46 protein-coding genes and 1 tRNA gene (1 of these 47 cut by a window edge) are annotated in these 57,671 nt (G+C 43.2%); 30 read left to right on the top strand and 17 right to left on the bottom strand.

Annotated elements, in window-relative coordinates; all coding sequences use genetic code 11:
- The first annotated feature begins 153 nt into the window (after positions 1 to 153).
- From H7844_02575 to H7844_02565, 3 genes are all read left to right on the top strand, one after another.
- Entirely contained in the window at positions 154 to 492 is a 339-nt protein-coding gene (locus H7844_02575) for a P-II family nitrogen regulator (GenBank protein ID MEO5356165.1), read from the top strand.
- Between the two features lie 285 nt (positions 493 to 777).
- The gene (locus tag H7844_02570; protein MEO5356164.1) at positions 778 to 1,977 is read left to right on the top strand and encodes an ammonium transporter; all 1,200 of its coding nucleotides are present in this window, start codon (positions 778 to 780) and stop codon (positions 1,975 to 1,977) included.
- Between the two features lie 141 nt (positions 1,978 to 2,118).
- The gene (locus H7844_02565; protein ID MEO5356163.1) at positions 2,119 to 3,654 is read left to right on the top strand and encodes a hypothetical protein; all 1,536 of its coding nucleotides are present in this window, start codon (positions 2,119 to 2,121) and stop codon (positions 3,652 to 3,654) included.
- Between the two features lie 89 nt (positions 3,655 to 3,743).
- On the opposite strand, the gene H7844_02560 is transcribed toward H7844_02565, so the two are convergent.
- From H7844_02560 to smc, 8 genes are all read right to left on the bottom strand, one after another.
- Positions 3,744 to 5,702 (bottom strand): DUF3488 and transglutaminase-like domain-containing protein, encoded by a 1,959-nt coding sequence (locus tag H7844_02560; protein ID MEO5356162.1) that lies wholly within the window; start codon positions 5,700 to 5,702, stop codon positions 3,744 to 3,746.
- A gap of 7 nt (positions 5,703 to 5,709) precedes the next feature.
- Positions 5,710 to 7,827: an EAL domain-containing protein gene (locus tag H7844_02555; GenBank protein ID MEO5356161.1), complete on the bottom strand. Its 2,118-nt coding sequence runs from the start codon at positions 7,825 to 7,827 to the stop codon at positions 5,710 to 5,712.
- Between the two features lie 134 nt (positions 7,828 to 7,961).
- Positions 7,962 to 9,950, bottom strand: a complete 1,989-nt coding sequence (gene acs, locus H7844_02550; GenBank protein ID MEO5356160.1) for an acetate--CoA ligase — start codon at positions 9,948 to 9,950, stop codon at positions 7,962 to 7,964.
- Positions 9,951 to 10,344: 394 nt separating this feature from the next.
- A complete protein-coding gene (locus H7844_02545) occupies positions 10,345 to 10,962 on the bottom strand; it encodes a YkgJ family cysteine cluster protein (GenBank protein ID MEO5356159.1) in 618 nt (205 codons plus the stop codon).
- Positions 10,963 to 11,068: 106 nt separating this feature from the next.
- Positions 11,069 to 12,451 (bottom strand): B12-binding domain-containing radical SAM protein, encoded by a 1,383-nt coding sequence (locus H7844_02540; protein ID MEO5356158.1) that lies wholly within the window; start codon positions 12,449 to 12,451, stop codon positions 11,069 to 11,071.
- Positions 12,452 to 12,552: 101 nt separating this feature from the next.
- A complete protein-coding gene (locus H7844_02535; protein ID MEO5356157.1) occupies positions 12,553 to 13,998 on the bottom strand; it encodes a tetratricopeptide repeat protein in 1,446 nt (481 codons plus the stop codon).
- 3 nt (positions 13,999 to 14,001) lie between these two features.
- On the bottom strand, positions 14,002 to 15,276 hold the full coding sequence (locus H7844_02530; GenBank protein ID MEO5356156.1) for an AAA family ATPase: 1,275 nt from the start codon (positions 15,274 to 15,276) through the stop codon (positions 14,002 to 14,004).
- Between the two features lie 94 nt (positions 15,277 to 15,370).
- Complete coding sequence (gene smc / locus H7844_02525; GenBank protein ID MEO5356155.1) at positions 15,371 to 18,904, bottom strand: chromosome segregation protein SMC; 3,534 nt, start codon at positions 18,902 to 18,904, stop codon at positions 15,371 to 15,373.
- Between the two features lie 306 nt (positions 18,905 to 19,210).
- Here smc and dsrA point away from each other — a divergent pair, with 306 nt between their 5' ends.
- The 7 genes from dsrA to H7844_02490 all read left to right on the top strand — a co-directional run bounded on the left by dsrA (position 19,211) and on the right by H7844_02490 (position 26,689).
- Positions 19,211 to 20,413 carry a dissimilatory-type sulfite reductase subunit alpha gene (dsrA, locus tag H7844_02520; protein ID MEO5356154.1) on the top strand — a complete coding sequence of 401 codons (1,203 nt, stop codon included), beginning with the start codon at positions 19,211 to 19,213 and terminating at the stop codon, positions 20,411 to 20,413.
- 61 nt (positions 20,414 to 20,474) lie between these two features.
- Positions 20,475 to 21,551: a dissimilatory-type sulfite reductase subunit beta gene (dsrB, locus tag H7844_02515; GenBank protein ID MEO5356153.1), complete on the top strand. Its 1,077-nt coding sequence runs from the start codon at positions 20,475 to 20,477 to the stop codon at positions 21,549 to 21,551.
- Between the two features lie 79 nt (positions 21,552 to 21,630).
- Positions 21,631 to 21,849, top strand: coding sequence for a hypothetical protein (locus tag H7844_02510; protein ID MEO5356152.1), 219 nt, complete (start codon positions 21,631 to 21,633; stop codon positions 21,847 to 21,849).
- 610 nt (positions 21,850 to 22,459) lie between these two features.
- Positions 22,460 to 23,425, top strand: a complete 966-nt coding sequence (locus H7844_02505; GenBank protein MEO5356151.1) for a chromate resistance protein — start codon at positions 22,460 to 22,462, stop codon at positions 23,423 to 23,425.
- Between the two features lie 23 nt (positions 23,426 to 23,448).
- A complete protein-coding gene (locus H7844_02500; protein ID MEO5356150.1) occupies positions 23,449 to 24,003 on the top strand; it encodes a DUF2148 domain-containing protein in 555 nt (184 codons plus the stop codon).
- Between the two features lie 13 nt (positions 24,004 to 24,016).
- The gene (locus tag H7844_02495; GenBank protein ID MEO5356149.1) at positions 24,017 to 25,216 is read left to right on the top strand and encodes an MFS transporter; all 1,200 of its coding nucleotides are present in this window, start codon (positions 24,017 to 24,019) and stop codon (positions 25,214 to 25,216) included.
- Positions 25,217 to 25,648: 432 nt separating this feature from the next.
- Positions 25,649 to 26,689 (top strand): tetratricopeptide repeat protein, encoded by a 1,041-nt coding sequence (locus H7844_02490; GenBank protein MEO5356148.1) that lies wholly within the window; start codon positions 25,649 to 25,651, stop codon positions 26,687 to 26,689.
- Here H7844_02490 and H7844_02485 read toward each other — a convergent pair.
- A complete protein-coding gene (locus H7844_02485; GenBank protein MEO5356147.1) occupies positions 26,676 to 29,141 on the bottom strand; it encodes a WD40 repeat domain-containing protein in 2,466 nt (821 codons plus the stop codon). The genes H7844_02490 and H7844_02485 overlap by 14 nt on opposite strands.
- Before the next feature lie 118 nt (positions 29,142 to 29,259).
- Positions 29,260 to 29,667: a response regulator gene (locus tag H7844_02480; GenBank protein MEO5356146.1), complete on the bottom strand. Its 408-nt coding sequence runs from the start codon at positions 29,665 to 29,667 to the stop codon at positions 29,260 to 29,262.
- Between the two features lie 196 nt (positions 29,668 to 29,863).
- On the opposite strand from H7844_02480, the gene H7844_02475 reads away from it, so the two are divergent.
- From H7844_02475 to H7844_02435, 9 genes are all read left to right on the top strand, one after another.
- Positions 29,864 to 30,643, top strand: a complete 780-nt coding sequence (locus H7844_02475) for an SDR family oxidoreductase (protein MEO5356145.1) — start codon at positions 29,864 to 29,866, stop codon at positions 30,641 to 30,643.
- 37 nt (positions 30,644 to 30,680) lie between these two features.
- Positions 30,681 to 31,265, top strand: coding sequence for a phosphopantetheine-binding protein (locus H7844_02470; protein ID MEO5356144.1), 585 nt, complete (start codon positions 30,681 to 30,683; stop codon positions 31,263 to 31,265).
- Positions 31,266 to 32,570, top strand: coding sequence for a beta-ketoacyl-[acyl-carrier-protein] synthase family protein (locus H7844_02465; protein MEO5356143.1), 1,305 nt, complete (start codon positions 31,266 to 31,268; stop codon positions 32,568 to 32,570).
- Positions 32,571 to 32,755: 185 nt separating this feature from the next.
- Positions 32,756 to 33,793: a two-component system response regulator gene (locus H7844_02460; protein ID MEO5356142.1), complete on the top strand. Its 1,038-nt coding sequence runs from the start codon at positions 32,756 to 32,758 to the stop codon at positions 33,791 to 33,793.
- A gap of 6 nt (positions 33,794 to 33,799) precedes the next feature.
- Positions 33,800 to 37,381, top strand: coding sequence for a response regulator (locus H7844_02455; GenBank protein ID MEO5356141.1), 3,582 nt, complete (start codon positions 33,800 to 33,802; stop codon positions 37,379 to 37,381).
- 58 nt (positions 37,382 to 37,439) lie between these two features.
- Positions 37,440 to 39,395 carry a transporter substrate-binding domain-containing protein gene (locus H7844_02450; protein ID MEO5356140.1) on the top strand — a complete coding sequence of 652 codons (1,956 nt, stop codon included), beginning with the start codon at positions 37,440 to 37,442 and terminating at the stop codon, positions 39,393 to 39,395.
- A complete protein-coding gene (locus H7844_02445; protein MEO5356139.1) occupies positions 39,392 to 40,963 on the top strand; it encodes a response regulator in 1,572 nt (523 codons plus the stop codon). The genes H7844_02450 and H7844_02445 overlap by 4 nt, the downstream gene beginning before the upstream one ends.
- A gap of 366 nt (positions 40,964 to 41,329) precedes the next feature.
- A complete protein-coding gene (locus H7844_02440) occupies positions 41,330 to 43,327 on the top strand; it encodes a glycosyltransferase family 39 protein (protein ID MEO5356138.1) in 1,998 nt (665 codons plus the stop codon).
- A 34-nt stretch (positions 43,328 to 43,361) separates the two neighbouring features.
- The gene (locus H7844_02435; protein MEO5356137.1) at positions 43,362 to 44,663 is read left to right on the top strand and encodes a UDP-glucose/GDP-mannose dehydrogenase family protein; all 1,302 of its coding nucleotides are present in this window, start codon (positions 43,362 to 43,364) and stop codon (positions 44,661 to 44,663) included.
- A gap of 199 nt (positions 44,664 to 44,862) precedes the next feature.
- On the opposite strand, the gene H7844_02430 is transcribed toward H7844_02435, so the two are convergent.
- The 4 genes from H7844_02430 to H7844_02415 all read right to left on the bottom strand — a co-directional run bounded on the left by H7844_02430 (position 44,863) and on the right by H7844_02415 (position 46,040).
- Positions 44,863 to 45,054, bottom strand: a complete 192-nt coding sequence (locus H7844_02430; GenBank protein ID MEO5356136.1) for a hypothetical protein — start codon at positions 45,052 to 45,054, stop codon at positions 44,863 to 44,865.
- Positions 45,051 to 45,395, bottom strand: a complete 345-nt coding sequence (locus H7844_02425; protein ID MEO5356135.1) for a DUF86 domain-containing protein — start codon at positions 45,393 to 45,395, stop codon at positions 45,051 to 45,053. Before H7844_02425 ends, H7844_02430 begins: the two co-directional genes overlap by 4 nt.
- A complete protein-coding gene (locus H7844_02420; protein MEO5356134.1) occupies positions 45,388 to 45,672 on the bottom strand; it encodes a nucleotidyltransferase family protein in 285 nt (94 codons plus the stop codon). Before H7844_02420 ends, H7844_02425 begins: the two co-directional genes overlap by 8 nt.
- Before the next feature lie 293 nt (positions 45,673 to 45,965).
- Positions 45,966 to 46,040, bottom strand: a tRNA-Pro gene (locus H7844_02415).
- A gap of 238 nt (positions 46,041 to 46,278) precedes the next feature.
- Between H7844_02415 and H7844_02410 the strand changes: the two genes are divergently transcribed.
- Complete coding sequence (locus H7844_02410; protein MEO5356133.1) at positions 46,279 to 47,136, top strand: PDZ domain-containing protein; 858 nt, start codon at positions 46,279 to 46,281, stop codon at positions 47,134 to 47,136.
- An 18-nt stretch (positions 47,137 to 47,154) separates the two neighbouring features.
- Complete coding sequence (gspD, locus tag H7844_02405) at positions 47,155 to 49,329, top strand: type II secretion system secretin GspD (protein ID MEO5356132.1); 2,175 nt, start codon at positions 47,155 to 47,157, stop codon at positions 49,327 to 49,329.
- 40 nt (positions 49,330 to 49,369) lie between these two features.
- Here the strand turns inward: gspD and H7844_02400 are convergent, their stop codons facing one another.
- The 3 genes from H7844_02400 to H7844_02390 all read right to left on the bottom strand — a co-directional run bounded on the left by H7844_02400 (position 49,370) and on the right by H7844_02390 (position 50,357).
- Positions 49,370 to 49,714, bottom strand: a complete 345-nt coding sequence (locus tag H7844_02400) for a DUF86 domain-containing protein (protein ID MEO5356131.1) — start codon at positions 49,712 to 49,714, stop codon at positions 49,370 to 49,372.
- Positions 49,711 to 50,010 carry a nucleotidyltransferase family protein gene (locus H7844_02395; GenBank protein MEO5356130.1) on the bottom strand — a complete coding sequence of 100 codons (300 nt, stop codon included), beginning with the start codon at positions 50,008 to 50,010 and terminating at the stop codon, positions 49,711 to 49,713. The genes H7844_02400 and H7844_02395 overlap by 4 nt, the downstream gene beginning before the upstream one ends.
- A 176-nt stretch (positions 50,011 to 50,186) precedes the next feature.
- On the bottom strand, positions 50,187 to 50,357 hold the full coding sequence (locus tag H7844_02390; GenBank protein ID MEO5356129.1) for a type II toxin-antitoxin system HicB family antitoxin: 171 nt from the start codon (positions 50,355 to 50,357) through the stop codon (positions 50,187 to 50,189).
- A 139-nt stretch (positions 50,358 to 50,496) separates the two neighbouring features.
- Here H7844_02390 and gspE point away from each other — a divergent pair, with 139 nt between their 5' ends.
- From gspE to H7844_02345, 9 genes are all read left to right on the top strand, one after another.
- Positions 50,497 to 52,011, top strand: coding sequence for a type II secretion system ATPase GspE (gene gspE, locus H7844_02385; protein ID MEO5356128.1), 1,515 nt, complete (start codon positions 50,497 to 50,499; stop codon positions 52,009 to 52,011).
- Positions 51,998 to 53,170, top strand: a complete 1,173-nt coding sequence (locus H7844_02380; protein MEO5356127.1) for a type II secretion system F family protein — start codon at positions 51,998 to 52,000, stop codon at positions 53,168 to 53,170. Before gspE ends, H7844_02380 begins: the two co-directional genes overlap by 14 nt.
- 18 nt (positions 53,171 to 53,188) lie before the next feature.
- Positions 53,189 to 53,629, top strand: coding sequence for a type II secretion system major pseudopilin GspG (gene gspG / locus H7844_02375; protein MEO5356126.1), 441 nt, complete (start codon positions 53,189 to 53,191; stop codon positions 53,627 to 53,629).
- A complete protein-coding gene (locus H7844_02370) occupies positions 53,574 to 54,083 on the top strand; it encodes a prepilin-type N-terminal cleavage/methylation domain-containing protein (GenBank protein ID MEO5356125.1) in 510 nt (169 codons plus the stop codon). The genes gspG and H7844_02370 overlap by 56 nt, the downstream gene beginning before the upstream one ends.
- A 191-nt stretch (positions 54,084 to 54,274) precedes the next feature.
- Entirely contained in the window at positions 54,275 to 54,580 is a 306-nt protein-coding gene (locus H7844_02365) for a hypothetical protein (GenBank protein MEO5356124.1), read from the top strand.
- Between the two features lie 333 nt (positions 54,581 to 54,913).
- Complete coding sequence (locus H7844_02360) at positions 54,914 to 55,288, top strand: hypothetical protein (GenBank protein ID MEO5356123.1); 375 nt, start codon at positions 54,914 to 54,916, stop codon at positions 55,286 to 55,288.
- A 191-nt stretch (positions 55,289 to 55,479) separates the two neighbouring features.
- Entirely contained in the window at positions 55,480 to 55,992 is a 513-nt protein-coding gene (locus H7844_02355; GenBank protein ID MEO5356122.1) for a Uma2 family endonuclease, read from the top strand.
- 462 nt (positions 55,993 to 56,454) lie between these two features.
- Positions 56,455 to 56,658 carry a hypothetical protein gene (locus tag H7844_02350; GenBank protein ID MEO5356121.1) on the top strand — a complete coding sequence of 68 codons (204 nt, stop codon included), beginning with the start codon at positions 56,455 to 56,457 and terminating at the stop codon, positions 56,656 to 56,658.
- Between the two features lie 27 nt (positions 56,659 to 56,685).
- Positions 56,686 to 57,671, top strand: the 5' portion of a protein-coding gene (locus tag H7844_02345) for a cytochrome c biogenesis protein ResB (protein ID MEO5356120.1). The gene runs 445 nt beyond the window's last position; the window shows 986 of its 1,431 coding nt (coding positions 1-986); it begins with the start codon at positions 56,686 to 56,688; the stop codon falls past the right edge of the window.

Here is a 57,671-nt window from a genome sequence, read left to right as displayed (position 1 = left end):
ATAAAGTGACACTACAAAATTGTAGTATCATACAAAATTGTAGCAAGCAGCATTATGTCTTTCTAAAAAAACCTTCAAATACAACAACATAGGTTTGGCACGTTTTATGATATTAGTAAGTTGATGAAAACTAAAAAAGGAGGTGGGAAGGCTATGAAAAAAATCGAGGCAATAATCAAACCGTTTAAACTCGATGAGGTTAAAGACGCTCTTAATGCAAAAGGAGTGCAGGGGCTTACGATGACGGAGGTTAAGGGTTTTGGCAGGCAGAAGGGGCACACGGAGGTGTATCGCGGTTCTGAGTACATAGTTGATTTCATACCAAAGATTAAGATTGAGGTAGTAGTTGACGACTCAATGGTTTCAAATGTGTTGGAGGTTATAGAAAAAACGGCAAAAACCGGGAAAATAGGCGATGGTAAGATTTTCGTTTACAGTGTAGAGGATGCTATAAGGATACGGACGGGCGAGCGCGGCTCCATTGCTCTTTAGGAATCTCTATTATGAAACAACTAATACCAAGTAGCAGTCAAAAGAGTAACGAGGCGGCAAGGAGAAAGCGACACCTCCCCTTACAGGGGATTCCCCTTTGGGGAGACGTCAAGGAGCTTTCGACGAAGCCAACAAAGTTAATCGAATGAATGCAACTTGGTATAATAAACGGAGGGACAGATGTTGAAAATACTGCTAAGTACAGGATTTTTACTGGTATGGACAGCAATGGCAGTGGCTGCTGAGGTACCACCTAAGGTGGTAAATTCAGGCGATACGGCATGGATGTTGATTTCTACTGCGCTTGTGATGTTGATGACACCGGGGCTTGGTCTTTTTTACGGAGGCATGGTCAGAAGAAAGAACGTTTTGGGTACAATAATACAGAGTTTTATGATGCTCTGCATGGTAAGTGTAATATGGGTTTTGTGGGGATATACGCTTGCCTTTGGGCCTGATAAGGGTGGATTAATCGGGGGTCTGCAATGGTTGGGTTTAAGCGGGGTAGGGCAGGAGCCATCTGATTATGCTACAACTATACCGCATTTGGTGTTTATGATGTTTCAGGGGATGTTTGCAATAATCACACCGGCACTTATAACCGGGGCATTTGCAGAGAGAATGAAATTTTCGGCCCTCCTTGTGTTTTCGGCCCTGTGGCTGACCTTTGTCTATGCCCCACTCTGTCATTGGGTATGGGGTGGCGGTTGGATAGGAGCAAAACTTGGTGCTCTTGATTTTGCCGGTGGAACAGTAGTGCATATAAATTCGGCAGTGGCCGCATTTGCCGCTATCTTATTTGTAGGTAAACGCAAAGGGTATGGGAAAATCCCAATGCCGCCACATAACGTAACTATGACAATACTGGGAGCGGCACTTCTATGGTTTGGATGGTTTGGCTTTAATGCCGGAAGTGCATTAACCTCAGGCGGACTAGCCTCAATAGCCTTTGTTACGACAAACACAGCCTCCGGTGCCGCCGGTTTGGCCTGGGCTTTTGTTGAATGGTATCACAGAGGAAAGCCTACCGCCCTGGGTGTAGTCAGCGGTGCAGTGGCCGGTCTTGTTGCCATAACGCCTGCTGCCGGGTTTGTCGGGCCTGTAGCGTCTGTTATAATAGGCGGTGTTGCCGGAGTGATTTGCTACATAGCGGTAAGTCTGCGGCCAAAACACGGACTTGACGACTCGCTTGATGTGTTGGGTATTCACGGAGTGGGGGGGACGTGGGGAGCACTGGCTACAGGAATATTTGCCTCCGTTGTGATTAATCCGGCGGGAAAGAACGGGCTTTTGCATGGTAACCCTGGACTGCTCCTTAAGCAGTTTATAGCAGTGGCGGCAAGTTATGTGTTTGTATTTATAGTTTCAGCCATAATTTTAAAAATGGTTGATTTAACTATCGGCTTGAGACTTTCTGAAGAGGATGAGGCAATGGGGTTAGATTTGGCTGTACACGGGGAGACCGGCTATGATTTTGAACATTAAAGAAAATGCTACAGTTACCGATTTATTACTATGGACTCTTGTGAAAAGGGAGGTGAGAGCTTAGTACAAAAGCGCTTTTTTAATAAAGTATGTTTAAGGTTAAATATTAAGGGGCATCGCCCCTGCAAGGAGGCACAATAATTGAAAAAGCTACTTTTATTTACGTTAGTGGTACTGTTATGTACACCGGTTTATCTTTATGCAGCGGATGATGCAAAGTCAGCTACAGCTGTAGTTACTAAGGGAGAGACAAAGATAACAATAGGTGGAGAGCTCCGTTTCAGAGGTATGTACAGGCATAATGTTAACGATGCGACAAACGACGGCACGACAAACTATACTAAATTAAATATAGTTGGATACAACATTGCTGCTCCGGTTGCCTATAACGTAACAACAGCTAACGGCACAAACTATACCGGAAGTGCAACAAACGGTACATATACATTAGGCAGAAGGGTTGTAAGTTCAGGGGATGACCACGAGTCATGGTATGACACACGGGTACGAATCAGTACGGAAATAGAGGTATCTGATGCAGTGACAGCCATGATAGAGCTTGAATCAAATACCGGTGACTCCGACACCACAGATGTCAATATGTGGGGTAATTCATCAGGGGCCACAGGTATTTTCGCCTCCGGTAACGCAAAACGCGGAGACCTCCGGCTGAGGCAAGCGTGGATTCAATATGTAAAAAACATTTTTGGAGTAAAAATTGGCCATCAACCTGTTGTCCTAGGCAGCGGTATATTTTATGATCACTCTACACATGGAGACGACGCTATTTTTCTTTTTGCCAGACCGGTTAAACAGTTGACAATCGGAGCCATGACGGCAAAGCTGAAGGAGAGCACTATAAACTCACCCGATGATGCCGACCTCTACACAGTGCTTGGCATATACAAGGGGGAGAGTTTGAATATAAGCGGCGATGTGTCCTATATAAATGACCAGTCCTTTAACAGCACGGCAACGAAAGCTCATCTGGTTAATTTCGGCCTCAGGGCGGACTACACATGGAAAATAGTGACAATCAGAGGCGATGTGGAAGTTCAGACCGGCACAATAGACTGGAGCACAAAGGACAGAGGCAGATTCCGCGGATTGGCCTTTTTAACAGGTTTAGATTATCAGGTCGGGCCTGCCAAGTTGACACTTGAGTATGGTTATGGAAGCGGTCAGGCTAAAGACGATACAAATGTAAATGATATAAAATCTTTTGCTAATACACAAAATGCTGAGGAGAAGGGTTATGCATATGTTTATGACTATCACTTAGCTAATGCGTGCACCGGCTTAAACGGAGTTTCAGGCGGTGGGTCAAACCTTTGCAACACTATGTATTTAAAGGGCGGCGTGAGTGCCGACATTACAAAGTCCCTCTACGGTGAGCTATATGCTCTGTGGTTAAGGGCGCCCAAAGCAACATACATGTATGACGGGCAACCCTCAACAGATATCGGTTGGGAAATAGATGCTAAGCTTGCATATAAGATAGCCTCAAACCTTACATACTGGGTAGAAGGGGGGTATATGATTACCGGCGGCATTTACGACCGGATTAAAACAGAAACCTTCACATACACCTACCCCTCAGGAACCGCCCTCACAACTTATGAATATACCCGTGACAATGCCTATGCTCTGAGACACGGCATAATGCTGACGTTTTAAAGAAAAGGGTTTGAACCGGAATACTAACGGGACTGCCTATGGTAACATGGGCAGTCCCCGGTGGCTGCCCAATAAACACTGTTACCCTCTCAGCAATTATTTAAAATATCTTTTAACAGGCGTACTTTTTCATTGGTGAATTTTTGGTCTTTATAGAATATTCGCTGAAATTCTGCGGCAAATCTCATAGCGTGAATTTTTAGTTGCTTATCATCAATGGAGGAGACGAATTCCAGTAGCCCCTCGTTGCTCTTTTTAATAAAACCGCGTCTGTTCAGTCTCAGATAAAATTCGCCTATCAGCTTTTGCTCAACGGATTTTTTCTTTATAAGAAGCAGGTAAGCGACAATAAAAACTATCGGCAGAAGTGCCAAATAAAGAAAAAACCATCTGGAGCCGATTTCCCCGATTTTGAAGTTAAAAGCCGGTTTTTTAATAGTCATTTTTAACCTGTTAAATATGCTGATTTGTTTGTCAAGGTTATAGTTTATGACAAAAGCATTCCAGTAGTAATTTATACTGTCGGCAAAGAGGCGGTAAGGGGATAGCTCTGTTTCTTCTGCTAAGAGAGGGTTAGAGCTAAGGGGAGGGGTTGGGTCGTATCTTATCCATCCCCTGTCTTTAACATATGCCTCTACCCACACGTGAGCGTTTCTTTGCAGCACAACGTAGTACCTGCCTATATCATTATAAGTGCCGCCCTTGTAGCCGCCTGCAACATTAGCCGGGACCCCTGCCAACCTCAGCATAAGAGCCATGGCTGAGGCGAAGTATTCACAATTGCCGCGCCGCTCTTTAAACAAAAAATCCGAAAGGGGATTGTCTGAAACAGGCAGCCTATCCAGTGAATACGTGTAGAGGCCGGAGTGCAAGTATCTGTAGATGGTATTTATTGCCTCCTCTGTGTTACGTCCTGATGTCAGGGATTTTGCTAATGTTACAACCTTCTCAGGGACAGCGTCAGGGAGTTGAAGAAATCTTTCCATGCTTCTTGGCTCTGCGTAGTTATTGTCACTTTGCGGTATGTCAATCTTAGAGATGGCATCATAGCGTATAGTGGTTTTTATAAAATCTCTTACCGAGACTGTAAAATCATCTGAAATCCTCGAGCCGCGCTGGATTACCGAGACCGGTTTATCCAAAGCAAAGAGATACTTATTTTCGTACGGTTGCAGATAAATTGTCTGAAGGACTGCTTTAGCGCCTGGAAAGGTGGTTTTAGGCCCCGCCTTTTCATCCTCCCTGAGGCTTGAGTTCCACGTGGAGCCGTCGAAGTGGTCAAACACTATGCCGCGCCAGTATAAATGCTTATCGTCAATGCGCTCCATGTTTGCCCGAAAGACGGGGCTGTTATCCAGTTGAATGTTTGATACGCTGCCAAGAGCTATACTTTCTGAAAATCCTGATTTCCCTTGATGCCCGCGGTTTAAAAAACCCAGAAACTGGTAGTTTGTTCGCGGCAGTATGATAAATATGGCGGCAGTGAGAGGTATTGAGGCAAGTGGTATGATAAGGGCACGCTGTATGATTTTAGAAAAAGACCCGCTGTCTATCACTAAATCCGGCACCTCGGTATGATACGTAAGAAGCACTATTGATACCGCTACAAGAAAAAACATGGCCATAAAAAACAGAAAAAAGGTGAAATCAATAGAGAGCAACGCCGAGCCCATCAGTAAAAAAACAGAAATCAAATATATCTGCATGTAGTCTCTGAACTTTTTATCCTCAAGAAATTTCATCGCAAGAAGTATGACCAGAGCCTCAACGGAGGGTTGCACTATGTCCTCAGTTAATATTCTGTAAACAGACACCGCTATAACCAGGACGGAAATCAGATTTATTATCAGAGGTGAAAGGTGGGCGGGTTTTTTGAAGTCAAAGTAAAGTGAGGTCGCTATGAGAGCGGCAAAGGCAACAGGGAATATCGGAGAGATATGTGTAAAAACCGACAGAAAGCCAATCAGGGCGATTATATAGGTGGATATTTTTACGGCATGTTCTACTTTTATACGTTTAAAACGGCTGGATTGTGTGAAAACGGCCATTAGCCGTTCAGCCCTTTAGTTTAAAGCTTGCCTCATCGTTAAGAATCTGAAAGATATCTCCCGAGGCAAGGGCAGGTGCAAACAGCGTTCCCTGAACTACGTCACATTTAACCGCTCTGAGGAACTCAAGTTGCTCATCGGTCTCTACACCCTCGGCAATAACTGTGAGGCTTAGAGTATGTGCCAGCGCTATTATGGCCCTGGCTATGGTTGCATAGTCCGTATCCACTGTAATGTTGTTTATAAAGGACTTGTTAATTTTCAACGCATTAACAGGAAATCTTTTCAGATGGCTTAATGAGGAATACCCTGTGCCAAAGTTATCTATAGTTATTGAGAATCCGATATTTTTTAGCTTTTTCAATATTGTTATGGACTCTTCAACATCTGTCATAATTGTGTTTTCATTGAGGGTAACATCGAGTAGTGTGGGGTCGGCTCCGGTCTCTTTTAGTATCCCCGTCACCACATCAATAAGGTCTTTGTGTTTGAACTGGCTTTCAAGGACTTTTATTGACGCCTGTATGTGGTTAAATCCCATATCACTCCACTGCTTACTTACTGAGCAAACCTGCCGGAATATTAACTTGCCCATAGGTAGAATCAAACCGGAGTCCTCGGCTATGGGGATAAAGTCGGAAGATGGCACATGTCCCGTCTCAGGGCTAATCCACCGCACTACTACCTCCATCCCCCTGAAGTTACCACTGTTGATGCCCACCTGCGGCTGATACAGCACTGAGATTTCATCTCTTTGCAGTGCTTTTCTCAGTCTGTTTTCCAGATTGAGTTTCTCAACAGACCTTTTGTTCATAGAGGGGGCAAAAAACCGGTAGTCTCCCCTTCCGTGCTCCTTAACCTGATAAAGAGCTACATCTGAATTTTTAAGCAGCGTGACCACATCATCAGTGTCTGTGGGGAATATGCTTATTCCTATGCTTGCACCCACGGAGCATTCATGGTGTTTAACAATAAACGGAGCCGACAATGTTGCGATGATTTTAGTTGCTAATCTTGAGACGTCATCAGGTCTCTGAAGGTTAGTCATTATAACAGTGAACTCATCGCCTCCCATCCTGGCAACCGTGTCGGATTTTCTTGTACATGCTTCAATTCTGCGGGCAGCCTCTTTAAGAAGTAAATCCCCTATGTCATGCCCCAGTGTATCATTTACTTTTTTAAAACGGTCTAAGTCTATAAACAAAAGAGCCAGCTTGGCCTTATGTCTTCTGGCCTGTTCCACGGCCTGAACTAATCTGTCGTTAAAGAGCATACGGTTGGGGATGTTTGTCAGGGCGTCGTAGTGGGCTAAGTGATGCAGTTTTTCTTCCGTTTCCCTCCTTATCATGGCACTTACAAATATCTCGCCAACCATTTTTATGACAACTACCTCCTCAGGATGCCAATGTCTTTGCACTGTCTCAGTGGCCAGAGCTATAAAACCCATCTTTTTTTGCCCGTAAGCAAGTGGCATTACGGCCATAGAGCGTATGGCTTTTGGTGCCCTATCGTCAAGAGAATGTATCTCTTCTGTGGAGCTTTCATAAAAGGATATCCTGCCGGTGTCTGCTATGTCTTTAAACCACTGCAGGGTGTTTGTGTTTATCTGTTGGGAGGCACACAACGGCGGCAGTGACTGAGTCTGCCACTGATAAAATATATGGCTGTCCTCATTATATATACAGAGAAAGGCACGTTGGACATTTGTAGTTTCAGCTATACGCTGGAGTGACTTGTTCATCTCCGTGTACAGCTCCCCCACGGCAATGCTTATGAAGTTTGCAGAAATTGAAGCGGCAAGATTTTCCAGCGTGACGCGGTAGCTTAATTTATCCGACAGGGTTTTCATCGTTGTTATATCACGTGAGGTAAAAGCATAGCCTGTCAGATTGCCGTAGTTGTCTGTTATACAGGAAATCCTGGATTCAAGGAAAATAGTTTGTCCGTTTTTTGTCTTTTGATGGACATATGAAATCTCACCGTCTCTTTTAGCTCTCTCTACAGCCTCTGACAGCGTATCGGGAATAACGTGTTCTCTGTTTTGGATTTCTGCGAAATTCATATCTAAGGCATCCAGGGCGCTGTAGTCAAACAGTTGTTCGGCTAAAGGATTGAAATATTTTATGCAGTAATTAATATCGCACGCAACGATAGCACTATCCAGGGATGTGCGCAGGATGTCATTAAGGAAACAAATTTTTACATTTTTATTAAATATCGGCGTTTCCTCTTGTTATAAAGCATAAATAAGACACCCTCCTACTGCCTGCCCTTAACGAGTGCATCTACAACCAGCGGGTCGGCAAGAGTGCTGGTGTCACCCAGGTTTTCAATCTCTCCCTTAGCGATATTTCGCAGAATTCTTCTCATTATTTTTCCGCTTCTTGTTTTAGGTAAAAACGGTGAGAACTGAATCTTATCCGGTACGGCAATGGGTCCTATAACTTTTCTTATATGTTTTTCAAGCTCGCCTTTGAGCTCCTCAGTAGGCACAACCCCCTCTTTCAGGGTGACATACACATAGAGAGCCTCGCCTTTTACCTCATGAGGATAGCCTACAACGGCAGCCTCAGCCACGTTTTGGTGGCTGACCAGGGCTGATTCCACCTCAGCGGTTCCTATACGGTGTCCTGAGACATTTATAACGTCATCAATTCGTCCCATAATCCAGAAATCACCGTCCTCATCGCGCCTTGCCCCGTCTCCGGTAAAATAAACGCCCGGGAAGCGTGAGAAATAAACATCTTTTACCCGCCTGTTGTCGGGGTCTCCGTAGGTGCCTCTGAGTATGCCCGGCCACGGGTTTTTTATTGTCAGATAGCCGCCCTCGTTAACACCGGCGGGGCTGCCGTCCTCTTTCAGGATTTCAGGGTTTATGCCAAAAAAGGGCTTACAGGCTGAACCGGGCTTAAGCGCCATTGCACCGGGAAGCGGAGTTATCATTATCCCCCCCGTCTCGGTCTGCCACCATGTATCTACAATGGGGAGTTTTCCGCCTCCTACCACGTTGTGGTACCACATCCAGGCCTCCGGGTTTATGGGCTCTCCCACGGTGCCAAGAAGCCTCAGCGATGATATGTCGTGGCTGTTGACCCACTTATCCCCTTCTCTCATAAGGGTGCGGATGGCCGTTGGGGCCGTATAAAACACGTTAACGCCGTATTTTTCCACTATCTTCCAGAACCTTCCCGGGTCAGGATAGGTTGGTATGCCTTCAAAGAGTACTGTTGTTGCGCCGCCGCTGAGGGGGCCGTAAACAATGTAGCTGTGGCCGGTTATCCATCCGGCATCAGCCGTGCAGAAAAAGATGTCTTCCGGGCGGCTGTCAAATATCCATTTAAATGTTAATGATGAGTACAGCAGGTAACCGCCGGTTGTGTGAAGCACCCCTTTAGGTTTGCCGGTTGAGCCCGATGTGTATAGTATAAAAAGGGGGTCCTCGGCATCCATCCACTCAGGCGGGCAAAAGGAAGTTATGTCACCGGCTCCCATTTCATCATGCCACCAGAGGTCACGTTTTGCCTCCATGGAAACATCCGGTGAGGAGGTCATCTGAACCTTAACGACTATCATGTGTTTAACACTTTTACAGTGCTCAACCGCCTCATCGGCATTGCTTTTAAGGGGCACCAGTTTTCCCCCTCTTGAGCCGAAATCAGCTGTTATCACAAGCTTTGCCTCGCAGTCAACAATTCTGTCTCTTAGCGCCTGGGCGCTAAAGCCGCCGAATACTACACTATGGATTGCTCCAATGCGAGCACAGGCCAGCATGGATATTACAATTTCCGGCACCATGGGCAGGTATATCATCACGCGGTCGCCCTTTTGTACTCCGTGTTTTTTCAACACGTTGGCAAAGCGGTTTACCTCAGTGTAAAGTTGCTGGTAAGTATAGGTCTTGTTTATTATACCGTAGTTGGACTCCCAAATGATGGCTGCCTTGTTTCTCAGGGCTGAGTGAACATGTCTGTCAAGACAATTATATGTTGCATTTAACTTTCCGCCTTCAAACCATTTTACAGAGGGTTTGTTGAAATCATATTCAAGCACTCTGTCCCATTTTTTAAACCAATGTATATGCTCAAGGGCGGCCTCGGCCCAAAAACTCTCGGGGTCCTCTGTTGAGCGCTTGTACATATCCTCATACTGTTTCATGGTTTTGATACAGGCCTTTTCTGAAAATTCCTGAGGCGGGGGAAACACTCTCTTTTCCTCCATCAGTACCTCTATGTTCATCTTATCAGCCATTTCCTCCACCCCTCCTTACTTCCTTATTGATAGCGTCTCAAGCACTGTATCTAATACCAAGTTGCATTCAATCGTCTAACTTTGTTGGCTTCGTCACAAGCTCCTTAACGTCTCCCCTAAAGGGGAATCCCCTGTAAGGGGAGGCGTCGCTTGTTCCTTGCCGCCTGCGTTTACTTCTGACTGCAACTTGGTATAAAATCACATTTATTATACTACAAAGGGGAAAAAAATGCTGGAACTCAGATTAGGGTGTGGTAACTAATAAAAAAAATTGCTATAACTTGGAAGAAGGCTTTTTCTAATATAGTGACGGCGGTTGTTAAAACTCGAATCGGATTTGTCCAATTCTCACTGAATCAAGGCACCCCCTGTCGTACCTTACAGCGCATTTCCCCTACTTATCTTGAGCGGCTTTCAGATCGTATTCGTTAATAGCTTTCAGCAGTTGTGACCATGAGTATTCTTTGAGGTTTTTAACATGGGCATATATCTTGTTGTTTTTTATAAACTTATTTTTTTCTTTTTCATCTTTAATTCCGTAGAACTCCAGGACGGTATGGAGTGCCTGATTTGTGTAGTTTATATTTGGGGTCAGGACGTCGTTTCGTCTTGTAAAGAAGGGGTCTTCTCCTTCGGCACAAGGTGTACCGAATACGTTAAACTGTCTGCATGCTGTTGGTCTCAGAATGTGTATGATGCAAGAAGAGTTGATTAAAAACGGGCAGGGATCGGACTTCTTAAAAAACTGCAACTGCCATTTCAGAGTTTCTCTTACCGGCATTTTGATTTTCTCGATGACGAAGTAGTAAATTCCCACCAGTTCGTGTGGATACACCGGAATATCTTTGTGGGTTTTGCAGCAATGGCAGCATCCGTCCTGACAAGCCAGACCTTTCTCTTTAATCTTGTATTGTTGTTCGATTGCCGTTTCGATACTTGTATCAACAATAGCGTAGGAATCCAGAAGCATTGAAAGCCATGGAAAGCGGCCTTCATCAGCATCAAAACTCACACGCCTGCGGTTGAATTCATTTTTCCCGATTTTTTGTTTCAATATTCACCAGTTTTTTGATTTATGTTGATGGTAGCTCTTTAGAAGGCGAGGCAGGTATGTCTGTTCAGGAAGTCAGCCATCTTACCCCTCGTTTAAGTATAAATGTAAAATGCTCAAAACTCTTTATTGTTCTTATCAGTTGTAAGAATATTCTCGGTCTGAAATAGAACTTAAAAAATCCCTTAAACCGTAGAATTTTTATTGTGTTGTAGCTCATCCCATCGGGAATAAAGCTTATCGTGTGCAGCGAGTGATGTGCATTTTCCAGGTCAAAGCTATATTGGTTGGCTTCATGCAACTGTGTGAATTCCTCGGTGGCCGGATATGGCTGAAAATATGAGATGCCGATTCTGTCCAGTTCAAGCTCAGTGGTGAATTTCAATGTCTGCTCTATCTCCTGCCGGGTCTCACCCGGAAATCCTATTATAAAAAACCCCCCGATGTCCATCCCTGCCTGCTTGACCATCGAAATTTTCTCTTTTATAGTTTCTTTGGTTATTTTCTTCTTAATAAGTTTCAGCCTGCTTTCGTTTCCGCTTTCGACTCCGACATTTACCGAATAACAACCTGCCCGGTTCATTAATTTCAGAACCTCAAGGTCAAGATTGTCTAATCTTAAACCGTTTGGCAGAGCCCACGTGATATTCAGATTTGTGCCTAGTAGGGATTCACAAAAATTAACAACACGTTCCCTCTCCATGGAAAAGTTATCATCCTCAATGTGGATTTCTTTAACATTAAAATGTTTATTGAGATATTTAATCTCTTCAATGACATTTTTAATGCTTCTGTATCTGATTTTTTTTCCTGAAATCACGCCTGCCGAGCAAAATGTACATGGGTATGGGCAGCCTCTTGAGGTAATTAAAGGGGCATACGGGAATTGTTTATAAAATGCGCCGTGCGGGGCTTTGGGATATTTATCCGGAGGCATAAGGTCCCATTGCGGAAATGGAAGCTCATCTAGATTTTTAGGCAGCAGTTGTCTGTTTACCTTTATTTGACCGTCTTTTAACCATATGAGATTATCAAATTCCTCAAGGTCATCACCCGGGTGCGGGATATTTTCTATGAATTTTTTGAAAGCAAGCTCACTCTCACCGGCAAAACCGTAATCTATGAGGCCCCTCAGGTACTGAAATGTCTCCACAGGCATTAAAGTAATTTGAACCCCACCCAGCAGAATAATGGTATCGGGTAAAATCGGCCTGATTTGTGAAACAAACTGCTTAACAAAAGAGATATCTTTAGTGTAGGCGGAAAGGCCAAGTATATCGGGTTTCTCACTAATTATTTTTTTTATCAAAACAGTATCGGAATCTTTATCCCTGAGCTGGTCAAAAATCGTGGTGTCTTTGTTTGCAACTGATGCGCTGAGATAACCGTAATTAAGCGGTGGAATTATCTCATCAGCGGTTGTATTTAAACGCACAAATAATATTTTCATTTTAAATTTGCAGCAAACACAGGAAATCTTATCACAACAGCTACTGTATCATGTTTTTTTCATATATGTCAAATTCGGATCAGTATATACACTGCACCATCCTACCCCTCTATCCCTTCTCTCTTTAATGCCTGTGCGATTTCATAACTCTTTAACGTCTTATTGATTTCAATTACTTTCATCAGGCACTGTGCCGATTCTGCTTTTTTACCGGTTACATCGTATAACACCGCAAGGTTAAAAAGGGTAACAGCCTCGCCGCTTTTATCGCCAATCTCCTTACTGATTTTTAAACTCTCAAGCATATACTTCAGGGCGCTCTCATAATCGCCGCGGGCATGATAATTTGTAGCTATGTTACCTAAAGTAGTCCCTTCCCCCGCTTTATCGCCAATCTCCTTCCTGATTTTTAAACTCTCAAGCATATACTTTAGGGCGCTCTCATAGTCGCCGCGGGCATGATATATCTGGCTGATATTATTTAAAGTAACCCCTTCCCTCGCTTTATCGCCAATCTCCTTCCTGATTTTTAAACTCTCAATCAGATACTTCAGGGCGCTCTCATAATCGCCGCGGGCATGATATATACTGCTGATATTATTTAAAGTAACCCCTTCCCCCTCCTTATCGCCAATCTCCTTCCTGATTTTTAAACTCTCAAGCATATACTTCAGGGCGCTCTCATAATCGCCGCGGGCATGATATATCTGGCTGATATTATTTAAAGTAGTCCCTTCCCCCTTTTTATGGCCAATCTCCTTCATGGTTTTTAAACTCTCAAGCATATACTTCAGGGCGCTCTCATAATCGCCGCGGGCATGATAATTTATCGCTATGTTACCTAAAGTAGTCCCTTCCCCCTGTTTGTCGCCAATCTCCTTCCTGATTTTTAAACTTTTCTGATAATTCTCAAGTGCCTTATCGAGTTCATATATCTTCTTATAATTTTCACCAAGGTCATGATAAGTTTTGCCGCATTCCTTCTCTGTGAGTGAATATGTCTTTAGTGTATGCTCTAAAAAAAGTATTCTATTTTTTACATCCTGTTCGTTAAAATATTCGCTTTGTGTTGCAAATTCCATAAGGGGTTGCCTGTGAACAACAGGAAACTTAAAAGTTATGGAAACATAAGCAAAGAAATCTTTGGCGATTTTTATCACAAGGTCTGTAAAATAGGCGGGAAGGAAAAAAACCAATGCCTTATTTAGGTTTAAGTACAGCTCCCTGCTTAAATTTAAATCAGTCAGTAAAGCGGTTTTATCGTTACCGCCACCCATTTTCATATTGTGCAGATTCAGAATCAATATGATTTCTACAGAGGGGTTTTTCTCAATACACGTTCTTATTTCATCCAGGCATCCTGTCAGGTTGTCAGTGTCTTTGAGGTCAATAGTTGTTATGTTTCCGCCTGAGAGGTCAGCCATAAGGGCGGCCACAATTTCATCCTGTCTGAGAGGCTCGTTTATTTCAACTATTACAAAGCATGTATCAATGTTCTGAAGATATAAGAGAAGTTCCCTGTAAGTGTTTTCCGGCTCAATCGGCACAGACTATATAAGCCTCTTGTCCCTGAGTATATCAACAACGGCAGGGTGCAGGTCACACCACCTGTCGCCGTTATATTCGATAACCGCAGCAGCATTGAGGAGCTCAAGCAGGTATTTATCCCGAAGAGGTTTTTTGTCACGGCTTTTATAAAGTGCCAGCAGGTAATCTGTGTGTTCATCGGCTATGCTTCTTTCTAAAGTGCTCTTAAGTTCATTATATGCCGATTTTGCGGAATCAAGACTAATCGTACTAAGGCCGCGGCCAAGCGATATCAAAGCCGCCCTGATAACCATATCGAACAGGTGGCGTAAAGCCCCTCCGGAGTGTTCAATTATGAATTCTATAACGTCTGGGTCAAACAAAGACATGTCAGCTCTTTTGCCTGTCAGTGCTTTTATTATTTCTACGCCGTTTTCATTTGGCTGCCCGTTTTTATCTTTCACCTTAATCATACTCAATATCTCAGGGTAGCTGAAGGCGTCTCTGATTGCGTCAAACTTTTCGGAGTAATGCAGAAATATTGGAAACGTGTAAATAAGATGAATGTCCAACGCCGTCAGAATTTCCTTATGATTCAGAAACAAGTCGGTGGCAACCGGAATATCAAGTTTATCGAGGTCCTCAATTATTATAAGCGGTTCTTTATTGTCTTTTCGGAGTTTTTCTTTTAATATTCTTATGAGGTCGTTAGCGCTATCAATCATTTTTCTCAGCCGGGGTTCAATAAATTTTCTTACGGTTAATTTCGATTCCTTTCCGGTTTTTAGCACACCCTTTACTCTTAACTTTATAGCATTAAGAATACCGATTTTAGCTTCCGCTCCGGCCTCCGCCTCTGTTTTTTCGACATCTATAATTTCTGAGAGCCTTGTGTCCATCCAGTAGGATATAAGATTATCGAGAATTGACTGGTTTTCTCTTAATCCCTCCGGCACAGCATCCACAAGTTTTGTAAGAATAGCAAAAAGCACGTCCGTATAATTAAGGTCTGTAGTGTCTGTTTCGTCTTTTATGGAAAAACTGATTATTTCAAAGTCGCTCTCCAATTCCTTTGACACCCGCCAAAGCTCTGTGGATTTGCCGCAACCACGGTGTCCCATAAATAAAATCTTCTGTGGGTCGTCATAATTTGCCCGCAGGTAATTGCAAAGGTTCAGGGCTGAATTCTGCCCGCGCACTTTATCCGTATCTGTATAAAAGAGTGCATATGTTTCACCCTCAAGAGGGAAAGGTTTTGCCGCTCTTAATAGTTCTTTGAGATTTTCAGCTCTTTTCATACTATACATCCCGCCTCCTGTGTGTGATATGTTGTGTTATACCACGGAATCCTTTGTTGTTGCAACTCAGTGCCCATAAACATTAACCTTTTCCTTATGTTTGGGCTAATTCCATGGAGATGACTTTAGAGACGCCCGGTGTTTCGGCTGTTATGCCGTATATATAATCGGCAACCTCCATGGTGGTTCTGTTATGAGTGATTACGATAAATTGGGTGTTGGCGGACATTTTTACAATCATTTCGGCAAAACGTCTTGTGTTGGCCTCATCCAGGGCGGCGTCGGCCTCATCAAGGATACAAAGCGGCGTGGGTTTAATGACAAATCCGGCAAACACCAGAGATATGGCCGAAAGCGCCTTTTCCCCGCCTGAGAGAAGGTTTATGTTTTGCAGTTTCTTATGCGGCGGCTGCACCACTATGTCTATGCCGGACTCCAGAATATTCAGCGGATCGGTTAGAATCAGCTCGGCATAGCCCCCGCCGAAAAATGTATTGAATGTCTCATTAAATTTCGTGTTTAACTCCATAAATGCCTCGGAAAGCCGCTGCTTTGTCGTCTGATTTATTTTTGATATGACCTCGTTGAGCTCCGATATGGATGTAACAAGGTCGGCCTGCTGCTCAGCCAGAAAGTCATAACGCTTTTTCAGCTCCTCATACTCTTCTATGCTTGAAAGATTAACCGGTCCCATCTCACGGATTTGTTGTTTAAGCTCCGGAAGCGCCGCCTCCTGCCCCTCCGGAAGCTCCCCGGGCTCAAGTTCGGAAAGCTCCCTGCCATAGTTTGTAAAGACAGTGTGTCTGATGTTTTCCATTTTAAACCGTGTCTCAGTGGTCCTTAAATTAAGCGTATTAAGATTCTCTTTCCACTCATCACTGCTGCGCCTCAGTGCCTGGGCCTTTCTTTCAAACTCCCTCAGTTCGGTCGAACAGCCCGTTATTAATTCCCTCTGTTGCCGGATTGTCTCCCGTAACTGCTTATCCGCCTCAAAGAGCTTACCAAGTGCCCCCTCATCCGCAACAACTTCCAACGCCGCTTTGTCACTCTTGCGCTTTATTGTTTCAATCTCCTCACCAATTGAGAGTATCTTGCTTTCAAGGGTTTCCAGCTTCCTGTTTAACACCGGCTCCTCATTCTTAGCCGCCCTCAGCCGCTCCCTCCGCTTTGTCACAGACATTTTTTTTTCCATCAGAGACGCCCTTAGCTTTTCCAGTTGCCCACGCTTGTCTGTGGAGGATTCCCGCAATGAGCCAATATAAGCCTCCGTATCTTCTTTGGTCTTGGAGATAACCTCAAGGTGTGACTCCTTTTCAGTTTTCTTTTCCCGCAGTGAGGCTATTTCTTTATCAGTCTCGCCGGATTCTATTTGCATGAGGTTCAACCTCTGCTTAAATCTCTCCCTCTCTTCCCCCAGCTTTCTTATGTTGTTCCTAATGGCGGCTGTCTCTTTGTCTAAAGCCACCATAATCCGCTCTGTCTTTGAAATCTCATCCCTGAGAGCATCCCGCCGCTGAAGAGCTTCTTTATACCGTGAGTCCTGAGTCATCATAGTCTCCCGCAATGAGGCAACCTCCGTCCGCAGCTCCCTGATATTTCTTAAATGCTTCAGCACCATCCCCCTCTTGCCGCAAAGCACAGCGCCGGAGGGCTCTAACACATCCCCGTCAAGTGTCACAAAATAAGTACCGCCGCCACTGCCGTCTGTGTTTTCATCACGAAACAATTCAAAAGCCTCATTAAAACTCTCCACTATTGCAAAGTCCCTCAAAACCGCCCCTATCAGTGGTAAATACTCTGCAGGGGCACTCACAACACTTAACGGACTGACGGCTTTGCCGGAAAAAAGTACGGGCACCGTGTTATTGCCGCCGTCGGGGCTGCGTAGTAAATCAACGGCAAAAAGAGCTGTTTTTTCCAGGCTGCTGCTGTTTACAAAGCCAACTGCTGAGAGCAGCGACTCGGTTGAGCCCATAACATAACCCTTAAGTTTTTCAGCTAATGCGCCCTCTATGGCACTTTCATACTTTGCCTGCACTGTCAGTACCTCCGAAATAACCGCCAATGGGTTACAGACTTTGCTAAACTCTGTGGTGTTTGAGTCCCCTGTAGTGAGCTCCTCAAGAGACTTAAGCCTTGAAGTTGCAGCCGCCATAGTTTCTCTCACATCTGATATTTCCTCCCTGAGGGATTCAACCGACTGCTCCACATCCTCAATTTGCCCCTTAAGCTCCGTCAGTCGCTCTGTTTGCTCCTTAAATGCACGCTGCCGTTGTTCTAAATCGCTCTCCATTGACTGAAGCTGCCCGTCATGACGTTGTATGTCATCAACCGCCCGGTTTACAAACTCCGTGGAAGATTCCTTTTTCCTTATCAACGATGCAATAAGTGTCTGAATTGTTGACACCTCATTCTTTGCATTTCCCATGCTTTCCGATATCTGAAAGAGTTTTTTGTTTTTATCCCGGAGGGCGTCCTCTATTTCCAGAAGTGTTTTCTCAAGGGATGAAATCAGGGTATTTTCCCGCCCGATGTCATCCTCTGTGGAGGCAATCTCAGTCTCCAGTTTTTCATAAATACCGGTGAGCCTTTCAATAGAGTCTATGGCGTCGTCGCGCTCTGTGGAGTAATCACTCCGCTGGCCGAAGAGTCTCTCTGTGTGCTGCTGAGAATTATTAATTGCCGCCGTCTTTAATGCAATATCTTTCTCAAGCACTGCGATTTCCTTCTCAAGCCTCTGAAGGTCTTCCGTCATGGCTTCAAGAGCACTTCTGTGGTTAAAAACAACCTGAGATTTTGCCTGCCGCTCCTCCTCAAGTGTGCCAAGAGAGGCGGTAATTGTCCCTATTTTGACGATAATCTGTTCGGACTCTTCTGTGAGAGCCAGGTAGTCGCAGTGAAAGGCTTCAAAATCCCGTTTAGCAATTTTCAGCTCAATGGCGTTATGCTGTGCAGTGAGAGCTTTAAACAATTCAGCCTTCTTGGCCTGTTTTTCAAGAGAGCCGATGGAGCGTTTAACCTCCGAGATGATGTCACTTATGCGGTCAAGATTAATCTGAGCGCGTTCAAGCTTAGAAAGCGCCTCTGTCTTTCTTGCCTTGTACTTCATAACTCCGGCAACCTCTTCTATGAGAAAACGCCGCTCAAGTGGTTTTGTATTTAAAATTTCACTGATTCTGCCCTGCTCTAAAATCGAATAGCTTTTAACCTCAAGGCCGGTATCAAGAAATATTTCTCTTACATCCCTGAGGCGGTTTCTTTTTTTGTTTATCAGGTATTCGCTCTCGCCGCTGCGGAATAAGCGTCTGGTGATCTCTGTTGCGGGGTTGGCACCGTTGCCGCCGCCATTGTCTCCCGGGTTATCCGCCTCAACAGTAAAAGTAAGTGTTACCTCTGACATACCCTTGGGTTTAACATCGGAGGTGCCGGCAAAAATCACCTCTTCCATTTTATCCCCTCTCAAATTCTTTGCACTCTGCTCTCCCAGAACCCATCTGAAGGCATCCACCACGTTACTCTTGCCGCAGCCGTTTGGCCCTACTATACAGGTTATTCCAGGGTGCATTGTAAAGGTGGTCTTATCCGAAAAAGACTTAAAACCATTTAATTCTAAGCTGAGTATTTTCATCAAAAATTTTTTATATCAAGAAGAAAACTTTTTGTGCATTGTTGTATAATAGCAGAAAATATTTAATTATGGCGATTGAGAGGAAGATTGGGTTGAAAAAGAGATGTTTAAAAAAGATTATATGGGCAGGATGCCTGAAAAAACAAATACTATAGATAAAACTTATAAACATATCATTTTTTTTTATTTGACCATTTGTTGGAATATTTAATAGAGTGTAGCGATTATACAAAAGGGGTTTTAACGAAAAGGGGTTTTAGACAGGAATCTCTTTCACTTTAATAATATCATAAGCAGGAGGTAGTTATGGGTAAGAAGTACGAAACACCGCTACTGGATGAGCTTAAAAAAGGAGCTTTTCCGAGTTTTGTAGTGGAAATTGAAAAAGCAGCAGCCCGATCGGGAATGCCTGAGGATTTAGCAAGTATGGCATCAGACCTGTTGGGGCATACCGAGTTGTGTTTTAAAGAAAAAGTAACCCACTGGAAGCACGGTGGAATAGTTGGAGTAAGAGGATACGGCGGAGGCGTTATTGGAAGGTATTCAGATATTCCTCAGAAGTTTCCCGGGGTTGCGCACTTCCATACAGTCAGAATAAACAGCCCGTCAGGGTTTTACTATCAGGCTGATGCGTTAGCGGAGATATGTGATCTTTGGGATAAGCACGGAAGCGGTTTGACCAATATGCACGGGTCAACCGGCGATATGGTTATGCTTGGAACCCGCACGGAGCATCTTGAGCCGTTTTTTGCTGAGGTTTCATCAAGAGGATGGGATTTAGGCGGTTCCGGCTCGGCAATGAGAACACCAAGTTGTTGTTTGGGCAAATCACGTTGTGAATGGGCAAACATTGACACAATGGCGATAACCAACGATATTACTCATCACTATCAGGATGAAATGCACAGGCCTGCATTCCCGTATAAGTTTAAATTCAAAGTGGCTGGTTGCCCTGTTGACTGTATAGCGTCGGTAGCGCGTGCCGACATGTCGGTAATCGGTACATGGAAGGGCGATATCCGGATAGATCAGGCGGAAGTACAGGCGTATTCCAAGAAGATGAACATTCAGTCCGAGGTCATTGATATGTGTCCGACCGAGTGTATGTCCTGGGACGGCAAAGAATTAAAAATAGATAATGCAAATTGCAACAGGTGTATGCACTGTATAGCGAGAATGACTAAAGCTCTGAGACCCGGAACCGAGCAGGGAGCAACCCTTCTGTTGGGAAGCAAAGCCCCTATCGTAACTGGAGCGCTCCTTTCATGGGTAATAGTGCCGTTTATTAAGATGGAACCGCCGTATGAGGAGTTTTATGATCTTATAGACAAAATCTGGGAATGGTGGGATGAAAACGGTAAGAACCGTGAGAGAATCGGTGAGCTTATCGAAAGAGTATCGTTCCCGAAATTCTTGAAAGAAGTCGGCCTTGATCCTCATCCTGCAATGATTAAAGAGCCAAGGCGTGACCCGTTCTTCTTCTGGTCGGAGGAAGACATAGTAAAGTAATAAATGCTGTTAGTATTTAAATTATAAATACAATTTAAATTATAAATTTAGGAGGAATTATATGTCAGCAACACCGGAAAGACAGACAGATATAGGCCCACCACATTATGAAAAATTTTTGCACCCTGTGATAAAGAAAAACTATGGCAAGTGGAAATACCATGAGGAGTTAGGTGCGGGTCTTATGGTACACGTCTCGGAAAGCGGCGAGAAAATTTATACCGTAAGAATAGCATCGCCCAGGCTTTTATCCACAGACACGATAAGAGAGTACTGTGCAATAGCCAAGAAGCACTCAGACGGCTTCCTTCGTTTTACATCAAGAAACAATGTTGAATTCTTTGCCACCACAGAAGAAGCAGCCAAGACCCTTATGGCTGACCTGACATCAAAAGGCTACATGATAGGCGGCATCGGTGCAAGAATCAGCAACGTAGTTCATACACAGGGATGGGTACACTGCCATTCAGCGGCAACTGACGCATCCGGCCTTGTAAAGGCTCTGATGGATGAGCTGCACGAGTATTTCACAACAAAAGAGCTGCAAAACAGAGTGAGGCTTGCCGTGGCGTGCTGTGTTAATATGTGCGGGGCGGTTCACTGTTCAGACATAGCTATTGTGGGAGTACACAAGACCCCACCGAGAATTGACCATGACAACGTTAAAAACGCATGTGAGGTTCCCTCAACAATCGGTTCATGCCCGACAAGCGCTATCAGCCCTGACCCCGCTAAGAAGAGCGTGAAGATAAAACTTGAAAAATGCATGTACTGTGGTAACTGTTACTCCGTATGTCCTGCAATGCCTATATCGGATGCGGAAAATGACGGTGTGGCAATAGTTGTCGGCGGTAAGGTATCAAACTTAAGAACTCCGCCTAAGTTTTCAAAGCTTGCGGTGCCCTGGATTCCTAATGAGCCCCCGAGGTGGCCAAAGGTTGTTGACGCCGTTAAGACCATTTTGAATGCCTACATTAAAGGCGCAAAGAAGCACGAGAGAGTTGGTGAATGGGTTGATAGAATCGGTTGGGAAAGTTTCTTTAAAGAGACCGGTTTGGAATTCAAAATCCAGCACATTGACGACTTCACATTTGCACGTGAGACATTCAGAACATCAGCATCGTTTAAGTGGACGTAAACTTCAGATAATCACAGAGACGGAGGGAAATTATAGTTTCCTTCCGTCTCATATAAAAAAATAATTTTTGAGGTGTTTTATGGATAAAGAGGAAGTAAAAAAGATTGTTTATAAACTAGTTGAGGATTCAACTGGTAAAAAAAAGCTGAAACAGACCGACATACTTAAAAAGGTCTCAGCAGACCACGGTATTGAAAAAGACGAGGTTAAAGCCGCATTGCGGGAGCTGGTTGACGCAGGAACGCTTATTTTTACATATTTCGGCGGAAGTTTTATAGAGATTCCCCCCAAAGAATAGATATCGCCTCCTTTCACAGGGGTGGAGAGAATTTTCTAATAGTTTTCTCTGCCCTCTTGTGGCTTGTTTATCCCGCCTATAATACCAAGTTGCAATCAATCGTCTAACTTTGTTGGCTTTGTCAAAAGCTCAGGGGCGTACTCTCCCCTTACGGGCATAAGCGCTCAAATAACAATATAGGCTATATAGAGTTTTACATGTCGTTTTGTACTTTCCTCTTCCTTGTGTTTTCCATTAGACGTTCTTTTATTATGTACCAATGCTGCAGGGCACCATCTATAGCAAAAAGCAAAAGTATGTTTTTATTGAATTTATTAAAGAAGAGATTGCCACACCCCCTGCTGGGGTTCGCAATGACGGCATGTAGCTGTTTTTACTTGTTTTTTTATTCGTCATTGCTATGAGCGATAGCGACCAGGGGAATCCCCTTTAAGGGAGACGTCAAGGAGCTTTTGACTAGCCAACAAAGTTAATCGAATGAATGCTACTTGGTATTAAATAATTTTAGTATTACGTCTGTGAATGCTACTTAGTATTAGTATAAAATTTTCTTCTTGACAAAATGAAACATATGTTATATCATTAACACATGTTACAAAAAAGATGGCTTTTGTTTTTTTATACAGTGCCGGCATCGCCTGTTAACAACAGAGTTAAGATATGGAGACGTCTTGCCAAGGCCGGCGCTATTCAATTCAAAAATTCTGTTTATGTGCTGCCTTACAGTGAAGCTCACTATGAGCTCTTTCAATGGCTGTTAAATGATGTGTGCTCAACCGGTGGTGACGGCGGTTTTGTTGCTGTTGATAAGTTTGAGAGTATTAAAGATGACGATATTATTGCAATGTTTAATGCCGTAAGAGATAGCGATTATGAGAGAGTTGAAAAACACCTGGATGAAACAGACAGAAGCTTTGTTAACGCAAAAATGTCGTCAAGCACAGCCGGCGTTAATAGTTTTAGAAAAATCCTTGAACGCCTCAATAAACTGATTAATGATTATGAGGAGATAAAAAAGATTGATTTTTTCTTCCACTCTGGAAAAAAAGCAATCAAAAACAGATTAAGCGAACTTAAAGATGCAGTCATTTTTCATTTAAACCCCTTATCAACGGAAAAAGAGAAAAAAATAGTATTGCGGAGCATGGAGCGGTACAGTGGAAAGTGTTGGGTAACAAGAAAAAAACCATATGTTGACAGGTTATCATCCATCTGGCTGATTAAGAGATTTATAGATGACAATGCAGTGATAGCTTTTCAAAGTGAGGGGGAGATGGAGTTTCCAGCCCCTGTCGATACGGTTTATTTTGATGTGGTTGGCGGGGAGTTTACTCATATAGGGGATGATTGCACTTTTGAGGTGTTGATTAAATCATTTGGAATAAAAGACAGTGCTCTGAAGCATATTGCCGAGGCTGTTCATGAGATTGATATGAAAGACGGCAAGTACAGAAGTGCCGGCAGTGCAGGAGTTGAACAAATACTAAGTGGTATGCTTAGGCGTGTTAAAAGTGATATGGAAGCGGTCAATAAAGCAATAGAAATTTTTGATTTCTTATATGAGTCCAAAAAATAATTAAACTAAGGAGAGTACGCATTATGAAAGATATGTCGGAATTAGTGGCAGGCTTGATGGCTGTATCTGCAAGAACTGCGCCCAAGGCGGGGGGTAAGGATTTTATGGAAATAGTGGTAATTACCGATAGCGGCGATATGCAGAAAATTGCCGATGCCATGAAAGAATATGCCCCAAAGAGTACTAATGAGGCTTTTTGGTTAAGGGATGCCTCTAACATTGAAAATTCAGGAGCGCTTGTGCTGGTTGGGTTAAAGTCGGCAGTCACAGCGGGTTATGATTGCGGCGGATGTGGTTATCCTACATGTGCAGAGTTTAACAAAAACAGACAGATGAAAGAAAAGGAAATGGGATACTCAGGGCCGCACTGTATAATGAGAATGATGGATATAGGGGTAGCTCTGTCATCGGCTGCAAAGACGGCCGGCACACTCAATGTGGATAATCGAATACAGCAGAGGGTGGGAGCCACTGCTAAAGCCCTTGGATACATTAAGGCTGAGGTTGTCATGGGAGTACCGGTTAGCATTAGCGGCAAGAGTATTTACTTTGACAGACAGACCCCGATAAAACACTAAGGAACACTTAGAAATGACTGATTCGAGACCTAACTTTATGCCGATATACTTAGTCGGTTTCCTTGCCAGGTTTTCATACGCACTGGCAAGGTCTCCGGTGCTGCCGCTTTTTGCTCTGTACCTTGGAGCAGGCCCTGAGGCAATCGGTTTTGTCGTAGGAATATCAACCGTTACCGGTATATTTTTCAAAATGCCCTCAGGGGCTCTTTCAGACGTAATCGGAAGACGGAAAACGCTTTTCGCCGGTCTTGTTGTCTTTGCCGTAATGCCCTTTACGTATTTATTCGTAAAAGACTACAACCTGCTTGTTATCATAAGGTTCATACACGGTCTGGCAACAGCCATATACGGGCCTGTGGCAATGGCTGTTGTTGCTGATGAGGCCGGTGATAAAAAAGGTGAGGTACTTTCGTGGTTTTCCTCTGTTACAATTATAGGAAACCTCATGGGCGCCCCTGTCGGCGGATTTATCCTTCACACACTGGCTCAGGGAGCTCCAACATTTGTTGATTTTCAAAGAGCATATCTCCTAAGCGGTGCAACCGGAATAATGTCCCTTCTTTTTGGGATAAAAATGCTAAAAGCAGACAAAGCGCCGGAGCAGACAGCCGGACTGAAGGCGGCTTACAAGAAATTTGCCTCCGGCATAAAAGAGGTCATAAGTGATAAGAGAGTTGTTATAACCTCTGCAATGGAGGGCATACAAAACATGTCTATGGGAGCACTCGAGGCCTTCCTCCCCATATATGCCGTAACTGTGGCAGGGCTCAATGAGCTTCAGGCAGGGCTATTGTGGGCAGTTCAGGTGCTTGTCACTATACTGTCAAAACCTGTCATGGGCAAAACCTCCGACAAATACGGTAGAACTCTTATAATTACTTTTGGGTTGCTTTTTTGTGCGGTTTCTTTTGCGATGTTTCCCCTGTTTAAGAGTTTCTATCTGCTGATATGTTGTGCTTTAGTCTTTGGCCTTGGTGAAGCACTGGTTACCTCCTCATCGGCTGCACTGGTAGCTGATATGTGTAAGGAAAAGCACTTTGGGGCTGCAATGGGAACATTCGGCACTATCTTTGATGTCGGCCATGCCTCAGGCCCAATACTTGCCGGCGTGCTGATTGCAAATCTGGGTTATCTATACTCCTTCTGGATTATGGCCTCCCTCATTATTGTCGCTATCCCCGTTTTTCTGATTAATGTTAAAGTGAAGATTTAAGGGAGTATAAGGGGAAGGACTCTGTCCTTCCCCTTATACCCTTTCCTGCCTAATCATCAGGGGTCTCCCCACTTGTGGGGACTTCCCATAGACCCCCGGTTTCCAAGGTTTAGTCGTTTAAATTTAAATACCTTTTGGGATAACTGCAATTTTTTATTTAAATAATTTTAATATTACGTCTATGAACGCTACTTGGTATTAGTATGAGGTATAATTGATTTTGTTGGATATATATGTTATAATTATAACTGACCCTTAAGAATTGCAAAAGAGATATGTTGTGGTCATGGCTGCCAAATGGAGGTTGGCTGGAGAAGTTTTTTTCTCATTGGCGCATCAGTAGAATAAGCTGCCGGTTGATGCTATATGTGCGTCTGTCACCTTTGAAGTACGCAGCACAGTGCATAAATCCGGCAGAGGGAGGGTAATGTAATGGGTATCTTTGATTTCTTAAAAAAGGATGCGGAGGCATACAATCACAGGGGAAATATGTATTACACCGATGGTAACTTCGATAAGGCTATTGATAACTACACCAAAGCCATTGAGCTAAATGACAGATTTACTAATGCATATGCTAACCGGGCTGACGCCTACGCTGCAAGAGGAAACAAAAAAAGAGCTATCGCTGATTATACCAAAGCTATTGAGATAGAATCTGATTTTGCTTTAGCTTTTTTTAACCGCGGTCTGGTTTATCTGAAAATGAACAATAAAGATAAGGCTCTGGCCGACTACAAAAAAGCTGTTGAGTTAAACGATGATTATGCTGATTCGTACTTCAAGCGCATGTACACTCATCATGGACAGGATGAGGATACTAAACACAAGACAGAGGTCAAAGCCAAGAGTGCCGAGACAGTAAAAACATCAGACATAAACTTTACTACAGTTGCAGTAGCTGCCACGGTGGTCATAGTTTTTATTTTATTCATTGTGGTTTTAAGTAAACGCCCTGAGGAGGAAACACAAAAGGAGCCTGTAAAGTACACAAGCAGCGGATGTTCATTTTATGACCGTGATGGTGACGGTACAACTGCTACTGATGATGATAAAGATAAGGCCATAGCCGATTATACCAAAGCGATTGAAGCAGACCCAAAGGATGCAGTTGCGTATTTTTATCGTGCCTCTTTGCTTGAAAGCAAAGGAGACATTGATAAGGCTATCCTTGATTTTACCAGCGCTATAGTTATAAATCCAAAATATGCCGAGGCGTACTTTTATCGTGGTAGTTTCTATATTGAAAAAGGAGACTATGATAAGGCTATCGCTGACTTTACAAAAACCATCGAGCTGGTTGCCGACAGTGCTGAGGCGTACTATTATCGTGCTGAGTCCTATGCTAAGAAAGGGGAAAACGAGAAGGCTGTCGCTGATATGTCGGAGGCGGCACGCCTGGGTTCTAAACTCGCTCAGAAGTATTTACAATCCAAAGGCCTCAAGTGGCCGGACAATGTCACGGCAAAATAGCTGCTGTTTGTTTTTTGAAATTAGTGGTAAGTGTCAGCAATTTCTTTTCCGATGCCATGTCCCAGACTGACACTGTGCCGTCCCATGAGCCGATAACAGCCGTCTTGTCATCAGGACCTAGCACAATGGAAGAGACGGCCACAGGCTGTCCCGAAAAAAGTGTTTTAATTTCCCGTCCCTCCTCAATATCCCATATCCTTATCGCTGCGTCAAAGCTCCCGCCTGTTATCATAACTTTCCCTGAATTGCTTATCGCTATGGTTTTTATATTTGCGGTGTTGCCGGAGAAGGTTTTTATTTCTGCTGCGGTTTTAATATCCCACAGACGCAGAAGATTATCTGTACCGGCTGATACGGCAAAGCGCCCGTCAGGGGTTATGGCTACAGCCACAGTATTATTTCTGATACCGGTAAATGCTCTTAGCTCCCTGGAAGTGCGTATATCCCAGAGCTTCAGCGTATCATTCCTTGCTGCACTTAACAACTGATTACCATCAGGGAGCAAAGCGATTGCATTTATCCGTTCCTTGTGCCCTGTAAAAGCCATTATTTTGTTGCCGGTTGCAATGTCCCACTGCTTAATCGTATTACCGACTATTCCCACCACAGCCTTGCCGTCTGCCGTAACAGTTAAAGAGCTGACAGGTTGAGGGTGGCGGGCAAATTCTTTAACAAGTGTGCCGCTTTTTATCTCTATAAGTTTAATGCTGAAACTGCTCTCTATGATATTATCAGAGCCACCTGAGGCCAACACATACTTACCATCCGGTGTTACGGCTACTGAGTTGACTGCTCCGTCAAACCCGGCAGGTTTAAAGAGGGCTGTCTCAGGCTTGACGTCAACCCCTACTGCGCTTTGTAGTTTATACGCTGTTATGTAACTTTTGCTATCTGTGCTGAACTGATCATAGATGTCTGGGTTTGGCATATTACCGACTACCGGAGTGTTGTGAATTTCTACACTGACAGGGCGATAATACTTTGCATACTGCTTAGGCGGATACAGCGGAACAGGGGTGTCATCGGATACGCACTCAGGCAAAATCCATTGCGGCAGTGTGGTCAAATTAAACATCTCCGGAAACCTGGCGTTAACAACTCTCATACCGGTGTAGTATGCCAGTTGGAATTCCGGGCAGGATACCAGCACGGTATCGCCGGGTGTGCCCTCTTTATTGAGATATTTGACGGTATCTTCCAGCCTGTCTGTTGAATTTGTGAGTATGTAGTTTATTAGTTTAACAATAGTAGCTTTTGACTCATGCACCGCCACCGTCTGCCCTCTTAGAGCTCTGACCGGATAAGCGCTAAACCATGAGATATAATTCGTAAAACACAAAAGACATAATATAATCAGCCTAATCGGCTCGGAGCGGATATAGGTAGTTAATATAAAAACTATTAGAAGCACAGCAACCGGTATAAAATGTACCACATACCTGATATAAACCCACGGGGCAAGCGGCACTATAAGAAGAGTCAGCGACAGAATTAAGACTAATAACAATACAATATCTTTCTCAACCGTTGAAACTCTTTGTGCAGTTGCACAACCGGCTTTTGGGTAATACCTCCTGCACAGGTAATACACCACTGGAATCAGAAGCACCACCAACGGGATAATATGAAAATGAATTTCGATGAAATAATACTTCAATTTGGAAATTGGATTGGAGCCGCCCACAAAACCGGATTGATGCCACGGTTTTGCATATATCAGCCACGGCAGTGCAGCAAGTGCAAGAGCTGTTATACTGATTGAAACGGAGGAAAGCAGCCCATGGTTTCTCTTGCGGCCTAAAATAGCAAAGATTCCCAGTGCTAGGATGTTTCCTGCAAGCACTATATAATTTGTATAAAATTGAATGATAAGGCTTATAGTCAGCACGAAAATACCTTTTGTATTTTTTCCGGTTAAAATAAGATAAATAGCAAAGATAAGATAAACTTCAGCAAAAATAACCAGTGAATAATACCTGCACTGCCGGGCATGGAGAATGAAAAGCTCGGATGTTACCATAAGCGCAACAGCCGCCGCAGCCGCCCCATGGGATTTAAAGAACCGGTATGACAGAAGCGCTGTCATAAACACAGTGCCTAGTGCAATCAATGCAAATGGAAGGCGCCCTGCTCTGTTGCTCTGTCCCAATAGTTTAAAAGAGGCCGCCACAATATACTCATCCAGCCACGGCCTCCATGTAGCAATGTTAGACTTATTCTCTGACACGGCAGGACCATAGAGCGAAATGTAGTTCTTACCGTCATAAACGACAGGCAAGCCATACTTTGTAATATTTACAGCCAAAGCAGCAGTCTCTGTCTCATCCAGCCAGTAGTAGCGTGAATTAAGATTGTAAAACAACATAAATATTGTATAAATACTTATTAGTGCATATAGTAAAATATCCAATAAGCCAATTGCGGTTGTCGAGGTTGATAACTGTTTAGTCATTGCAATTTCCAGTCATAAAGTTATAGTAACAGAGGGGATATTGCAAATGAAAGTAAAACCATGAGGCAATTGTCTATCATGTACGTGTTGCCTATTTTGTTGATATGCCTGATTTCTGTCAGAGCACTTTAGAGAAGCCGTATTTTACAAGTAATGCAGCAAGTTTTTTCAAGTCAAAGGGTTTTGCAATATAATCGTTACAGCCGCCGATGTAATAAGCCTCAAGCACGTCTTTAGGGGAATTCAGGGCGGTTGCCATCACAATTTTAACCTCTTTGTCATATGCAATTCCTATAGTTTTTTCTATTCCTCGAATCCTCTCCAATGCTGTAAAGCCATCCATTTCAGGCATCATAACGTCAAGAAAAACAATATCATACGGTTTATTGTCATCCATGGCACGCATGAACATATCAACTGCCTCAGCACCATTTGCAACGGAGTCCACATTAGTAGCATAACTTTCCAGAAATTGCTGTAATAATGAGCAGATTGCAAAATCATCTTCAGCTATTAAAATTCTCATAGGCGCTCCTCCATGCCTCTTTTTCCTGCACACACTCATTAAAGAGGCAACCAGTCAGGTGAAAAGCTATTTGAAGGTAATTATAACAAACACACAAGAAGCAAAGCAACAATTCGAATTGCAAAAAATTATGTACACAGTTTATTCTTAGCCATATTGATAAAGAAACAGGCGTTTTGTTAGAATTACCTGTTACATGAGCGAAAATATAAATAATAACAGGCCATGTGCTTTGATAACCGGAAGTTCCCGTGGAATAGGGAAAGCCATAGCACGGAGGTTTGCAGAAAATGATGCAGACGTGACCGTCAATTATTCCCGTGAGGGTGGGAAGTCTGAAGTGGCGGCCAGGGCGCTTGTTGAAGAATTTAAATCTCTGGGGGTGAATGCAGTTTCAATAAAAGCAGATATTTCAAAAAAAGACGAGGTGAAGTATCTTGTTGAAGAGACAGTTAAGCATTCAGGCCGGCTCGATTATCTTATTTTAAATGCTGCTAAGGCTCCATTTAAACCCATTGAAAAGCTCTTTGAAAGGGAGCTAAACGATCTTCTCAGGATAAACTACATGGGTAACATTTTTTGCGTACAAGAGGCACTGCCGCATCTGGTGAAAACCAGCGGAAAGATAGTCTTCATATCGAGCCTTGGCAGCAAGTACTATAACCCCAGCTATCCCCTGGGCAGCATGAAAGCTGCAATGGAGGCTGTTGTGCGGGACTTATCTGAGACACTTTCCGGTAAGGGAATATCTGTAAACGCTGTATCAGGTGGAATTGTAAAAACCGATTCTTTTAAAGTGCTACGGCAGTATGTGGAGGGGTTAGACAAGATGCCGGAATCGTTTTTTGTTACCCCCGAGGAAATCGCCGATGTTGTGTTCTTTCTCTGCTCAGACATGAGTCGTGGTATTATGGGACAAACCATAGTGGTTGACCGCGGAATGAGTAACAGCCTGTACAGAAACTTTACAAAGTAAAAAAAACATATAAATATCAGTACAAGGAGGCGACCTGATGAAACAAAACCTTATACCTTTTGAAAGGGTAATAGAGGAAATGAAAACAGCAATATCGGACACTCTGACGATAGACAAAGACACGATAGCACCGGATAGTTCTCTAATTAAAGACCTTGGGGCGGAGTCACTGGATTTCCTTGATATAAATTACCGCCTTGAGCAGGCATTTGGCATAAAAATGGCACGGCATTTCATAATTGAGCATATTGAGGAGATGTTTGGAGAGGGCACTGCGGTTGACTCAAACGGCCAACTGACGGAAACAGCTGTTAAATTAATGAAAATACGGCTCTCCAGTGGTGATGAATCAGGCGGGAGTTTTGAGCTCACACCCGGTATGGATATGGATGCCCTTCCTGCAATGTTGACTGTAAAGTCTATGTCACGGGCAGTTACAGATATTTTGGATTCCCTGCCTGAGAGCTGCCCTGTCTGTGGTGCGTCAAACTGGAAGACTGAGGACGGCACACATGTAATTTGTGGGGGTTGCAACGCTGAGGCGCCTTATGAAAATGGTGATGACCTGATTAAAAATTGGCTTGAAAGAACTCAACATGAACATAACATTGTTAATACATAAATGAAAGCAGCTTCATACACACGACGGGTAGTTGTTACCGGTTACGGCATGGTAACTCCCCTTGGGGTCAATGCTGATGAGACTTTTGAAAGAGCACGGAAGGGCTCCTCCGGTATAAGGGAGATCACTAACTTTGACACAAGGGGGCTTCCCTGTAAAGTTGGCGGTGAGGTTGATGCCTCATGGGATATCCGTATTGAAGAGATAAACAGTGATATAGATGTAAAACGTCTTGAGAAATATGTGACAAGGGGCAGCAGGTTTATGATAGGAGCAACGGATGAGGCTTTAAAGAGAGCCGGACTAAGTGCCGCGGCCCTGCCTGAAACCACCGGTGTCTCACTTGGCTTCCACGGAGAGAACCCCACGGTTGACGACATGGTGTTTCTTCACAGGTTCTATGACGGCAAAGGAGGATGGGACATAGAAGGGCTCAGAAGCAGAGGCGGCTATTCGTATTTCAACTTTTTCAGGCGAAAATCTGATGTGGGTTCAACGTTACTTTCCGCCCTTTTTAACTGTAAGGGGCCCAATTTAGCAATAGCAAGCGCATGTGCCGCAGGCTCTCAGGCTATAGGAGAGGCATATTGTCTTATAAAGTCCGGCTACACGGATACTATGATAGCCGGAGGGTGTGAGTCTTCCCTGAATTTCACAGGTTTTATCGGATTTGTTCTTATAAAAGCACTGGTTGAGAAGTATGCATCTCCGGATAAAGCCTCGCGGCCTTTTGACAGAAAGAGAAACGGTTTTGTAATGTCTGAGGGTGCAGGGGCGGTTATTTTGGAAGAGCTCACTCATGCTCAAAAGCGTGGCGCTACAGTATATGGAGAAATTAAGGGCTACGGCTCCTCAGCCGATGCCTACAGGATAACGGATATGCACCCAAAAGGAGAGGGTGCAGTTATCGCCATGAGAGCAGCTATGGAAGATGCCTCTCTTACACCATCTGAAATCGGATATATAAACGCTCACGGTACATCCACTTTACAAAATGATGCTACGGAAACTTTGGCGATTAAAGAACTGCTGGGTCCTGTTGCTTATGAGATACCTGTAAGTTCAAATAAATCTATGCTTGGCCACACAATAGCCGCCGCCGGCGCCATAGAGTGTATCCTGAGTATTATGGGTATAAATAACTCCGTCATACTCCCAACGATTAATCATGAATTCCCTGACCCTAAATGCGACCTTAATTACATCCCAAATACGGCCTTAAACCAACCCCACGACAACGTACTGTCTAATTCCTTCGGCTTCGGCGGCCAAAACGCCTGCTTGTGTATCAGTAAAGTTGATTAGAAAGGAAAAAAGAGAGAGTAAGATACACACATGTTAGCCTAAAAAGACCACTATAACTACTACAAATCCAAAAAAAGGCTTTACCTGTCAGCAGTTTTAATATTACAATAGTGTTGTTTGAGCCGGACTTACGCAGCTTACACAAAAATTTTTTAAACATATTATTTAAGCAGGGGGGGACAGATATGGGTACTGATTTAAAAAGACAAACCGTTTTAGTAGTTGACGATACACCCGATAATATTGAAATTATAAACGGGCTGCTTAGTCCTTACTATCAAATCAAGGTGGCACTCAACGGTGAGAAGGCTTTGAAAATAGCTATATCGCAAAATCCCCCTGACTTGATATTACTCGATATAATGATGCCCGGTATGGATGGTTATGAGGTGTGTAGAAGGCTTAAGGCAAATCTCACTACAAAAGCCATTCCGGTTATCTTTCTGACTGCCAAAACCGAGGTCGAGGACGAAACCAGAGGATTCGAAGTCGGCGCCGTTGATTACATAATGAAGCCGATTAGCCCCCCAATAGTGCTTGCAAGAGTAAGAACGCAACTTGCCCTGTACGACCAAAACAGAGTACTGGAAGAAAAAGTACAACAGCGAACCGTTGAAATTCACTTAACCCGTATAGAAATAATACGAAGGTTGGGCAGAGCTGCCGAATTCAAAGACAATGAGACCGGCCTGCATGTAATTCGTATGAGTTTTTACTCAAAACTCATTGCAATGAGCCATGGCCTCAGCAATATGGCTGCTGAGATGATATATCAGGCTGCACCTATGCACGACATCGGAAAGATTGGCATCCCTGATACAATCCTTCAAAAACCTGCCAAGCTTGATGAGAAGGAGTGGGAAATAATGAGAAAACATCCTGTCATAGGGGCAACAATTATTGGTATGCACGCCTCAGAGCTGCTGGAGACGGCAAGGGTTGTCTCCCTCACTCACCACGAAAAGTGGGATGGCTCAGGGTACCCAAATGGCATTATGGAGGAGGATATCCCTATAGAGGGCCGAATCATTGCTATTGCAGACGTCTTTGACGCATTAACATCTAAAAGACCATACAAAGAGCCCTGGCCTGTAGAAAAAGCGGTTGAACTGATAAAGAGCGAAAAGGGTAAGCACTTTGACCCTGACCTTGTGGATGCCTTCGTAAACGTTTTACCTGAATTAATTAAAATTAAAGAAAACTATGTAGAGCAACACACGTAGAATAACATGTTTCAAAGGTTTAATAATATTACTATCCGTAGAAAGATTATGGTGGGGTTTATTTTGCTCTTTTGTGCCATGATTGCTTTTGGAGTATTTAACTTCATGCAGTTTCATGACATGGCAGGTACTCTGGAAAATCTCTATGAACATCCCTTTACTACTACCAATGCACTGCTTGAGGCAAACGTTGAGCTTGTTGACGCAAGGAGAATACTCAGAGGCATTATCATGGAACGCGATAAAACCAGGATTGAACAGTTGACACGGGAGATGCGCAAATATGAGGCGGATTTTCAGAATCATATTGCTATTGCACAAAAAAGCTTCTATGGTGATAAAAAACCTATTAGTGAACTTCTGCAATTGTTTCAGCAGTGGCAAGTTTACAAGGAAGAGCAACTGCGGCTGGCAAATGCCGGCGACTTTGAGGCCGCATGGCAACGCTCCATGGATACCGCTTCCAACCCAAGTGTAGAACTGGTTACACATCTGGAGAGCGTTATAGAGCAATCACGCTCATTTGCAGCAAAATTCTATAAAAACTCACAGACAAACTACCGCAATGCCTTGACAAAAAATCTTGCATTTCTTATTGTTCTGCTTATTATAATCGGAGCAACATCACTTATGATGGCACGCTCGATATCGATTCCATTGCTTGATTTGCGTAATAGCATCCGTAAGGTATCGGAGGGAGAATTGGACTCTGAGGCTCCATATCAGAACTATAATAATGAAATTGGAGAGATCGGACGTGCTATCGAAATCCTTCGTCATGTTGCCCGCAAGCAGGAGTCTTTCATCAAGAGCAGGGCCCTTGTGGCTGAGATTGCACAATCCCTGCAAACATGCTCCACCTTTAAAGACCTGGGAAACACACTGACATCCAAACTGGCCTCTATAATGGGGTTAGTTTACGGAGCTTTCTATATATACGACAAGGAGCACGTACACCTCAGACGAACCGGCGGTTATGCTTGTGATGATTCAATACACACAGACCACTTTTCAATGGGACAGGGATTGGTAGGTCAGGCTGCGTTTGATAAAAAAACTATTTCCCTGATTATTCCCTCTCAGGACCACATTAATACAACCCTTGGGCTTGGGAAACTAAACCTCCACAGTGTCATGATTGTACCAGTGGTGCAAGGCGATAGCGTACTTGCTGTGGTAGAACTGGGGGCGATAGAGCACTTTAGCAATGACAAGACTGCCCTTCTTGAGGCCATTGTGCCGATAGTAGCTATGAACATAGAGATACTCTCCGGTATTGTTGAAACACAACGTCTTCTGCAGGTGAGTCAGGCACAGTCACAGGCCCTTGCCGCATCAGAGCAGCAACTGATAGCCCGCCGTGACGAACTTGAGGACAATAACAATCGCCTTGCCGAGCAGGCACGCATTCTTGAGGAACAAACCGAGGAGCTGGAAAACCAAAAAACAGCGCTTTTGCAGCAAAGCCGCGAGCTTCAGGCAAGCAGAGAAACCCTCGCACAAACAGAGGAGTTAAGCCGTCTGATACTAGGCTCTGTTAACGATGGCATCATAGGACTTGATACCGTGGGTTCAATAACTTTTATCAACAGCTCCGGTGCAAAGATGCTGGGGTTTTCAGCTAAGGAACTCAAAGGTAAGATGATGCATCAACTGGTTCATTATGCCCGTCCTGACGGCTCAGATTTTCCACAAGAAGAATGTCCTATGTATTTGACCTCAAAAGACGGCATACTAAGAAATGTTGACAATGAGGTGCTATGGCATAAAGACGGCTCATCTTTCCCTGCAGAATATGCCACAACACCAATCTTTAAAAACAATGAACTGGTTGGTATTGTGGTGGTTTTCAGAGACATCACCGAGCGTAAACGCGCAGAGGCTGAGCTAAGACGTGCTTTGGAAATTGCCGAGGAAGCGACAAAGATGAAATCCGACTTTCTGGCCAATATGAGCCATGAGATACGAACTCCTATGAATGCCATTATTGGCATGACCCATCTTGCGCTTCAAACTGAGCTTAACACCAAACAGCGCAACTATATGGAAAAAGTTGACACTGCGGCTAAGAATCTGCTCGGCATAATTAACGACATACTGGACTTCTCAAAAATAGAGGCCGGTAAACTGAATTTTGAGACTACAGACTTCGACCTCCAGGACGTTATGGAGCACCTTGCCGACCTCTCTGTAATAAAGGCTCAGGATAAGGGGCTGGAGCTGCTTTTTAACATTGCTACAGACGTCCCCACCGCCCTTGTCGGAGACCCGCTGCGCTTAGGGCAGGTCATGGTTAATCTGGTAAATAATGCGATAAAGTTTACTGAAAAAGGTGAGGTTACGGTTGTTATAAAGTGCGTAGCAACTGAAGTGGATGCAGTTACGTTACGTTTTGAAATCAGGGACAGCGGGATAGGATTAACGGAGGAGCAGCAAAAGAAACTGTTTAGCGCTTTTTCTCAGGCAGACGCATCCACTACCCGCAAGTACGGCGGTACAGGGTTAGGGTTAACCATAAGCAAGCGTTTGGTTGAGATGATGGGTGGTGAGATTGGAGTGGAAAGCAAGGCAGGCGTGGGCAGCACGTTTTATTTTACGGCAAAATTCGCTCTGCAGCCGGTGCAAAGACAGCTTACCCTCTCCACTTCCGATGTAAGCGGGCTGCGTATATTGGTAGTAGATGATAATGCAAGTGCACGGGAGATATTTCTCTCAATGTTGATTTCACTTAAATTTGACGCTAAAGCCGTTGGCAGCGGAATGGAAGCAATAAAGGAACTCAGGGAGTCCATGCTAAGCGGTAAACCATACGGTCTTGTGCTTATGGACTGGCATATGCCGCAGATGGATGGCCTGGAGACAATCCGAAATATTCGCTCGGATAATGAATTGGCGCATACTGCCGCCTTTATAATGGTGACGGCCTATAGCCGTGACGAATTATTACAGCAGGCACAGGATGTACATTTAAACGGATTGTTGGTTAAACCTGTAAGTCCTTCTACACTGCTTGATACCATCCTGACGGCCTTAGGTAAAGAGGTTGTACATCGCCCGCACAAACAGCAGAAAAAGGCGGACTACATGGAGGCGGAACAGTCTCTGCGGGGAGCATATGTGTTGCTTGTTGAGGACAACGAGGTCAACCGTGAGCTGGCTACTGAGATATTAACCGAGGCGGGGCTTAGCATAGATATTGCAGTAAATGGCGTGGAAGCGTTAGAGAAAATCAGGCAAACCAACTATGACGGCATACTGATGGATTGCCAGATGCCGGTTATGGACGGCTTTGAGTGCTCACAAAAAATACGTCAGGATAGCCGATATAATGAATTACCCATCATAGCGATGACTGCTAATGCTATGGAGGGAGACCGGCAGAGGTGTATTGACCACGGCATGAACGACCACGTAGTCAAGCCTATAGATGTAGGGCAGCTCTTTAGTACGATGGCACGCTGGATAAGACCAAAGACACAGGCAGAGCCGGCAGCAGGCGTTACTGGATGTCATCGCCGTGAAAATGGCAATCAAGGTCCCTTAAAGAGGACTTTGAAAGACTGGATTCCCGATCGGAGCCGGCAATGACAGATAAAATATCTTTTAAAAACAAACAAATGAAAATAATTTCTTATGAGGCTGTACAATGACGGTGGTATATAGAAATTGTCTTTCAATATTTTTAGCAGCCTTTCTTGTGTTTACATCCTGTGTGACGCTGCTGGTTGCGGCTCCTGAGCTCTTTGCACAGAGCGGTAACACAAAAGTTGAATTGACAGCGGAGGAAAGGGGATTTCTTAAAGGCAAGCAGTTCCGTCTTGGGATAGACAGCAGCAGACCACCCTTTGAATTTATAGACGAAAAGGGACATTATAAGGGTATGAGTGCCGAGTTTATTTTGGAGCTGGCAAGGCGTCTTGATCTTGACATAATTGTTCAAAAAGACATGAAGTGGAAGGAAGCAGTTGAGAGCACAAAGACAGGAGGGGTTGATATTATTCCAAAGATAACGCCTTCTGATGAACGCAGAAAGTTCTTGCTTTTCACCAAACCCTACACTACCAATCCATCCGTAATAGTGGCGCAGCATGACAGAAAGATAAATGGGCTGTCTGATCTTAATGGACTTAAAACAGGTGTGGTTAAAGGATTAATAATAGAGAGTCGCCTTAAGACTGAGCATCCTGAGTTATCCCTTGTGCAGTTGCCGGATGTGGAGACAGCCCTCAGGGAGCTTTCAACCGGCAATATAGACGCTCTCATTGATAACCTTGGCACAGTGGCCTATAATATTGACAAGATTGGGCTTTCAAATCTGGAGATTGTATCTCCAACCCCATACACTCATGACTTAGCCGTCGGCGTAAGAAAAGATATGCCACTGCTTGCCTCAGCCCTTGACAAGGCGCTTCAGAGCATGACGGAACAAGAAAAAAGACAAATCAAAGATCGTTGGGTTGCCGTCAAAGTTCAAACCGGTATTAACTGGAGAAAGCTCTGGCCTGTAGCCCTTGCCATAACCTGCCTTATAATTTTCTTTATACTGTGGAACAGACAATTAAGAAATGCAGTGCTGCAACGTAAACATGCCGAGGCGGAGCTTAAAAAATATACTGAAAGTCTTGAACGAAGCTCTCTTATAAAGTCTGAGGTAGCGGCAATCTCCGCCGACATTCAGAGTTCGCAGTCTTTAGAGGAGATGTCGGAGAAACTCTTGTCTCACATTACCCCATTGATAAATGCCGATTATGGGGTACTTTACGTTTATTACAAGGATGAGGGATTATTTAAGGCGGCAGGCAGCTACGGTTACGAGCGTGACCTAAGCGGCGGTTCCTTTGCTCCGGGCCAGGGTTTTGTCGGCCAGTGTGCTTTAGACAAGCTGCCCATAAATATAGACGCTCCGGCAAAGGACTATATTAATATTACCTGTGGGTTTGGTAAGTTAAGCCCTGTGTGCGTCACAATTCAGCCTGTGATACACAGTGGCACAGTGACCGGAGTTATTGAGCTGGCAGGACTAAGTCCATTTGTTCCGGATTATCAATTTATAATAGATGAGCTTATGCCTGTGGTAGCAATGAACCTTGTAATTATTGAACGAAACCTAAACACTCAACGTCTTATGGAACTGACCAACAAGCAGAAGGAACAGTATCAGGCGCTTTTTGAATTTATGCAGGATGCAGTTATGACCCTTGCCCCGCCTCAGTGGATGTTTACATCGGCCAACCCTGCTACGCTGAAACTTTTCAGAGTGCAGTCTGAGGAGGAGTTTGTTAAATTGGGACCGTGGAACCTTTCACCGGAATATCAACCGAATGGGCAGCTCTCATCTCTAAAAGCCCAACAGGCCATAATGCTGGCTATGGAGCTGGGATATCACTTCTTTGAGTGGACACACACAACGATTGACGGCACAAGTTTTCCAGCAACCGTTATGTTAACGAGGGTGGAATTAGGCGATTCGGTATTTCTTCAGGCAACAGTCCGGGATATAACTGAGCAAAAGAGGATGGCTGAGGAGCTGCAACGCTTAAGAGAGCAACTGAAACAGTCTGGTAGTTCAGGACAGTGTAATAGTGAAGGAGAAATAAAATGAGTAGTCAACCGCTTTTTCTAATTGTTGACGATTACGACCAAATGCGCAGTATTATTATAAGTAATCTCAAAACGCTTGGTTTTACCAATATGATTACAGCTCAAAACGGAGAGGACGCAATAAAGAAGTTAAGCAGTAATCCTGTCAACATAATTCTTTCTGATTGGAATATGCCTCAGATGACAGGCCTTGAATTGCTCACATGGGTTCGTAAGGACAAGAAACACCAATTCACTCCGTTTATTATGATTACGGCGGAGGTAGATCGTCAGCAGGTGGAAAAGGCTATCGCAAGTGGAGTGAGTGACTTTATACTAAAACCTTTTTCTAGTGGAATTCTGTCTGAGAAGATCAGGAAAAATCTCCAACGCACTACTTTAAAACAACCTGTACCTACCGTTAAACAACCACAACAAACAAAGGAGGCTGGTCCTTTTGACAATTCAGCCGGCCCTGAGTTGGAGATAAAACCGGACAGAACTCTTACCGTCCTTGCCGTAGATGATGTGCCGGATAACTTAACGCTCATCTCAGGTCTTTTGCAGAATGAGTACCGTGTGAAGGTTGCTCCAAATGGGCAACGGGCTATAAAGATATGTAAATCGCCGGATAAGCCCGACCTTGTGCTTCTGGATGTTATGATGCCTGATATGGACGGATTTGACGTAATAAAAGCTCTTAAAGCAGACGAGGAGACCTCTGACATTCCGGTTATATTTTTCACTGCAATGGATGACCCGGAAAACATTGTTAGGGGACTGGAGGCTGGTGCTGTTGACTATGTAACCAAGCCAATTAAACCAACCGTTTTACGGGCACGGGTACGAAATTTTTTACGTTATCACCGTGGTTATGAGGAACTTAAAAACACCATAGACACAATGATGGAAAACTCAAGGCTCCGTGATGACGTAGAGCATATAGTGCGCCACGATATGAAAAGTCCCCTTGCCGCTATAATTGGAACAATAAACAGTGTTGGCAAGCATGAAAACATAACTTCCGAGCAATTAAAAACTATCGAGGACCTCTCTTACACGCTGCTTAACATGGTAAATCTATCCACGGACCTTTACAAGATAGAAACCGGACGTTATCAGTTAAATGCAAAACCAATTGATATTGTCAGATTGGCTGAGAAGGTAGTAGAAGAGATCCGGCTTGGATTTTCAACGAAAAACGTAAAGATAAACACAAAAATAACGGTTGCTGGAGAGATATCCGCTCTTGGTGATGAGCTCTTGTGTTATTCGATGCTTCATAACCTTACAAAGAATGCAGCAGAGGCGGCGCCTGCCGGTAGTGCGGTATTTGTTACCGTAGACGGCGGAGAGAAGAATATAAAAGTTGCGATAAAAAATCTCGGAGTGGTACCGGAGTCAATCCGGGATAATTTTTTTGACAAATTTGTGACAATGGGAAAGAGCGGAGGCACAGGTTTAGGGACGTACTCGGCACGCTTAATTGCTGAGGCGCAAAACGGTGGCATCTCAATGCAGACCTCTGAAGATACCGGCACAATAATAGAAGTCACGCTGCCCGCATCCGGCTTTATTACTGCTGCATAGTATTAATTAATAAGGGTGTAGTATAATGACCATGAGAGTAAAGGTGAACTGGCGGCGTTGTATCAACATAATGGGCTGTTCCGGCATTAATTAGGCAGCGGCAATTAAAAATTTTTACATGGGGGCAGTATTGTCTAAAACCGTATGATTGGGTGAAGAGACCTCCCCTGAAACAAGGAGAGTTTAATTTTTAGTATATTAACAGATATCGGTTTATTTGATGAAAAGGTTTTTTATGCAATAAATGCAGGGCTGAAAAATAACTTTTTTGATTCGATTATGCCTTTTATTACCTCAAAGGGTTATATTTTCCTTATCATTTACACAGTCTTAATTCTTGCAGTTAAAATCAGAAGGGACTCGGAGATGCATGTCACTTTTGATGTCAGAGCATTTATTGAAATACTGTTAATTCCGTTGTTAACTTTTATTGTTGCCGACTGGCTTAGTAATACAATGAAGATATTTATAGAGAGGGTAAGACCGTGTAATGTTCTTAAAGGAGTAAATCTGCTTGCCGGCTGCACAGCATCGTTTTCTTTTCCGTCTGGACATGCAGCTAACTCCTGTTCTTATGCTATTTCTCTGGTTTATTTTCTATCAAGCCACTTCAGAAAACGTTGGCTGCTGCCGCCATTAATAACAGCTGCTCTGATTTCATTTTCAAGAGTTTATGTGGGAGTTCACTATCCATCAGATGTTGCCGGGGGGGGCGTATTTGCCCTCATTATTTCTTTTGCGGTTATCTTGTTATACCGTGCCTCAAGAAATTCACATAAGAAGTCACCATATGAGGCAATCCTGTATTACTCTCTTTTAGTTATAAGTATATTCAGGGTTTATTACATAACAGCCGGTCCGCTTGATTTAAGCGCGGATGAGGCTTTGTACTGGGACTGTAGCAGACGCCCTGAGCTTAGTTACTACTCAAAGGGACCGTTTGTTATGTACGTGATGTATGTGTTTACTCATGTGTTAGGTGTAAATGTTTTAGCTCTGCGGCTGCCTGCAGTGCTGTTTACCGCCCTTAGCAGTATTTATATCTTCAAACTTGCCCGGCTTATTTATGGACAGGAGAGCGGAAACAATTGTGAGCAAAAATTTTACGAAAAAAACGACTTTATCGGTCTCTCCTCAGCCCTTATTTTTCAGTTCTTACCTCTGTATGCCACTTATGGAGTTGTCTTTACAATAGACCCGCCGTTTGTGTTTTTTTGGATAATCTCTTTGTACCTGACATACAAGGGAGCCGTAGAGGGACAGGGTGGTTATATCCTCTGGATTTTACTTGGCTTTTGCGTGGGACTGGGGCTGTTATCAAAATATACAATGGCACTTTTTTACGGCTGTGCTTTGTTGTTTTTCGTATTTTCAGATACTAAGCTGAGAAATATTTTAAAAACAGTAAAACCATATATTGCACTAATCATAAGCCTTGCCGTTTTTAGCCCTGTGATTATATGGAACTGGCAGCACAACTGGGTAACACTGAGGCATACCGCAGGACACGCCCATGTGGCGGATGGCCTGATAATATCTCCGGTTAAGTTTTTTGAGTTTATAGGCTCTCAGTTGGGGGTTGTAACCCCTGTGATTTTAGTGCTGATGATTATCGCAGTCATAAGACTTTATAAGGTACAGAGAGGTAATGAGAGCGGATTTCTTTTTTGGTTTTCCGCTCCTGTGTTAGTGTTTTTTTTAATCAAAAGCATACAGGGTAAGGTGCAGGCAAACTGGCCTATGACCGGCTACATAACGGCATTAATAGCATTTAGCCGGTACTATTTATATAAAGCACAAGGGCAGCCCTTCATGATGGAATTTAAACACACGCGCAGGAGCGTTAAAGCGGCCCTGATAGTGGCTGTTGTTGTAACTGCTCTGAGTCATTACCCGCAGGTATTGAGACTTCCCGTTGATATTGACCCCACAGCCCGATTGCGCGGTTGGAGACAACTAGGTCCTGAGGTGGCCACCGCCTATAGAGAATTAAAAAAAGCAGGAGGTGAAATTCTTGTTTTTTCGGATAAATATCAGGTGGCAGCCGAGCTTGCTTTTTATGTTAAGGGAAACCCTGTTGTTTACTGTGTGGCTTTAGGCAGACGAATGAATGAGTATGACATGTGGCCCGGAATAAATGATGCGGCTGCTAAATTAAGAGCGTTAAACGGCAAAGTAAGAATAAACATCCTCTTCGTTACAGACACCTCAGGCACAATTCATCCTGTTGTGGCACAATCGTCTGACAACTGTGAGCAGGCACTTTTTAACGTCACTGAGCGTGGACAAATTCTCAGGACTTATTCTATATTTAAGTGTTATGGTTTTAGGGAAGTAAAAGATATGCGGCCTGATAATTTTTAAGAAAGAAGAAATTAAGGATTAGGGAGGGATAGATTTGCAAATAGGAATGATTGGAACCGGCTATGTAGGGTTAGTGACCGGAGCGTGTTTTTCAGAGTTTGGGGTAACAGTAAAGTGTGTTGATAAGGACAGTAAAAAAATAGAGTCATTAAACAGAGGTGATATACCGTTTTATGAGCCCGGGCTTCAGGACCTGGTAAGCAGAAATGTTAAACAGAGACGGCTTTCCTTTAGCACCGATATATCTGACGCAGTGCGGAACTCTCAAGCTGTATTTATTGCAGTAGGGACGCCCCCTAACGAAGATGGCACAGCAGACCTGTCACATGTATTTGCCGTAGCAAGGTCTATAGCTGAGCATATAAACAATTACAAGGTTATTGTTACAAAAAGCACTGTGCCTGTAGGAACCGGTAAGAAGGTAAAAGATATCGTAGCAAGTGTTACGGGTGATAAGGCAGACTTTGATGTGGTGTCAAATCCTGAGTTTTTACGGGAAGGAGCGGCCATAGAGGACTTTATGCGCCCTGACAGGATAGTAATAGGGGCAGAGACACAACGGGCTATAGCGGTCATGAAGGAACTCTACGGTCCTCTTTATTTAATAGAAACTCCCTTTGTTATAACAAACATTGAGACAGCGGAGTTGATAAAATATGCTGCAAACGCTTTTTTGGCAACTAAAATATCGTTTATAAACGAAATTGCAAATCTCTGTGATAAGGTTAATGCCGATGTCCACGACGTGGCAAGAGCTATGGGACTTGACGGCAGAATTGGAAAGAAGTTTTTACATCCCGGACCTGGATTTGGTGGTTCGTGTTTTCCAAAAGATACACGGGCACTGCTGAGTATTGCCAACGATAGCGGCGTTAACCTTGATGTCGTAGCCGCTACCATTAAGGCAAACTACACTCAGCGTGATATAATGTTAGATAAAATCATTAGCACCATGGGAGATGTCAGCAATAAGACTATAGCTTTTCTTGGACTGGCGTTCAAACCCAATACGGATGACTTAAGAGAAGCTCCGGCACTTTATTTAATCGGTGAATTATTAAAAAAAGGGGCAAAAATAAGAGCTTACGATCCTGCTGCGATTGAAAATGCTAAAGCTGAGTATCCGGATATTTACTACGGCAGTGACGGTTACGACACTATCAAAGGAGCAGATGCCACCGTTCTTACTACCGAGTGGAACCAATTCAGAAACCTCGACTTAAAGTGCATAAAAGAGCTTATGGCCGGCCCCTACTTTTTCGATTTGAGAAATGTTTACGAGCCTAAAAAGTTAACAGAACAAGGGTTTATCCATTTTTCAGTCGGCAGAAGGTAAGCAAATTTTTAGAAACTGGCTCTTTATTGAATCGTGTGGGTAAAAAAGGAATAAGCCCCTGTTGTCTTGCAACTGAAGTTCAGCGTTAGAAGTGGCTCTAAGCGGAAAATAAAATGGATACGTCAAGCCCTACGGCAACTTGCGTCATCATCGCCGATTATCGGAGCCGTAGTCCAATCGGCAACAATACGATTATATTTTAACTCTTTATACCAAGTAGCGTCCATATAGGTAATTTAAGATAAGGGAAGTTAGTCATAGAAGTGAGTCTGTCATGGTCGTCATATATATCATTCAGAGCAGAGCAAAGCGTATCTTCAAGTCTGTCAAGGGATTTAAAAGCGATATTATGTAGATATTTTTCTCTCACCTTTTCCCACAAATATTTCATTTATGTTCATTCGCTAAAATATTCATAATGTCCTTTTGAAGTGCAGGAAGTTTATCTTTGATAATCTCCCACATAATATCATAATCTATTCCAAAATACTCGTGGGCAAGTATATTTCTGAAATCGGTTATTTTACGCCACGAAATAAACGGATATTTCTCAATTATGTCTGAAGGTACTTTGCTTGCTGCCTCTCCTATTATCTCAAAATTCCTAATTATTGCATCTATACGCATTTCGTCCTGTAAAAAGTTTTCATAAGAGATATCTCCGACATATTTTGTAATTTTTTTGCTTGCGGCAAGTATATCTTCAAGGTACAACCAATAATTTCTATGCATAAGTTATTTCACTTAAGATACTTTCTTTAAGTTGTGGTCGTAGCGCATGAACCGTTACTAAATCCACCTTCCTGCAAAAAAGGTCTTCAAGGAAAAACTTGAGTTCCATAAAATTGTCAAAGTTTTTCGCTCCCTCATTAAAATCAACAAGAATATCTATATCACTATGCTCACTCTCATCTCCACGGGAAAAGGAGCCAAAGATACCGATTTTTCTGACACCATATTTTTGATTTATTGTTTGTTCATGTTTTTTTAATATTTCAATAGCACTCATTGTTCATCACCTTAATTTCCGATATTACATACTATTTGTTATTTTGCCATGGGTAATTATTTTATAATTCAACTCCCCATAAACGATGATATCCATACTTACATCTTCCTTCATTATAACACATCATCCAATTTCATTGTTGATGTTTATAGTTCACTAAGCCAAACATCATGTATATTACAAACTTTATCGTAAGTTATGGTTGATGATTAAATTGAAAAGTTTTGCAGAATTTTTTCGGCATCGTTCCAATTTTATGTAGTGCGCCAGGGTGTAAACCTATATGAAATATATCGGGGCGAGAGGATTCGAACCTCCGGCCCCCTGCTCCCAAGGCAGGTGCGCTAACCAGACTGCGCTACGCCCCGATAAGGACTTTATAAATTAATTCATTTTATGTTAAAATGTCAAATGTTGTTTAAATTGTTTTTATACTCCGGTACTTAATTGCAATTAGTAGTTTTAAACTGTAATACATAATTAAAAGAGTGATAATTAAACACTAAAAACAACGTGATAATGGGGGCAGGGGGCTGGCTCCCTTGCGTGAAGGGATTCTAAAGGAGAGTGAGACTCTCCCCTTAGGCTATTCTCTTTGAATATACTATGCTGAAATATTTGTCAATATTAACAAGGGGGAATATCTCCGCACTTGCAGCTGCTTTAGGCGGGGCAGTACTCTTTATCTCTGTGGTGCTTATCATCAGGGATGCCGTCACATTTATTTCTAAAAATTCCACCCTGCCTGAGATCAATATTAACACAGTCGAAAAAGCCACACCCAAAGAATTAGCCGATTATGCTCCAATTGTTGAAACAAACGCCTTTGGTCTCAAAGATTTAAAATTTACTCCTATTGTGCCGTCCAAAGGAGCTAAGTCCGTCTCCAACATGTCTAATTACAAACTCATGGGGATTATTTCCGGTGATAAAGGAACCGGCTATGCCATATTTGAAGATGATAAGGGTAAGCAGGAAATCTTCAGGACAGGACAGAAGGTTGCTGAGGGGCTCACCCTTAAAGACGTCTCACACAGGGATGCTGTCTTTTCAGACGGCTCAAGGCTGCCTCTGTCCGATATGCCCACAGCTATAAACAAAGAGCCACAGAGCGCTGCAACAGCCCTGGGAAAAAAAATAGATACCTCTAATTACGTACTTGACAGTGGAAAGGTTCAACAGGCTCTTGAAAACCCTAAGCAGCTTATGACCGAGGCACGCCTCCAACCAAACCTTGTAAACGGCAAACAGACAGGGTTCATTCTCAAAGAGGTTAAACCAGGAGGCATCTACGACACCCTTGGTATTAAAAACGGTGATGTACTTTTAAAAATAAACAACTACGACATAACAGATCCGGAGGCTGCCCTTCAGGCTTTCACAGCCCTCAGGGGCGTAAGTGAAATTCACCTCGATATTATTCGCGGTGGAAATAAAATGACACTTAACTACAGTATTATGTGATGGTGAGGTTTTATGACTATGGCTAAGAAATTATTTTTAGGTTTGGTGCTCCTTATTTTTGTTTTAACTTTTTTTCAAACGGCAGTGGCTGAAGAGGAAAAAATTACGTTTAACTTTGTCGGCGCCGACCTTCCTGCCATTGCAAAGTTTGTCAGCGATCTGACCGGTAAAAACATTATTTTCGATGACCAGTTTAAAGGTAAAATAACAATTGTCGCACCGGCTCCGATTTATAAGTCCGAGGCATTTAAACTCTTTACCTCTGTGCTTGAACTAAAAGGTTTTACCGTTATCCCCGCAGGTACAAACACTTATAAAATTATTACAACAGCTGAGGCTAAACAAAAAGGAGTTGAGGTCTCTACAACTAAAATCCTCAATGAAAATTACATTGCGAGGCTGATTCAGTTGGAAAATATATCGGTTGAAGACGCAGTTAAATTACTTAGACCTATTATGTCAAAAGAGGGCCACGTGTCGGAATTTACCCCGAGAAATATGATTTTAGTTATTGATTCCGGTTCAAATCTTGAAAAAATTCTGAAAATAATAAAAAGTATAGACAGACCATCCCCGGAGGAAGTACCCGATATTGTGTATCTTAAAAACGCAAATTCTGAAACCCTTGCCAAGACTATTAACGAGGGATTAAAGAGGGGGCAGTCAAGACCCCCTGTTGCCAAAAGGGGCGACTATGAGGAACCATATGTAGTCTCTGACCACAGACTGAATGCAATAATTGTTTTTGGTCTTAAAAACGAACGACAACCGATTAAAAAACTAATCGCCCTGCTGGACGTTCCCTCCCCTGAGGCAAACGGCGGCATAAATGTTTATTTCCTTGAACATGCTAATGCTGAGGAGCTTGCAAAGGTCTTAGATAATCTCATTAAAAAGGCTCAACAGCAGCCCACGGCGGATAAGACTCAGCAAAAACCCCAGGCGGTGGCCTTTACCGCTTCCGCCGAGATTTCCATTACTCCCGATGTGGCTACCAACTCTATTGTCGTTATGGCCTCCCCCTCAGACTACAAAAACATCATAGAGGTAATAAAAAAGCTCGACCGCAGACGGAAGCAAGTTTATGTGGAGGCCTTGATTATTGAGGTATCTGTGAATGATTTAATTGAGCTTGGCACTAAGTGGCGCGGCATAGGTACACAGGACGGTAATGCACGTCTAATCGGCGGTGTTGGCACTGTCAGCAACACTGCTTTACAAAACATAGTGACAGGGTTAAGCGGCTTTAGCGTCGGAGGTCTGGGTAAATTTGTAGATATACCATATTCTACGACAAGCTCAGACGGCACTGTGACGTCCTCTACGATGTCAGTCCCAGGATTTGCCGCCGTGTTTAGTATCAGTGATTTCAGAGGAGTTGTCAATGTGCTTTCCACTCCGCAGATTCTGACCTCAGACAACAAGGAGGCGGAGATCATGGTTGGTGAAAACGTGCCGTTTGTTTCTAAAAGGGAGTCGGATCCTACCAGAACCGCCTCGGTATTTAACAGCATCGAGCGTAAGGACGTGGGTATCTCTCTGAAAATAACTCCTCACATTACAGAGGGGGATGTAATAAAACTTGACGTTTATCAGGAGATTTCATCTGTTAAATCCGAAACTAATTCAGACCTCTTAATAAGCCTGGGGCCTACCACTTCAAAGCGTTCCACAAAGACTACGATTTTTGCCAAAGACAATGAAACCATAGTAATAGGAGGGCTGCTGCAGGAACGGGATGAAAACAGTGTGAATAAGGTGCCGATTTTAGGAGACATTCCAGTGTTGGGCGTATTGTTTAAACAAACCGAAACCACAAAAAAGAAAATCAATCTCATGGTTTTCCTCACTCCTCATATCGTGGATACAAACGAAAAGGCAAACATTATTACAGCTGTAAAAGGTGCCGGGGCGGCCAATAACTATATGTCGGGACAGACAAATGTTCAGGAAAGAGTGGTCATCAAGTTTAAAGAATCAGTCGGCAGGGAGCAGTGCATCAAGATAATTAATGATTACGAAGCACGCCTCATACTTGAGTACTCCACACCGAATCTATTTTTGATAGAGCTGCCAAAGGGAAAAATCGTCTCTGAGACTAAGGCCGATTTGGAGAAGATGCCGGAGGTTAAGTACGTTGAGCCGGAGTATTTTATGGAACGCATCAAAGAAAAGAGCACTGCTAAAAAGTAAAGTTCACTTGGATGAGTTCCTTAGGAGGAGTAGTATCTGGTTAACTAAAGTTTGAGCTAATGATTTCGCTGATTTTCATTTTTAAAAAAGGGATGTCCTTCTCAATCGTTTCCCAAACTGCCGATAAGTCAACTCCAAAATAGTTATGGATAAGCTTATCTCTTGTTCCAGCTATTTGCTTCCACGGGACGTCGGAGTATTTCTCTTTTATGAATGTATGTAGTCTCTTTGATGCTTCTCCGATGATTTCAAGTTCCCTGATAACTCCTGCTTGAATCAAGTTATTAGTTAAGAAGCTTTTCTCGGTTTGCCCCGCTGTGTATTGTTCTATTCTGCTGATGGCATCAGCGATATGCTTTAGATAAATAAGGTTATCCTTGATCATTCGTAAATCACAACAAGCTCTTTCTTAATCCTGTCAGCGATATACGGATTTACAGCTTTGTCTGTCAATAGGTCAACTTTGATGCCAAGCGTTTCAGACAATTCCTGCTCAATTCCAACAATATCAAAAAAGGTCTTTCTCGACGAGAATTCTACCAGCACATCAATATCGCTATCAGGTCTCTCCTGGCCTCTTGCGAACGAGCCGAAAATACCAACCCTCATGACTCCATAAGGTTTGAGAATAGTTATAATTTTGTTCTCGAGTTCCTGCGTGCCTATATGTTTTCTCTGCATTTAATTGTCTAACCTTCAACTCTTATTCTATCATTGTTGCTTTTAAAAATTCTTGATTTTATCGTAGTGTCGAATTTTATCATAGTGTTCAGGGTTATTAAGTTTAAACCACAGATGAAAAAATATAAGTACGAAACCTCGCAAGATTTTAAAGCCGGACAATTGCCCATATCAGGCTAAGACAACACTACTGCCAAATAACCTGTTAAAGCCTCTTTTGCATTGAAAAGGGCTTCCTCTATCGTCTCACCATCAGTAATACATCCTTTAAGATCGGGGAATTCTACAATATAGTCGTTATCCCCCTCTATATAAGTAACAATAGCAGGGTATTGTAGTCTTTTCATAAAAATACCCCCTGTTTCACAAACATATTTTACAATATTTATGCTGTATTGTCAACAATTCATCTTTCGTTTAGATTTTCTCATGAGGCAATTCGACTCCTTGACTTTTCTTTACCTGCAACCGTTACAATAGGAGCACATGATAACACCGGATACAGCACAAGAGGCAGCCTTTGACCTTAGCCTCATAAAACACATACCACTTACCTATGCTAAGACCAACATGGTGTTACCGGTTAAGAGAGACCTCTCAGTCCTTATGGGCTACATCAGCGATATGCAGGGAGCTTTTGCGCTCAGCGAAATCGCAAAATCTCTGGCTCTAAAAGCGGAGCCGGTAATGATAACTCCTGAAAAACTGCTTAATCTGATAAACCGCATCTACGGCATGGCAGGGAGTGCTGAGGAGGTCATGGACAACATGACAGAGGGCGACTTTGACACCGTGGCTACTGAGTTTGAATCCCCCAAAGACATCGTAGAACTTACCGAAGACGCTCCGATTATCAGGCTTCTTAACGCCTTGCTCAGACAGGCGGTTAAGGAAAACGCCTCAGACATTCATATCGAGCCTTATGAAAAAGACCTGCAGGTACGAATGCGTATTGACGGAGTGTTAAGGAAAATCCTCATGCCTCCTAAAATAATTCAGGACGCCCTCATAAGCAGAGTTAAGATAATGGCCAACATGGACATAGCACAGCGGCGGCTTCCACAGGACGGCAGAATCCGCCTTCTTATCAGCGGCAAGGATATAGACGTCAGGGTCTCCATTATCCCATCAGTGTTTGGAGAGCGCGCAGTGCTCAGGATTTTGGACAGAAAACAGGGACTCATGGGGCTTAGCGCACTTGGACTCGATGATGTGACAAAGGGAAAATTAGAAAATCTTCTTGCCCGCCCGCATGGGATTTTTCTTGTTACCGGCCCAACCGGAAGCGGAAAGACCACTACGCTCTATGCCGCATTAAACCATATCTACACTGAGGAAAAAAACATTATAACCATAGAGGACCCTGTAGAGTACCAGATACGTGGGATGGCTCAGATTGGTGTAAACCCGCGCATAGGGTTAACATTTGCAAACGGCCTACGCTCTGTATTAAGACACGACCCGGATGTTATAATGGTCGGGGAAATCAGGGATTATGATACTGCCGAGATTGCGGTGCAGGCATCCCTGACCGGACACCTTGTACTAAGCACTCTGCATACAAATGACGCCGCTTCCTCTGTTACCAGACTTATTGACATGGGTGTGGAGCCGTTTCTTATTGCCTCATCGCTCTGCGGAGTGCTTGCACAGAGGCTTATAAGGGTAATATGCCCTGAGTGTAAGGAGCGGTATGAAGCTACGGAACCTCAGCGGAGCTACTTTAACTTTCCGGTGGAAACTCTTTTTAAAGGCAGAGGGTGTACAAAATGTAATAATACCGGATATGCAGGCCGGATAGGAATTTTTGAGCTTTTTATTATAGATCAGGGTGTGTTACCGTTGATAAATTCAAATACCGATTCCACGGCAATCAGAAACTATGCGCTGGAGAGCGGGATGAAAACACTGAGACAAGATGGGCTTATGAAGGCCGCAGTCGGCCGGACATCTTTACAAGAAGTACTGCGGGTGACTCAGAGAGACGATGCCGGTATTTAAGTACAGGGGATACAACTCAGAGGGCAGGCGCCACTCCGGCACAATTGAGGCGGATGGAATAAGTGAGGCCATACGGCTTCTTAAGATAAAAGATATCTATCCTGAAAAAGTAATCCCAGAGGACGGAGCAGCCCGCACCTTTACGCTGTCCTTTACAAGTGATGCAAGCGCACTAAAGACAATAACCGCTCATTTGGCCGTGTTGGTTTCCTCCGGTGTTGCAATTGTTGATGCCGTGGATACGCTTTCAGAAAGGCGTGGAGGGAAACTCCGCTCAATGCTTGTGTCAATAAAGGAACGCCTCCTGGCCGGGGCGGCTCTGTCGCGTGCGATGGAGGATTACCCCAACTTTTTCCCTGATTTTTACATAAGCATGATAAGTGCCGGTGAGGCAGGGGGTTGCCTTGACAGCGTGCTTAATGAATTAGCCGATTTTCTTGAAAGCAAGGATGAGATGGATTCCGCCGTTAAATCCGCCGCCATATACCCTGCGATTATGCTAACGGTGGGGACTTTTGTGTTAACCTTTGTTTTCGTATTCGTGGTGCCGAAACTTGTAAAAATATTTGAAGACTCCGACAAGGTGCTTCCATTGATTACGGTAATTTTAATAATGCTCAGTAATTTCTTAAAACACTACCTATGGGCTTTGGTTCTTGGAATTATATGTTTAACTTATATCGTAAAGCATTACATTAAAAGGCACGCATCAGAGGTTGGGAGGATACTTACCAAAATACCGGTATTGAACTCACTGTATGTATCGAGATTTCTAAAGACAACCGGCTCATTACTTAAAAACGGGGTTCCGATGTTAAAGACACTGAGGCTTGCGTCCAAAACTGTTGGAAATGCCTTTTATGAAAATCAGATTCTTGATGCCGAAAGGGCTGTCTCGGAGGGGCTTTCTCTGTCGTCATCATTGATGGACTTTCCGCCTTTGGTGAAAGAGATAATTCTAACCGGGGAACGCTCGGGGTCTCTTTCAGATATGCTCTTACGGGCGGCTCAGACGTATGAAAAGGAGTTTAAGACCGGCACAAAGCGTCTGTTGTCGGCCATTGAGCCTGTCATCATACTTGTTATGGGAGCCATTGTTGGGTTTATAGTTTTTGCTGTGCTCTTACCGGTATTTGAGCTTAACCAGTTGATTAAATAAAGGGGGGTGACAAGCAAGTTGAAACAAAATAAAGAAATTGCCGGTTTTACATTACTTGAGGTAATAGTGGTGGTTTTTATATTAAGCATGTTAGCAGCCCTTGTTGCTCCAAAAATCATAGGACGCACAGATGATGCCAAAATAGCGGAGGCAAAGATTCAGATAAGAAACTTTGAGACGGCACTGAAGCTCTATAAACTGGACACCGGATTTTTTCCGACAACGGATCAGGGCCTTGAGGCATTGGTTACAAAACCCGCTATCGGTCAGGTGCTGCAAAATTACAGGGAGGGCGGCTATCTGGAAAACAAGAAGATTCCCCCCGACCCGTGGGGCAGGGCCTACGTGTATGTCTCCCCGGGAGCCCACGGCGATTACGATATTGTCTGCTACGGAGCGGACGGTGTACAGGGCGGCGAGGGTATCAATAAAGATATTGAAAGCTGGAATATTCAATAACAGCCACAGGGGAGTAACGCTTCTTGAGCTTATAGTTGTACTTTTTATTATCTCGGTTATGATTGCGCTTTCGTATCCATCCTTTAGCAAGCTTACAGCTACACCGTCAATTGAGGCAAAGCGGCTTGCTTCCGTCATAACATATCTTAATGATACATCGTCAAACAGGCGGGAAACCTACACACTGGCGATTGATCTGAAGAAAAAAGATTTAAGTTGGCAAACGCATGAGGGAAAAAAGCAGATGGCAAGTAAGTTTTTAGATAGCGTGCTTTTGTCCTCAAAGGGAGAGGTCAAAGAGGGACAGTTGCAGGTATTTTTTGACAGAGAGGGACTTACCGAGCTCTTTGCCGCATACTTTATAAGTGGTGAGAAGGCTGTTACGCTTATATACAATCCTTTTAGCAGAAAGATTACAATACAACAGGGTAGGGTGGATTTGATAAAAAAGTAGGTTTTGTGTAAGAAATCAAAGGAGAGTTAAGCAAAAAAAAAGGCTCTGTTAAGTAGGTTGGGGGGCATTACAGGGGTCAGTATATTGGGTTCTACATTTGTGTTTAAGATTGTTGACTAAACATACAGCGCTTTGCTAATCTAATCCTAGGTGGAGGAATTATTATTGATGTTAGTGGAGGTGAAACAGGCATGGCAACAGCGATAGACACGTTAAAGATATACGAACGGCTTAAGAATGCAGATCTCAGTGATAAAGCTGCTAAGGAAATCGCAGAGGTTGTTAGGGAAGCTACAGGGTCTTCTTCTGAGGAGACAAAGCAAGAGTTAACAAAAGAGTTTGCTACTAAAGCTGATTTGCTTTTAGTTGAAGCGAGGCTTTCCGGTAAAATAGAGGCGCAGATAGCAGACACAAAAGCCGAACTTCTTAAGTGGATGTTTATTTTCTGGGCAAGCCAAATAGGAATTATAGTTGCTCTGATTAAGTTTTTGAAATAATGGGGGCATTACAAACCCGCCCTTGAGATACTATAGCGAATCGGTGTTTTTATTGTGACCCGAAATCCGATATAGAAAATTGAGTTCCCTGCTATAAGGGATTTTCGAGCAAAAATTTTTAGGTTACAATTGTGCCTTCTTAGTACTTCTTGAGCGCTTGTATCTTCTCTCAAAAAATTAGTCGCTATGGCATGATGAAAATATGGCTCTTTTTCATACAAATAAGTTTGCTTATTGATCAATAGAATTGCTGCCCCCGGTAGATAATGATTTTCCGGGGGTGGTGAAAAAATTTTAAACATTTTTCCCAGACTATTACAAAAGAATAAACCTATGTATAAAATAACTATTGTAATACCAACCCTCAACGAGGAGGCAACTGTTGGTGATGTTATATTTGATGAGTTTTTTCGTCTTATGGGAAGTTCCGTTATAACAGCATGTATCAATTGGCGGTTTAATATAAGAATAAGCGATTCACAAAATGGGTTTAGAGCAATCAGAACCTCTGTTGCAAGGATAGTGGATCTTCGTGAGGACATTACCACAATAGAACAAGAAATGATAATAAAAACTTTTAGAAATGGTTTTATACTTACTAAAATCCCATCTCACGAACATAAACGCAAAGCTGGTTATTCAAAGATAAAGATATCGAAAGTGTGGTTTAGGTATGGTTATTCTTTGTTTAAATATTTGTTTTTGTGAAGTGGCTACTACTTATTATGGGAGTAGGTGATGTTATAATATATCAGGTAGTTAAACTGATACCGAGGAATATTTGAGACTTTATAGGGGCAAGGATAGGTCATGTATGTGATCCTTTTGATATTTGTTCTGACATATGGGTTTAAAATTCCACCATCGACAAACCCATACCTCTATTGATATAATAGTTTATGCAGACAATCGAAAGAGATTTAGACTTAACAGAAATAATAAATGGGGTGGAGGTTGTGGGTCCAAGTCCGTTTGGGAGACATCAGGATATTGTTTTTAACTTAGCATATAGTATGCGTCATTATATAGAAAAGCATGATTTAGGGAAATTATCCATATCTCCACTTGACGTAATTTTTGAGGAAGGGATTAATCGCCTTCAACCTGATATCATATTTATTAGGAAAGAGAATATGAGTATCTTTCAGGACTGGATAAGAGGTGTACCAGATATGGTTTGTGAAATCATATCTACTGGCACCTTTAAAAAAGATACGGAAGTAAAGAAGACGATTTATGAAAAATACAAGGTGCCGGAATACTGGATAGTTCTACCTGAGTTTTTAACTGTCGAGATTTTTACCATAGAAAACGATAAATACAAATTACATTCTATTGCAGAAATTGAAGGCACAGTTACATCTAAAGTGATTGAAGGGTTGCAAGTTGATATTAAAGATATTTTTGAGTAATTTCTTCGATAAAAAAACTTTCCTCACACTTTTTTTGATATCTACAACCACAAAGTGTCTTTTCGCAAGCGTGCGTGAGGGGAAAATATTTGCTACGGTAAAATTATTTATATATGCCAAGGCAGCGATAGATTCCTTGAAGTTCCAAGGCATCCACAGACATGGGTTTTCACACAGTTGCTCCATCTTACAACACCTTAATAATTATTAGCAAATCTCATAATTATTCAAATAAGAAATCATTCATCACACCCTTGACGAAAGCATTGCCGCCTGTGTTTACTTTTGACTGCAGCTTGGTATGGTCGCTGAAATTGTACACATATACAATATTTCCCTTTAATTCTACATCTTTACTTTTTTTCTTATCTTTATGTTGGATTTCGGGTTGATTTACAAAATCAACTGATTTCTGTTAATTTATATACCATGCTAAATAATGTGATAGCGGCGGCGATATTAATGGTCTTTGCGTTTGTGGTTAATTTGCCTTTTGGTTATCGCAGAGCAAGGGAGACTAAGAGATCCCCAAAGTGGTTTATATTTATTCATATACCGATACCTTTTGTGGTGCTGATGCGGTATTATCTACACATGGACTTACGGTATCTGCCGCTTTCCCTTGTTGCCTCTATAGCAGGGCAGTATGTTGGTGGTAAGCTGTGATAACTATTATCCGGAGGTTTTATTAAGGTGGAAGAGATTAGCAAAAAAGGCGGTTCTGTAATTGATAAAGTCTGGAAAGTATTCACATCGGTTAAACTCGCCGCCGTCCTGATTCTGACCATAGCCATTACCTCTATAGCTGGTACGGTAATTGAGCAGCAGGCCGAGCCGGAAAAAAATATCAAACTGTTTGTTAAAATTTTCGGTTCCAAACTGGCACCCTCAGTTTATGAAGCAGCTAATTCCATAGGCCTTATGGACATGTACCACTCTGTGTGGTTTACCGGGCTTTTAATTCTTTTCTCTGCAAATCTTCTGATCTGCTCAATAGACAGACTGCCAAAAATATCTCGCCTCGTTAATGAACCCCTTAAACCACTGGATGATTCCTCCTTTACAAAATTCACAATTAATAAGCAATACCAACTACAGGGCAGTGTAAAGGACACTACAGCCGATGTATTAAATATAGTGAAGTCTCTGGGGTTTAATCCCACAGAGCACAAAAGCGACGAGGGAATTCAGTACTATGCACAGAGGTGGGGCTTTAGCAGATATGCCGTGTATGTGGTTCATATCAGCATCGTGTTGATATTGCTTGGTGCTGTGGCCGGTATAAAATTTGGGTTTAGCGGTTACCTGCCGCTGCCCGAGGGTGAGTCATCCTCAGTTGCCTACACAAGAGAAGACAAAAAGGAACATCCACTGGGCTTTACTATCAGATGTGACGATTTTACCGTAAACTTTTACGGCGATACGGATACGCCTAAGGAGTACATGAGCTGGCTTTCGATACTCGAAAACGGTAAAGAAGTTCTAAGCCGCTCTATAGAGGTAAACACTCCTCTTAAATACAAGGGGTACACATTTTATCAGGCCAGTTATGGACCACTTGAGGATAAAGAAGGCCTCCTTATTTTTAAAATAACACCTATGGGTGGTAAAACCGAAATGGTATCATTACACGCAGGGGAATCCTTTAGTATTGCCGGCACAGGGATTGAAGGTAAAGC

The organism is Nitrospirae bacterium YQR-1, assembly GCA_039908095.1.
Lineage (GTDB): Bacteria > Nitrospirota > Thermodesulfovibrionia > Thermodesulfovibrionales > Magnetobacteriaceae > Magnetomonas.
The sequence above is the reverse complement of the archived record's forward strand: the minus strand, read 5'-3'. Positions and strand labels throughout refer to the sequence as shown.

Coding starts and splice junctions, on each gene's coding strand:
- H7844_02530 (MEO5356156.1), bottom strand. CDS start 15,276: ATGAAAAGAGCTGAAAATCTCAAAGAACTATTAAGAGCGGCAAAACCT.
- H7844_02540 (MEO5356158.1), bottom strand. CDS start 12,451: ATGAAAATATTATTTGTGCGTTTAAATACAACCGCTGATGAGATAATT.
- H7844_02420 (MEO5356134.1), bottom strand. CDS start 45,672: ATGAGTGCTATTGAAATATTAAAAAAACATGAACAAACAATAAATCAA.
- H7844_02470 (MEO5356144.1), top strand. CDS start 30,681: ATGAAACAAAACCTTATACCTTTTGAAAGGGTAATAGAGGAAATGAAA.
- H7844_02410 (MEO5356133.1), top strand. CDS start 46,279: ATGCTGAAATATTTGTCAATATTAACAAGGGGGAATATCTCCGCACTT.
- H7844_02380 (MEO5356127.1), top strand. CDS start 51,998: ATGCCGGTATTTAAGTACAGGGGATACAACTCAGAGGGCAGGCGCCAC.
- gspD (MEO5356132.1), top strand. CDS start 47,155: ATGGCTAAGAAATTATTTTTAGGTTTGGTGCTCCTTATTTTTGTTTTA.
- H7844_02560 (MEO5356162.1), bottom strand. CDS start 5,702: ATGGCCGTTTTCACACAATCCAGCCGTTTTAAACGTATAAAAGTAGAA.
- dsrB (MEO5356153.1), top strand. CDS start 20,475: ATGTCAGCAACACCGGAAAGACAGACAGATATAGGCCCACCACATTAT.
- H7844_02425 (MEO5356135.1), bottom strand. CDS start 45,395: ATGCATAGAAATTATTGGTTGTACCTTGAAGATATACTTGCCGCAAGC.
- H7844_02455 (MEO5356141.1), top strand. CDS start 33,800: ATGTTTCAAAGGTTTAATAATATTACTATCCGTAGAAAGATTATGGTG.
- H7844_02350 (MEO5356121.1), top strand. CDS start 56,455: ATGGTCTTTGCGTTTGTGGTTAATTTGCCTTTTGGTTATCGCAGAGCA.
- acs (MEO5356160.1), bottom strand. CDS start 9,950: ATGGCTGATAAGATGAACATAGAGGTACTGATGGAGGAAAAGAGAGTG.
- H7844_02355 (MEO5356122.1), top strand. CDS start 55,480: ATGCAGACAATCGAAAGAGATTTAGACTTAACAGAAATAATAAATGGG.
- H7844_02365 (MEO5356124.1), top strand. CDS start 54,275: ATGGCAACAGCGATAGACACGTTAAAGATATACGAACGGCTTAAGAAT.
- H7844_02440 (MEO5356138.1), top strand. CDS start 41,330: ATGCATGTCACTTTTGATGTCAGAGCATTTATTGAAATACTGTTAATT.
- H7844_02475 (MEO5356145.1), top strand. CDS start 29,864: ATGAGCGAAAATATAAATAATAACAGGCCATGTGCTTTGATAACCGGA.
- H7844_02390 (MEO5356129.1), bottom strand. CDS start 50,357: ATGAAAAGACTACAATACCCTGCTATTGTTACTTATATAGAGGGGGAT.
- H7844_02480 (MEO5356146.1), bottom strand. CDS start 29,667: ATGAGAATTTTAATAGCTGAAGATGATTTTGCAATCTGCTCATTATTA.
- H7844_02450 (MEO5356140.1), top strand. CDS start 37,440: ATGACGGTGGTATATAGAAATTGTCTTTCAATATTTTTAGCAGCCTTT.
- H7844_02575 (MEO5356165.1), top strand. CDS start 154: ATGAAAAAAATCGAGGCAATAATCAAACCGTTTAAACTCGATGAGGTT.
- H7844_02445 (MEO5356139.1), top strand. CDS start 39,392: ATGAGTAGTCAACCGCTTTTTCTAATTGTTGACGATTACGACCAAATG.
- H7844_02510 (MEO5356152.1), top strand. CDS start 21,631: ATGGATAAAGAGGAAGTAAAAAAGATTGTTTATAAACTAGTTGAGGAT.
- H7844_02400 (MEO5356131.1), bottom strand. CDS start 49,714: ATGATCAAGGATAACCTTATTTATCTAAAGCATATCGCTGATGCCATC.
- smc (MEO5356155.1), bottom strand. CDS start 18,904: ATGAAAATACTCAGCTTAGAATTAAATGGTTTTAAGTCTTTTTCGGAT.
- H7844_02490 (MEO5356148.1), top strand. CDS start 25,649: ATGGGTATCTTTGATTTCTTAAAAAAGGATGCGGAGGCATACAATCAC.
- H7844_02465 (MEO5356143.1), top strand. CDS start 31,266: ATGAAAGCAGCTTCATACACACGACGGGTAGTTGTTACCGGTTACGGC.
- H7844_02360 (MEO5356123.1), top strand. CDS start 54,914: ATGTATAAAATAACTATTGTAATACCAACCCTCAACGAGGAGGCAACT.
- H7844_02485 (MEO5356147.1), bottom strand. CDS start 29,141: ATGACTAAACAGTTATCAACCTCGACAACCGCAATTGGCTTATTGGAT.
- H7844_02570 (MEO5356164.1), top strand. CDS start 778: ATGTTGATTTCTACTGCGCTTGTGATGTTGATGACACCGGGGCTTGGT.
- H7844_02460 (MEO5356142.1), top strand. CDS start 32,756: ATGGGTACTGATTTAAAAAGACAAACCGTTTTAGTAGTTGACGATACA.
- H7844_02495 (MEO5356149.1), top strand. CDS start 24,017: ATGACTGATTCGAGACCTAACTTTATGCCGATATACTTAGTCGGTTTC.
- dsrA (MEO5356154.1), top strand. CDS start 19,211: ATGGGTAAGAAGTACGAAACACCGCTACTGGATGAGCTTAAAAAAGGA.
- H7844_02430 (MEO5356136.1), bottom strand. CDS start 45,054: ATGAAATATTTGTGGGAAAAGGTGAGAGAAAAATATCTACATAATATC.
- H7844_02500 (MEO5356150.1), top strand. CDS start 23,449: ATGAAAGATATGTCGGAATTAGTGGCAGGCTTGATGGCTGTATCTGCA.
- gspE (MEO5356128.1), top strand. CDS start 50,497: ATGATAACACCGGATACAGCACAAGAGGCAGCCTTTGACCTTAGCCTC.
- H7844_02395 (MEO5356130.1), bottom strand. CDS start 50,010: ATGCAGAGAAAACATATAGGCACGCAGGAACTCGAGAACAAAATTATA.